The organism is Azonexus hydrophilus, assembly GCF_905120355.1.
GTDB lineage: Bacteria > Pseudomonadota > Gammaproteobacteria > Burkholderiales > Rhodocyclaceae > Azonexus.
In genome coordinates this window covers 1-52,431 of sequence record NZ_CAJHOB010000017.1, presented here as the reverse complement: position 1 = coordinate 52,431, position 52,431 = coordinate 1, and the positions used below count along the sequence as shown (strand labels likewise).

The following is a 52,431-nucleotide window of genomic DNA, read 5'->3' as shown; positions in this document are numbered from 1 at the left end:
TCGAAAGACAAATTATACCATTTGCATGGAATTTGCGGGGTTTTTCAACGGCCTGTTAATGCCTATGGCGCCAAAACGGGCGAGAGTAAATATAAAGAAGGTGTTTTTTCTTTTTTCAGGACTTATAGATTCGGGCCTCCCTTCCTGAATTCTTCACAACTTGGCCAGCTTGATATTGACTGTAATTTATTCGTGCACATAGACCAATCAGAGTCGTCAGAAAGGTATCGCCGGAATTTCATGGTGCTGGGTGATCTGCTAAAAGAAGTTGGACGAAGCCAGCGAAGAGATTTTATGGTGCGCAGCCATCATGACGGAAAACTCTACCCGGCAGGCGCTGAGGTTAGTGAAATTATTATTGATGGAAGGAAATGGTTTCACAGGTGGGATTTAAGTGAAATGGGTTCTAGCGAGAGTTATTTTACGGCGCTTGCTAAAGATCGCATTCTCAAGATATATATTATGTACAACCAGTTCATTCCAGAAAAATACTACCTCCCTGATTCTCCCCGCCCCGGCTGGATGAAATCGGCCTACGAGAGCGTCAACACGGTCATGTCGTCAATCAAGCTCAAGCCGCCGCCCGGATACGATGAAGAAGCAGACCCCTATATCGTGAAACCTGCCAACGGGCAGCAGTGAAAGCTATGCGCCATGAACACCGTCGCCCACGCCCTGATCTACAGCCCTTCCGATCCCCGCCCCCGAATCCGCCCGCCGCCGAAGCAAGCAACGGCGAATGCGGCGTAATCGTCTCTACCACCAGCAACCCGGCAGCACGGCCCATTACCTGCTTGAAACCGACCCGGTCTTTGCCAATTACCGGACCTGGCTGTCCTCGGACTACCTGCTGCAAGCGCTCAGTCTCGATCCGGCGCAGATGCAAAAACGCCTGGGCGACGGTTTCTACGAACAGCGGCTCATCGCCGAGCAGGTGGCGCAACTGACGGGCCGCCGCTTCCTGGCCGGCTACGCCGACGACGAAGCGCAGTATCAGGCGCTGCTGGCGGCGGGCGTCAGCGTGGCGCAGGAATGGCAACTCATTCCCGGCGTGGCGCTTTCCGCGGCGCAGGTCGCCCAACTGACCACCGACATCGTCTGGCTGGTTTCTGAAACCGTCACCCTGCCCGACGGCTCGACGCAACAGGCGCTCGTGCCGCGCGTCTATGCCCGCCTGCAGGACGGCGACCTCGCCCCGAGCGGCGCGCTGCTGGCCGGCAACACCGGGGCCGCTTCACCAACCGCCACAAAAAACCCTTTTGTGCGGCGCAGCAAACAAAATTAGAATGTCGGCTTCCCTGTCCTGGTGCTCATCTTGAAATTCGCTTTCCCTGCCCGCATGCCGTTGATCGACGCCTTGCGGGCGCTCGCGTCGCAGCTGGTGCTGGTGCATCACCTGGCGTTTTACGGGCCACTGGCGACTGCGCTGGCGGTGGAGTTCTCGGATCTGTCGCAATGGCTGATCGATTATGCCCGCATGGCGGTGCAGATATTTCTCGTGGTGGGCGGTTTTCTTGCGGCCCGCAGTCTGGCGCCACAGGGCGAGTTGCTCGTCAGGCAGCCGTTTGCCCTGATCGGGCGCCGCTATCTGCGGCTGGTGCTGCCGTTTGCGGTGGCCATCAGCCTGGCGGTGGTGGCGTCGGCGGTGGCGGATCAGTGGCTCGACGATCCGGCGATTCCGGCCCAGGCGCATCTTGGCCAATGGCTGGCGCACGTCACCCTGGTGCATGGGGTGCTGGGGGTGGATTCCCTGTCGGCCGGGGTCTGGTACGTTGCCATCGATTTCCAGCTGTTTGCCCTGTTTGCCCTCCTGCTGTGGTGTGGGCGGGGGCGGCCCTGGCTTTCCGTGTTGCTGGTGCTGATGCTGGTCCTGGCGTCCCTGTTCTATTTCAACCGCTACCCGACACTGGATAACTGGGCGCTCTACTTCTTCGGCGCTTACGGTCTGGGGGCGGCTGCCTGGTGGGCTTCGGCGCCGGGGCGGCTACGCTTGTGGCTGGGGCTGATGCTCTGCACCGGTTGTGCCGCGCTGGTCGAGGATTTCCGCCTGCGCGTGCTGCTGGCGGTGGGGGTGGCCTTGTTGCTCGCGGTCGGGCGGCGGCAGGAATGGTTGTACCGCTGGCCGCACAGTCGTGTCAGTGCGTTTCTCGGGCGCATTTCCTACAGCGTTTTTCTGGTCCATTTCCCGGTGTTGCTGCTGATGAATGCTCTGTTCGCCCACAACAGTGATGGCGACCCGGCGGCCATCCTGTGGTGGCTGGTGGTCAGTTGGGTCGTCGCGATTGTTGCCGGCATGGCGTTCCACCGCTGGGTGGAGTTGCCCTGCGCTGGCTGGAGGCTGCCCTCGCTGCAGCCTTACCGTCTGCCGGGCCGGTGGCGCCTGTTGCGCCGGCGTTTGTTCTAATCCGCCAGTTCGGGGCGGTTGCGGAATTCCTCCAGCGCCTCCGGGTTGGCCAGTGCTTCGACGTTCTTGACCGGGCGTTCATGCACCACGTTGCGCACCGCAAGTTCGACGATCTTGCCTGACTTGGTGCGGGGAATGTCGTGCACCTGCACCACCTTCGCCGGAACATGGCGTGGCGTGGTATTGGCGCGAATCTGCTGGCGGATGCGATCAATCAGGACAGCATCGAGAGTGACGCCCGGTGCGAGTTTGACGAACAGCACCACCCGTATGTCGTCGTGCCGGCCGGGTGGCCAGTCCTGGCCGATGACCAGCGATTCCAGCACTTCTGGCAACTGTTCGACCTGCCGGTAGATTTCTGCCGTGCCGATGCGTACGCCCCCCGGGTTGAGCGTCGCGTCCGAGCGGCCGTAGATGATCATGCCGTCGTGCGCGGTCAGCTCCGAGAAATCGCCGTGGCACCAGACGCCAGGAAAACGCTCGAAATAGGCGGCGCGGTACTTGCTGCCCTCCGGGTCGTTCCAGAAACCGATCGGCATGACCGGGAAGGGGCGGGTGCACACCAGCTCGCCTTTTTCCTCCCGCACGGGCTGGCCGTCTTCAGCGAATACATCGACCGCCATGCCCAGGCCGCGGCACTGGATTTCGCCACGATGCACCGGCAACAGGGGATTGCCGAGCACGAAGCAGGAAACGATGTCGGTGCCGCCGGAAATCGAGGCGAGTAGTAAATCGGCCTTGATTTCGCGGTAGACCCAGTCAAACCCCTCCGGAGCCAGCGGGCTGCCGGTGGAGAACAGCACCCGCAGGGCGCTCAGGTCGTGTGTCCGGGTCGGGTTCAGTGCCATCTTGGCGGCGGCATCAATGAATTTGGCCGAGGTGCCGAAATGGCTGGCCCGTTCCTGCTCGGCGTAGTCGAACAGGATCGTCCCGCCAGCGGCAAACGGCGAACCGTCATAGAGGAGCAGGGTGGCGCCGGCGGCGAGAGCGGACACCTGCCAGTTCCACATCATCCAGCCGCAGGTGGTGAAGTAGAACAGGCGGTCGCCGGGGCGCACATCGCTGTGCAGGATGTGCTCCTTGAGATGCTGCAGGAGGACGCCGCCGTGGCCATGTACGATGCATTTGGGTACGCCGGTGGTGCCGGAGGAATACATGATGAACAGCGGGTGGGCGAAGGGCAGCGGCGTGAAAATGATGTCTTCGTCACTGTCCGGCAAGTCTTCCCAGGACGTCAGTGGTGGCTGGAACTGTGCTGCGTTCGTCAGACCGAGATAGGGCACCAGCACGACGCCTGCCAGCGACGGCAGTTGCGCCACGACTTCGGCGTTCTTGGCCCGGCAATCGACCTGTTTGCCGTTGTACCAGTAGCCGTCGACACAGAGCAGCACCTTGGGTGCAATCTGGCCAAAACGGTCGAGTACGCCCTGGACGCCGAAGTCCGGCGAAGCGGAGGACCAGATGGCGCCCAGCGCCGTGGTGGCGAGCATGGCTGCCAGTGTTTCCGGTAGATTGGGCAGGTAGGCGGCAACCCGGTCGCCCTGGCCGACCCCTAAGGCGCGCAGATGGCGCTGACAGCGCGCGACTTCGGCCCGCAGTCGGGCGTGCGACCAGCGGCGGTGAACCTTGTCCTCGCCCCGGAAGACGAGGGCGTCGCTGCTGGCGGAGTGATTTTGCAGCAGGTTTTCGGCGTAATTGACGCGAGCCTGGGGAAACCAGCGGGCGCCGGGCATGCGCTCGCCATCCTCCAGTACGGTGTCGCCCATGCTGCCGAGCGCACCGCAGAACTGCCATAGACGCGGCCAGAACGCTTCCGGCTGCTCCACTGACCAGCGCCACAAGGCGGCGTAATCGGCGTGGCCGGTTTCGGCCATGAATTGCGCCATGCGCGTCTGTTTGGCCGTTGCCGGGTCCGGCTGCCACAGGGGTGGTTCTGGCAGGGGGCGCTGTGGCCGGGATGGGGCGTGATCGTGCATGGTGTCTCCTCCAGCAGGGTTGGTCCGCACCTTAGCAGTTTCCTCTGGCGTGGATTGTCGTCGCTCGGACAATCTGCCGGGGTGGCGCAGTACTGTGGCGTATGCCTGCCCGGGCGCTCAGAACGCGTAGCGCGCCTGCAGCCACAGGCGCTGACCCTGTGGCCGGTTGCGAGCGTGCGATTCGATCTGCCATTTCGCGACCAGGCCCAAACCGGGCGCCGGCGACCAGGCGACATAGGGTCCCAGGGCATTGACGGCGCCCCGGTTGCCATTGCCATTGACGGTTGCGCCGTGCTGGCGGTCGTCGCTGGTTTGTCGGTATACGTAACCGTTGAGACCGGCCGACCAGCCAGGGGCAAAACGGTAGCCGCCGCTGAATTCCAGGCTCAGTTCGTTGCCTGAACGGTAATCGGTGGCGCGATTGCGACTATTGACGGCGAAGCGCAGGCGGGCCGAGGTTTCCCAGGCGCCGGGCAGCCAGGTGACGCCGTAGAGGGCGGCAAGCTGCCAGGCGTTGCGGCCGGCGTTGACCGGGCGGTCGCGGTCGTAGCTGCCGCTGGGGGCGATGACTTCGATGCCGGCCATACGGTGCAGGGGACCGTCGTGCCAGCCAAGAAAGAGCGGAGCAAGCGTCAGGTCGCCGGCACCGCGTCGGCTGCCGCCACGGTCAATGCCGCCGGCGGTGAGTTCGAGATCGACATCCGGCAGGGGCAGGACGACGCGGCTTTCGAGGTTGGCGCCGGCCAACTTCACCCCCCGCCAGACGTGCGACAGGCGCAGGGCAAGAACGTCGGCGCGGCTGCTGAAGTTACTGATGCGTGGATTCTGCTGGCCATCGTTGGCGTAGATGCGATCGGCCCGGTAATGCTGGTAATAAAGCAGGAAGTGGCTGCCTTCTGGCAGCATGAGGCCGGTGAAGTTGGTCTCGACGCCGACCGGGTAGGCACTGCCGCCGCCTTCGGTAGCCCAGGCTGGGTGGGTGGCCAGAGTGCAGAGCAAGACGCAGAGCAGCTGGCAGGGCCGCATGGGGCGGTGGCTTGGGGTTTCGCAGCGCATGAACGGCTTTCCGGGGGCGAGCGGGTGGGCGCGCCATCGTAGCGCAGGGCTGTGTGCCAGTGATTTGCACTGGATCAATTCTTTGCCGGGCCCAAAGGCATAGGATGTGTCCTCCACCTGATTTGCCTCGGAATCGCAGCGGCGGTCCCGGCGCAGGGTGGCGCACCACGGGAAGCGGGGATGGCATGGCTTTGAAGCTGAAAGTCTGGCTTGTGTTGGGCCAAATTCTGGCCCTGATCTTTGCCGTCGACCTCTGGTTCAGTCACCAGCAGTTGCGCCGTGAAATGCGCCAACAGGCGGAAGACAATGCGCGCGCCATCTATCAGATCCTGCTGGCAACCCGCTGGGTCTACCATCAGCAGTTCCTCCATAGTGGTCTCGCCATCAACCACGACACGATCGGCTTCTTGCCCGCGCATGCTTTGTCGCGCATAGGGAGTCGTTTCGCCGAGTTGTCGCGCAGCGGTATCCGTTTCAACAACGTGTCCGATCGCCCGCGCAACCCGGACAACCGCGCCGATCCTGCGGAGCAGACCGCGATGGACTGGTTCCGTGCCAACCCGCGGGCCGCCGAGCGCAGCGAAACGATCACCGACGCGAAGGGGGAGAAATTCCTGCTGTACACCTCGCCGTTGTGGGTCGAGCCGTATTGCCTGAAGTGTCATGGCAAGCCGGAAGATGCGCCGGCCAACCTGCTGCCGCCCGATGATCCGGCGTTTGGCTACGTGCTGGGAGATTTGCGCGGGGTCATCAGCATCCGCATCCCGGCTGCCGGTTTCGAAGCCCAGTTCTGGCAGGTATGGGGCAAGCAGGTCTGGTTGAAGCTGGGCAGCTATCTGACATTACTCCTGTGCGTGGGCTTCCTGCTCGATCGTCTGGTCATCCGCCGGCTGGCCCGGCTGGAGCAGGAGGCCGAGCAGATGGCGCGCGGCGATTATCAGCTGCAGCCAGACGCCTCCTCCGGCAATGACGAAATTGCACGTCTGGCCCGGACCTTTGGCAACATGGCAGAAAGCATTCAGGCACGCGAACAGCACCTGCATGAATTCCACCAGCACCTGGAAGAACTGGTCGCTACCCGGACCCGGGAACTGAGCCGGGCCAAGGATGCCGCCGAAGCAGCCAACCGGGCGAAGAGCAGTTTCCTGGCCAACATGAGCCACGAAATCCGGACACCGCTCAATGCCATTCTCGGCATGTCGCATCTCATCAGCCGGGGATCGCTTGACCCGCTGCAGCGCGAGCGCTTGCACAAGCTGGACAAGGCCAGTTCCCACCTTCTGCAGACCATCAACGACGTGCTGGATATTTCGAAGATCGAGTCGGGCAAGCTGGTGCTCGACTCGGTGCCCGTACACCTGCCGTTGATCGTGGCGAATCTGACCTCCATGCTGCAGGAGAAGATGGACGAGAAAGGATTGCGTTTCACGCTTGATCTGCCTGCCGGATTGCCGCTCCTGCAGGGAGACGCGACCCGGTTGCAGCAGGCCTTGCTCAATTATCTGAGCAATGCGGTCAAGTTCACACAGAGCGGCGAGGTGGCGTTGCAGGTGGAAGTGCTGGCACAGGAGGCGGGGCGCTGTCAGCTGCGGTTTACCGTGCGCGATACCGGGCCCGGCATCGCACCAGAAAACCTGGCCCGGCTATTCCTGCCCTTCGAGCAGGCCGACAATTCGACCACGCGCCGTTTTGGCGGCACTGGTCTGGGCTTGGCCATCGTCCGCCACATCGCCCTGGCCATGGGTGGTGATAGCGGTGCCAGCAGCCAACTTGGAGCAGGTAGCCAGTTCTGGTTCACCTGCTGGCTGACTATTGCGCACCAGACCGCAGTCACTGCACCCGCTGCCGCGCAGCAGGAAGCCCGCTTGCGTACCCTGACGGCGGGGCGGCGCGTTCTCCTGGCCGAGGATGAGCCGATCAACCGGGAAATTGTCTGCAGTCTGCTCGATGATGTCGGGCTGGTCGTGGATACGGCGGAAAATGGTGCCGAGGCGCTGGCGGCGGCCAGCCGCCAGCATTACGACCTGATTCTGATGGATATGCAGATGCCGGTCATGGATGGCCTCACGGCGACTCGGCGTATTCTCGCCCTGCCTGGCTATGCGCAGGTGCCGATCATTGCCACCACGGCCAACGCATTTGTCGAAGATCAGCATGCCTGTCTCGCGGCCGGCATGGTCGAGGTGCTGACCAAGCCGCTCGATGTTGAACTGCTCTATGCCAGCCTGTGCCGGTGGCTGCGCGTGGATGAAATGCATAAAAAGGGGGGCTGACGTTGTAAAGAACTGACATAAATCTTGCGTTTTGAATACGCTTCTTTACATTACGAGCTGCAACTGCCAAAAATATCGTAAACCGACAACAGAAAGCCGGTCATGAAGGTCAACACCCCAGTTACGAGCGTTGAGCGGGAATTCCCCGCAGGAAAGTACATCGTTTCCCGGACCGATCTCAAAGGCATCATCACCTACGCGGATGATACTTTTGTCGAAGTCAGCGGTTTTTCCCGCGAGGAACTGCTGGGGAAGAATCACAACATCGTCCGCCACCCGGATATGCCGCCAGCGGCGTTCGACTGGGCCTGGTCAACGCTGAAGGCTGACCGGCCATGGCGCGGTCGGGTCAAGAATCGCTGCAAGAACGGTGATTTTTACTGGGTCGATGCGCTGATCGTGCCGGTGCTGAAAGACGGCAAGAAGATCGGTTACATGTCGGTACGCACCAAACCGAGCCGGACCCAGATCGCCGAAGCCGAGGCGCTGTACCGCAAGCTTAACGATGGCAGCGCGACGATCCCGCAAACCTCACGCTGGGCGCGGATTCCCTTGCGCGCCAAGATGAGCGCCCTGGTCGTCGGCATGATTCTCGTCCAGTTGCTGAGCGTTGCCGTGCAGGGGCTGGGCCCCGGCCTGGGGATGGCGGAAGGCGTGATCAACCAGCTGGTGACGCTGTTCAGCGTGGCCGGCATCAGCGCTGGGTTCGGGCTGCTCCTCCTGCAACGGGGGATGATGCTGATCATCGGCCGCATCACCGGTCGCCTGCAGAATATCGCGCAGGGTGATCTGACCGATGAAATTCCTCTGCATCGGGTGGATGAGCTGGGCAAGCTGAACGACGCCCTGGTGACCATGCAGACCCACTTGCGGGCCATGATGGCTGAGATTTTTGAACAGAGCACGGCAGTCGACAGCCACATCCGCTCCTTGTCCAAGGAAATCGATGAAACCCGGCGGGCGACGGTCGCCCAGTCGGATGCCGCCAACAGCATCGCCGCCTCGGTCGAGGAGATGGTGACGTCGGTTGATCAGATTGCCGAAGATGCACAGCAGGCATCGCAGGCGGTACAGATTTCGCACGGACTGCTCGCCGATGCGACACAGCGCATGCAGCAAAGCCAGGAAGCCTCGAATCATGTGGTGCATACGGTGCAGGATGCCGGTCAGACGATGGACGAGCTGTTTCATTCGATTTCGGCGATTGAACGGGTCAGTCAGGTCATTCGCGAGATTGCCGACCAGACCAATCTGCTCGCTCTGAATGCGGCCATCGAGGCGGCGCGGGCCGGCGAATCCGGGCGGGGCTTTGCCGTGGTGGCCGATGAGGTGCGCAAGCTGGCGGAGAACTCGAGCAAGCAGACAGGTGAAATTGCGACCAGTATCCAGCGGATCCAGAGCAGCACCCAGAGCGCATTGGCGACCATGACGGTGGCGGGTACGCAGGTGGAAACCGTCAATAGCACGGCGGAAACCGCCCGCAACGGACTGCATGCGGTGACCGATCAGGGGGAGAAGATTCATCACCTGGCCGATCACATCGCCACCAGTACCCGCCAGCAGGCGACGGCGGGCAACGAAATCGCGCTGCGCATGGAGGATATCGTCAGCGGTATCGACCAGACCTCGAACACCATCCAGGAAGTCACGGTGCGCAGCAAACAGATCCAGCAGGCGACCGAATGCCTGCGTGATTTGATTGCCTATTTCCGCTTCATCCGCTGAATGGTGCGCTGAAGATCGGGTGGTTTTGCGCACCGGCGGGCGAGGTTGCTAAGATGTCGCCGCCGGGGGCGCACTGTCGTGCCGGCACCAACCATGCAAAAGGCCGCCCGCCTGCGGTGGAGCGGCATATACCAGGAGAAACAGAACAATGAGCCAGATCGTCCTCAGCGAAGTCCACGGCAAGGTGGGCCTGATCCGCATCAACCGGCCGGAAGCGATGAATGCCCTGAACAACGATGTCGTCGATGGCATCGCTGCCGCCATCGATGCCTTTGAAGCCGACGAGAACATCGGCTGTATCGTCCTCACCGGCAATGAAAAAGCCTTCGCTGCTGGCGCCGACATCGGCTTCATGAAGGACTTCGACTACATGCATGCCTACAAGACCGACTTCATCACCCGCAACTGGGAGCGCATCAAGACCGCGCGCAAGCCGGTCATCGCTGCGGTGGCCGGTTTTGCCCTGGGCGGCGGTTGTGAAATGGCGATGATGTGCGACATGATCTACGCTGCCGATAGCGCCAAGTTCGGCCAGCCGGAAATCAAGCTGGGCACCCTGCCCGGCGCCGGCGGCACGCAGCGCTTGCCGCGCGCCGTGGGCAAGGCCAAGGCGATGGACCTGTGCCTGACCGGGCGTTTCATGGATGCTGCCGAAGCCGAGAAATCCGGCCTGGTGGCCCGTGTCATCCCCGCTGATCAGCTGCTCGACGAAACCCTCAAGGCGGCGCAGGCGATTGCCGGTTATTCGCTGCCGGTGATCATGATGATCAAGGAGTCGATCAACCGCGCCTTCGAGTCCTCGCTCAACGAGGGATTGTTGTTCGAGCGCCGCGTGTTCCATGCTTCCTTCGCCCTGGAAGACCAGAAGGAAGGCATGGCCGCTTTCGCCGAAAAGCGCAAGCCGGCATTCAAGAACCGCTGATGCTCAGAAACTGAAGCCGAAAGTCTTCAGTAATTCGCCGGTTTCGCACAGCGGCAGGCCCATGATGCCGCTGTAGCTGCCGGCGATATGGGCTACGAACAGGCCGGCGCGGCCCTGGATGCCATAGGCGCCGGCCTTGTCCATCGGTTCGCCGGAGAGAATGTAGTGGCGGATTTCGTCCTGCGCCAGGGGCCGGAAGCGGACTTCGCTGACCGAAGCGACATAATCACAGCGCAGCCGGTTGGCCACGGCAACGCCGGTGATGACCCGGTGCGTGCGACCGGACAGGCGGTGCAGGATGCTTTCGGCGTGGCTGGGTGAATCCGGTTTGCCGATGATTTCGCCGTCGACTTCCAGCGTGGTATCGGCAGACAGTACCGGGTGGGCGATGAGGTGGCGTTCGCAGATCAAGGCCAGTCCCTGGGCCGCCTTGGCGCGCGTGACCCGTTCCACATAGGTGGCTGGTGCTTCGCCAGCCAGGGGCGTTTCATCGACTTCGAAGGGCGAAATCAGGGTGTCGAATTCAATGCCGATCTGGTGCAATAGTTCGCGGCGACGCGGGCTGCGTGAGGCGAGGTAAAGACGCATCATCCTTCCCGGTGATAAGGGTGGTTTTTCAGTACGCTGACTGCCCGGTACAGCTGCTCGCACAGCAGCAGGCGAGCCAGACCGTGGGGCAGGGTCAGACTGGAGAGGCGGATTTTTTCGGCGGCGCGCGCCTTCAGTGCCGGGTCCAGACCGTCGGCGCCGCCAATCAGCAGGGCGGCATCGCGGCCATCGGCCTGCCACTGCTCAAGACGGCCCGCCAGCTTCAGGGTAGTGAGATCGTCGCCTTTTTCATCGAGTACGATCAGACGGACACTGGCGGGCAGTGCCGCGTCGATGCGGCTGCGTTCGGCGGCGAGCAATTGCTCCCGGCTTTTGCTGCCACGGGGCTCCGGTTTGATCTCGATCATGCGGGCCGCCATTTCCGGCGGCAGTCGTTTCAGATACTCGCTGCAGCCGGCGCTGATCCAGTCGGGCTGGCGGTGGCCGACAGCGACGATGGCAAGTTTCATTGCGCAGGCTCCCGTCAGATTCCCGACAGTTGAAGTGTCCCGGTCCTATTCACCAGGTACTGCGGCAGGCTTGCGCGGCTGCCCCGGCGTGGTCTGCCACAGCTCTTCCAGGTTGTAATAGGCACGGGTGCTGGGCTGCATGACGTGCACGATCATGTCGCCCAGATCGACCAGTACCCATTCGCCGGTGTCTTCGCCTTCCGCCGAAATGACCTCGCCGCCGGCTTCCTTGACCTTGACCTGGACGTTGTGCGCCAGTGCCTTGACCTGACGGTTGGAGTCGCCGGTGGCGATCACCATGCGCTCGAACAGCGGGGTGAGTTTGTGCGTATCGATGACTTCAATTTGCTTGCCCTTGATGTCTTCCAGGGCGTCAACGACGATTTTTTGCAGGGTGGTGATGTCCATTAGGCAGGTTTTCGTTGGTTAAGCAGTGTGGTAAAGGGAGTGCGCGCGAATATAGTCGACAACGCTGTCCGGCAGCAAATAGCGTGCGGATTGACCCGTCGCCAGCAACTGGCGGATGCGGGTCGCGGAAATGGCGAGCGCGGTCAGCGGGAAATGCACGACGCAACCGCCAGGGCTGTGGTGCAAGGCATCGCCGTGGGCGGCGCGTTGTGTAAATTCAGCAGTGAGTGCTGACGGTAACTGGGCGGCGGCTAGTGTCACGCCCGGGCGTTCGGCAATTGCCACGTGCGCGTGCAGAAAAATTTCCTGCCAGCGGTGCCAGCTGGCCAGGCCGGCAGCGGCGTCGGCGCCGAGCAGCAGCACCAGGGGTTGCGCAGGGCCGTAGTGCTGGCGCAGGCGTTCCAGGGTGAGGATCGTGTAGCTGTACGTTTGTGCCTCGACTTCGGCGGCATCGACACTGAAGCGGGGGTTGCCGGCAGTGGCCAGGCGCACCATGGTCAGCCGCTGTTCTGCGCTGACCTGCGGCGCCTCCCGGTGCGGTGGCTGGCCGGCCGGAATCCAGCGGACCTCCTGCAGATTCAGGGCGTCGCAGGCTTCTTCTGCCAGGCGCAGGTGCGCGTGGTGTACCGGGTTGAAGGTGCCGCCGTAGAGGCCGATGGCCTGGCGCGGCTCAGACAACTTCGGAAATTCCGAAAATGTCGCGGTAGGCGACGTAAAAGCTGGCAAAAATCGTTGGCGCCAGCACTCCGGCGGCGGCAAACAGGGTCGCGGTGCCGAGCAGCGGCGCCAGGGACGCCGGCAGGAGCACGCCAAGCACGCCCAGGGCCAGGCCGGGCAGGATGCCGGCAACCACGATCAAGGCCAGGCTGTAGACCAGGAACGGTCGCCAGTTGATGGCGCAGGCCATGAAACTGAAAAAGAGCGCCTTGCCGACGGTCTGCTGGTGCCAGGCAACCAGTACCGGCGCAAACCACCAGGCCATGAACACGGGCAGCATGCCGCAGGCGACAAAAGTGATCGGCAGCCACATCGCGCCTTCTGCGGCGGCACTGCCTTCCGTCTTGTCACTGGTCAGGAAACGCAGGAACTCACCGCCGTCAGCCAGTACCGACAGGCTCAGGGCAGCGAGCGAAGCGAGCAGGTAGAGGCCGCCCAGCCAGAGCAGTGGTTTGTAGTCACCGCGAAAAGCCTCGAACAAGGTGCGCACGGAGACGGACTTGTCCTGTTCCAGCTGGCGTGCCGACAGCATCAGGCCCACCAGCAGCGCCGGGTTGATCAGCGCGGCGATGAGGGTACCGAGGAGCGGCACGATGTTGATGAGCAGGATGATGAACCAGTAGCTCATCACCTGCAGGGCGAACAGCAGGGGGTTGCGCCGGTAGATGGCGAACCCATGGCTTAACCATTGCCAGCCGGAGGCGGCAGGCAGATTTTGCGCACGCAAGATTCAGGCTCCGGGAAAAATGTCGCGATAAGACGCGTAAACCGCTGCCGAGGCGATCGGCAGCAGCAAGAGCATGCCGATGCCGACCGGCAGCAGGGCAAAAAAGGCGGCAATCGAAAGCAGGATGCCGAAAATGATCATTACCAGCCAGTTCTTGGCGCCGGCAGCGAAGCTGGCTTTCATGGCGTCGGTTGCGGTCATGCCATGAAAGTACACTAGCGCCGGTGCAAACCAGGTGGCCATGATGACCGGTGTGGACAGGATGATGACCAGCAGGCCGGTGAGCAGCATGCTGCCCAGGGCAATGCTCAGGCCGGCGACACTGCCGACCATGCCGCCGCCAATCAGGCCGCTGCTGGCCAGCAACATGGCCAGCAGGGCGATGCCGAAGACGCCGCAGGCAAAAAACACGCCGACCATCACCAGCTGTCCCGCCTGATGGCGAAAACCAGCGAACAGTTCGGCGATCTGGGGTTCCTTGCCTTCGGCAATGCTGCGCGAGATCTGCAGCATGCCGGCACCGAATACCGGCAGCAGCAGGTGCAAGGCGATCTGCCCGAACAGCGGCGGCAGGGAAATGGCCGTGATGCAGACCAGGAGCAGGACGCTGCTGCCCAGCCAGATTCCCGGATGGGCAATGAACATGGTCCAGCCCTGGGTCAGCCACTCGAAACAGGCACCGGCATCGACCGACTGGCTGACGCCCTTGAACGGGGTGGGCGGCACGGGGAAGTTGGGCCCGGACTCACCGTCGCGGGGATCTTGTTCGCGCATGGGCAGCAGTTACCAGCTGTGGATGATCCACATGGGCGGGCTGACCGGGTGCGGGTTGATCTCGCTTTCGATCATCACGCCGTTACCCTGGCGGTCTACCAGATAGTAGGGCTTGCCCACTGCCGGCGTGACCTTGACCATGTAAAGCCGGCCGCTGATCCGGTATTCCTCCCGGGTTTCCTTTTCGTTTCTGACGATGGTCACCTGGGGTTCCAGGGCTGCGTCGAAGGGCTCCATTTCCGGCGGTGGCGGCGGCACGGCAGGCAGAGGTTGGGCATCACCCGGCTGGGCCCAGACGGGGAGAGCGATGAGGCAGGCGAGCGATAGGAGGCGGCGCATGATTTTTCCTTGGCAAGACGCGCGATTCTATTACAGGTTGAGGAGCGGGTCGCGCTCGCCCGGGGGAGTCAGGAAGGAAGAGTGCTCATAGTGTTTGAAAATTGCCTCGACTACGGCTTTCGGATCATCGATAAGCTGGATCAGGTCCATGTCTTCGGGGGCAATCATCTTCTCACGCACCAGCGTGTCGCGGAACCAGTCGATCAGGCCGCGCCAGAAGTCGGAGCAGACCAGGATGATGGGTATGCGGTTGGTCTTGCTGGTCTGGATGAGGGTCAGTGCTTCCAGAAGTTCGTCCAGGGTGCCGAAGCCGCCGGGCATCACCACATAAGCGCTGGCAAAACGCACGAACATGTACTTGCGGGCGAAAAAGTGGCGGAAGGTCTGTGAAATGTCCTGGTAGTGATTGCTTTGCTGTTCGTGCGGCAGCTGGATATTGAGGCCGATCGAGGGCGATTTGCCATGGAATGCCCCCTTGTTGGCCGCTTCCATGATGCCGGGGCCGCCGCCGGAAATCACGGCAAAGCCGGAATCGGACAGGAGACGGGCGATGGTTTCGGTCAGTTCGTAATAGGGCGTGCCGGGAGCGGTGCGCGCCGAACCGAAGATGCTGACTGCCGGTTTGATGGCGGCCAGGCGGTCGGTCGCCTCGACGAACTCTGACATAATGCCGAGAATTCGCCAGGATTCTCGCGCTCGTGCACTCTTGCGCAGCGCCTCGACTTCGGCGCCCATTACCAGCTTTTCACATTCGGTCATGCCATGCCTTTCTTGTTGTTGGTGGACGGCTCGTCCTATCTTTACCGCGCCTACCACGCGCTGCCCGATTTACGCAGCCCCGGTGGCGAACCGACCGGCGCCATCTACGGCGTTCTCGGCATGCTACGTCGTCTGCAGGCTGACTACAAGGCAGACTACAAGGCGGTCGTCTTCGATGCCAAGGGCAAAACCTTCCGTGATGAATGGTTTCCCGAGTACAAGGCGCATCGCCCGCCGATGCCGGATGACCTGCGCGCCCAGATCGAACCCATCCATGCTGCCATTACCGCTGCCGGCTGGCCGGTGCTGACGATCGACGGTGTCGAGGCCGATGACGTCATCGGCACGCTGGCCCGACAGGCCGAAGCCGCCGGCATGGATACGCTGATTTCCACCGGCGACAAAGACTTGATGCAACTGGTCAGTCCCCGTATCCGCTGGTACAACACCATGAGCGAGGAACTGCTCGATGCGGCCGGTGTGGAGGCCAAGTTCGGTGTGCCGCCGGAAAAGATCGTCGATTATCTGGCCCTGGTGGGCGACGCGGTCGATGGTGTGCCGGGGGTCAGCAAATGCGGCCCGAAAACTGCCGTCAAATGGTTGAGCGAGTACGGCACGCTGGAAAATCTGGTGGCGCATGCCGACGAGGTCAAGGGCGTGGTTGGACAGAACCTGCGGGCGCACCTCGATTTTCTGCCGTTGGGCAAGAAGCTGGTGACCGTGGTCTGCGATCTGCCGGATCTGCCGGCGCCGCAGCAACTGGTGGCCAGCCCGCCCGACCGCGAGACGCTACATGCCCTGTACAGTCGCTACAACTTGCGCTCCTGGTTGCGCGAGCTGGAAGGGGCCGCGCCGGAAGCTGCGCCGGCCCCGGCCCAGGAAGTGCCGGCACCCATTGCGGTGCATTATGAGTGCATCCTTGATTGGTCTGCTTTTGACCGTTGGCTGGAGAAGATCCAGGCGGCCGGGCTGACCGCGCTGGATACCGAAACCACCGACCTTGATCCTTTTGCCGCGCGCCTGGTCGGTTTGTCGGTGGCTGTCACGCCGGGCGAAGCAGCCTACATTCCGCTGGCGCACGCCGCACCGGGCACGCCGGAGCAGCTGCCGCTGGCGGCTGTTCTGGAAAAACTCCGGCCCTGGCTGGAGAGCGCGCAGCACAGCAAAGTGCTGCAGAACGCCAAGTATGACCAGCATGTGTTTGCCAATCATGGCATCGCGCTGGCCGGTATTGCCCACGACACCATGCTGCAGAGTTATGTGCTGGAGGCAGGTCAGTGGAACGGTGCGGCGCACAGTTTCGACGCCCTCAGCCAGCGCCATCTGGGGTTGACGCCGATCAGTTATGAAAGCCTGTGCGGCAAGGGGGCCAAGGCGATCGGCTTCGCCCAGGTGGCGTTGGAGCAGGCCACGCCCTATGCAGCTGAAGATGCCGATTTCACCCTGCGTCTGCAGCAGCTTCTGCAGCCCAGGCTGGCGGCGGAGGCGGCGCTGCAGTCGGTGTATGCCGACATTGAAATGCCAGTGCGGCAGGTGATCTGGCGCATGGAGCGTAATGGCATTCTGGTCGATGCCGGCACACTGGCCCGGCAAAGCCATGAACTGGGGCAGAAGATCCTCGAGTTGGAACAGCGTGCCTTCGAACTTGCCGGGCAGCCGTTCAACCTTGCCTCGCCCAAACAGCTGGGGGAAATCCTGTTCGGCCAGCTGGGGCTGCCGGTCAAGAAAAAAACAGCCGGCGGAGCGCCGTCGACCGATGAAGAGGTGCTGTCCGAGCTGGCACTGGACTATCCTCTGCCGAAGCTTCTGCTCGAACACCGCAGTCTGGCCAAGCTGAAAAATACCTATACCGACAAGCTGCCGCGCATGGTGAATCCGCAGACGGGGCGTGTGCATACGAATTTCTCGCAGGCGTCGGTGGTGACCGGCCGGCTCGCGTCCAGCGACCCCAATCTGCAGAACATCCCGGTGCGCACCGAAGAGGGGCGCCGAATCCGCACGGCCTTCATCGCGCCGCCGGGCAGCCGCATCGTGTCCGCCGACTATTCGCAGGTCGAGCTGCGCATCATGGCCCATCTGTCCGGCGACCCACGCCTGTTGCAGGCGTTCGCGCAGGGCGAGGACGTGCACCGTGCCACGGCGGCCGAGATTTTCGGCATCACGCCACTGGAAGTCGGCCCTGAGCAACGCCGTGTGGCCAAGAGCATCAACTTCGGCCTGATCTACGGCATGAGCGCCTTCGGTCTGGCCCGTCAACTGGGATTGGAGCGCAGCGCCGCGCAGACCTATATCGACCGTTATTTCGCGCGTTATCCCGGCGTGGCCCGCTACATGGAAGAGGCGCGTGCCAGTGTGCGCGAAAAAGGCTATGTCGAAACCGTCTGTGGCCGCCGCCTGTGGCTGCCGGAAATCCGTTCCAGTCAGGCCATGCGGCGCCAGGGCGCGGAGCGGGCGGCGATCAACGCCCCCATGCAGGGGACGGCTGCCGACCTGATCAAACGCGCCATGATCGCCGTGCAGGACTGGCTGGAGCGTGAACGTCTGAACACCCGTCTGGTCTTGCAGGTGCACGACGAACTGGTGCTGGAAGTGCCGGACAATGAACTCGCCAGCGTGCGCGAGCAGTTGCCGCGCCTGATGACGCAGGTCATGCCGCTCAAGGTGCCGCTGGTGGTCGAGTTGGGCGTGGGGGCGGACTGGGAAGCCGCGCACTGAGGCGGCTGCGGGCCAACGGGTCCGGCCCGGCGCTTCAGTCGCCGGGGGGCAGTACCATCCGGGTCAGGCTGCCGTAGGCCGCTGCTGGTTGCTGCAAGACCTTTTCCAGCGGCTGGCCGCTGGCACGGCTGTGCAGGGTACGAATGATGCCGGCGTGGGTGACAATGATGTGCGCACCGGGAGGAAGCTCCGCGAGAAAGGCATTGACGCGGGCACTGAGACGGGCGGGCGATTCGCCGCCGGGCGGTGTGTAATACAGGAGGTCGGCGGCCCAGGCATCGATTTCCTGGCGGGGAATGTCGTCCCAGGCCCGTCCTTCCCAGTCGCCGAAATCGATTTCCTGCAGGCGCTCGTCCACTCGGGGCTGCGGGTGCAGATGCCCGGCCAGAAGGCGGCAGCGCTGCAGCGGGCTGCTCCAGACCGGGGCGCCGGCTGGCAACAGGGCGCGCAGGGCGGCGGCAATCGGCAGGGGGTCTTCGGCGGCAACGTCGAGCCGGCCATAGCAGACACCCGGAGCGATCAGCGGGCGTGGATGACGGATCAGGTAGAGCGTGTGGGATGCGCTCATTGTGGCCACTGCGCCAGTACGCCGAGATAAAAGGCAAGTTCCGCGATCTGTTGGGTGGCGCCCAGGCAATCGCCGGTGTAGCCGCCCAGCCAGCGCTGGAATTTTCGTGCCAGCCAGAAGCTGGCGAGGGCGGCCAGCAAGAGGCCGGAGAGTGCCTGCGGCCAGGGCAGCAGGGCTAGCGGCAGCAGGCCGCAAGCCAGAGCAAAGACGAGCGGGCCTGGCGCCAGACGGGTGGCCAGCGGTTTGGCCTTGCTGTGCGCATCTTCACGTGCGTAATCGAGCGCCGCCAGCAGGCTGGCGGCGCAGGCGCGCGACAGAGTGTGGCCGGCGAGCAGGATGGCGGGCAGCAGGGCGGCCGGCTGCGCCGCGAGCAGCGCGAACTTGCCGCTCAAGGCCAGCCACAGGGCAATCGCGCCATAGTTGCCGAGGTGGGAGTCCTTCATGATGGCCAGGATACGTTCCTTGTCCCAGCCACCACCCAGACCATCGACGGTGTCGGACAGGCCATCTTCGTGAAAAGCACCGGTCAGGTAGATGCTGCTGGCCATCGACAGCAACAGGGCGACCTGCGCTGGCCAGACCTGCGCTGCCAGCAGGTACACCAGTGCGGCCAGACTGCCGATCAGCGCGCCAACGGCAGGAAACCAGCGGATAGCGGCCTGCAGCCCGGCGGTGGAATGTCCGACCCAGGCCGGCACCGGCAGGCGGGTGAAGAAACGTACGGCCGCCAGGAAGTTTTCCAGCTCGCGGCGAATCACGGCTGGTTTTCTCCGCTGGTTTTGTCGCCACACACGCCGGCACTGTCAAAACTTGCCATGTCATTGAGGAAATTGACCGCTGCCTGTGCCAGCGGCAGGGCTAGCGCGGCACCGCTGCCTTCGCCGAGACGCAGGCCGAGGTCGAGCAGCGGCTCTGCCTGCAGGGCGGCCAGCTGCGCCTGGTGCCCGCTTTCGGCGGAATGGTGGCAGAACACACAGTAATCGCGTACAGCCGGTGCCAGCTGGACGGCCACCAGCAGGGCCGAGGTGACGATGAAACCGTCGATGAGCAGCAGTATGCGCTGCTCGGCCGCGGCCAGGATGGCGCCGGTGAGCATGGCGATCTCGAAACCGCCGAATTCGGCCAGTACCCGCAGCGGCGCGTTATCGCCGCCGTCTGCCCGGTAACGTTCGAGGGCACTGGCCAGCAGGCGCTGTTTGCGTTGCAGGCCGGCATCGTCGAGCCCGGTGCCGCGGCCGATGCAGTCCGCCAGGGGAGTGCCGGTCAGGCAGTGGGTGATGAGCGAGGCGGCGGCGGTGTTGCCGATGCCCATTTCGCCCAGCCCCAGCACATTGCCGCCGCGGGCGGCGTAGTCGCGCACCAGTTCGGCGCCACGCGCCAGGGCGGCGGCGCACGCTGCGCTACTCATGGCGGGGGCGTCGATGTAGTTGGCGGTGCCCCAGGCCTGCTTGGCATCGATCAGGCCCGGGCGCGGGCCGAAATCGTGGGCCACGCCGGCATCGACGACCGCCAGGGACCAGCCGTTCTGGCGGCAGAAGACGTTGATGGCCGCGCCGCCGGCAAGAAAATTTTCCACCATTTGCCAGGTGACTTCCTGCGGGTAGGCGGAGACGCCCGCTTTGGCCGCGCCATGGTCGCCAGCGAACACCAGCATCTGTGGTTGCCGCAGCTGGGGCGTCAGGCTCTGCTGGATCAGGCCGATCTGCAGTGCCACCTGCTCCAGTGCGCCGAGGGCGCCGAGCGGCTTGGTCTTGCGGTCGATCTTGTGCTGCAAGGCGGCCGCCAGCGACGGGTCGGGGCGGGAAATCGTAAGCGCCGGGAGGGGTGACGAGGAAAGCATCCGTTTCTCCAAAAGTAAAAAGGCTTTGCCCCCGCGTCGGCGACGCAGCGGCAAAGCCCTTGTCCATAGGCTTGATTCATTTTCCGTCAGGTCTTCTGGCTTCTGGATCGTTCCCTGACTGCGTCTTCCCGGAGGGTCTGTTTCCCCTCGTAGTGACATCGTGCAGTCAAAGTCCCCAGTTACAGCGGCGGGCCCGCCCCGGAATTGCCACGCTAGCGGCGCACCGGGTTCCGTGATGGCGGAAAGCGGGCATTATCGCGCATCTCAGGGCGGAATGCAGCAAGTGCCGGGCGCATGCGACAATCTGCCTCCTACGGCGCGACAACAGCACCGGGGTGCAGGTAAAACACACATGAAGAGAGAGGATGTCATGAACAAGATGGGGTTGATTGCGCTGGCCGCTGTGCTGGCGAGTGCGCCGTTGAGCGCCAAGGAAGGCGGCGACCAGTATCCGAATGGGGCCGAAAACTGGTTTGCCGGGGCCATGCCGCCGCCGGGTAACTATTTCCTCAATTATTTCGGCAACTGGTCGGGTACCTTGCGCGATGGGGATGGGCACACGGTGCGTCCAGCGGGCAAGAAGGTCCGCATGAACGCCACCTTCGACGCCCTGCGCTTTGTGCAGATGACCCCGCAACAGCTATGGGGTGCGCAGTACGGCTGGAGCGTCATTCTGCCCCTGGTCAGCTTGTCGATGGACACGCCGGCAGGCAAGGACCGGCGCACCAGCATCGGCGACGTGACGCTGACCCCGCTGATTCTTGCCTGGCATCGCCCGCAGTGGCATTACGTGTTGGGACTGGATGTCAATCTGCCGACCGGCGCCTTTGACCGCAACGCCCATCCGGGGCGCAATCTGGGGGCCAATTACACCAGCGTCGAGCCGATTTTTGCCCTCACCTACCTGAATTCTCAGGGTTGGGAGGCGTCGGCCAAGTTCATGTACAACATCAAGACGCGTAATCGCGAAACCCACTACCAGTCAGGGGATGAGTTTCATATGGATTACCTGCTGGGCAAGCATTTCGGACCCTGGTCGGTTGGTGTGAGTGGTTACTACCTGAAGCAAGTCACGGATGACCGGCAGCGTGGGCGCAAGGTGGGCGATGGCAACCGCGGCCAGGTCTTTGCTTTCGGGCCGTCGGTGAAATACGAAACTGCCGGCAAGACCCAGCTGATCTTCCAGTGGCAGCATGAAACCCAGGTCGAAAACCGCTTCGGTGGCGACAAGGTCTGGTTCAAGCTGATCACGCCACTCTGAGGGGCGCTCGCGATGCGTCATCTGATTCTCGGGGGAGCCCGTTCCGGCAAGAGCCGGCTGGCGGAAACGCTGGCTATGGAGAGCGGCGAACGGGTGGTTTACATCGCCACGGCCCAGAGCGGCGACGGCGAGATGGCGCAGCGCATCACCCACCACCGGGAGCGCCGCCCGGCCCACTGGGGGTGCGTTGAAGAACCGCTTCATCTGGCAGCCACGCTCGCCAGTCAGGCCGCCCCCGGGGTTTGCCTGCTGGTCGATTGCCTGACCCTGTGGTTGTCCAACCTGCTTTTCGCCGGTGCGGCGGCGACTCAGGCAGAGGCCGGTCAGGCACTCGACTGCCCCGTGTTCAGCGGCGAAACCGAGGCCTTGTTCACCGCCCTGCCGACACTACCCGGCCGCATCATCCTGGTGTCGAATGAAGTCGGTTGCGGCATCGTCCCCATGCACCCGGTGTCGCGCCGCTTTGCTGACGAGCAGGGACGCCTCAATCAACGGCTGGCGGCGGTCTGCGAACGGGTGACGCTGGTGGCGGCGGGCTTGCCGCTGGTGCTGAAAGGCTGACGCGGCCTATTTGATGAGCGGCAGAAGCTGGCGGAATTCTTCGCTGGCAGCCCGGTGCAGCCACTCGAACAACACCATCTCGGTTGTGACGACTTGCACGCCGCAGGCGCGCATGCGGTCGATTGCCGCCTGCCGGTTTTCCGCTGTGCGTGAGGACGCGGCATCGGCGACGAGAAAAACCTGAAAGCCCGCCGCCAGCAGCCCCAAGGCGCTTTGCAGGACGCAGACGTGGGTTTCCGTGCCGCAGATGATGATCTGCGGGCGGCCGCTGGCGCGCAGCAGATCGAGCACACCCGGCTCGGCAGCGCAGGAGAAATGCACTTTCTCGAAAAACTGCGCCGCGCTGGCGGCCGCACGGATGGCCGGCAGGCTCGGTCCCAGGCCCTTGACGTACTGTTCGGACACAAAGGCCGGCACCGTCAGCAGGCGGGCCGCTTCGAGCAGGCGCACGGCATTGCGCGTCACGGTGTCGTTGTCATGGATCGCGGAAGCCAGTTTTTCCTGGATATCGACGATCAGCAGCTGGCAATCGGTACGGGAAATCAGCATGGTGGCCCCGGAGGTAGTGGATGGGCCGTCGATGTTACCCCAGGCAGTGCGCTCGCGACGCAGTTGCGGCCATTCTGCTTGGCCTGGTAGAGCGCCTGGTCAGCGGCAGCGAGCAGTGCGCAGGCACCTTCTTCTGCTTCCGGAATGCAGCAGCTGACACCAATACTGATGGTGACGCAGGAGGCGCTTGGCGAGTCCGCGTGTGCCAGCTGCAGATCGGCGACCGCCTGGCGTAATGCCTCCGCCAGTATGTTGGCGCCGCTCAGGTCGCAGTTGGGTAACAGGCAGACGAATTCTTCACCGCCGTAGCGTGCCAGCAAATCGTGGGCTCTGCCGGGTTTGCCGCTCAGGGTCTGGGCTACCGCCCGCAGGCACTCGTCGCCCGCCTGATGGCCGTAGTGGTCGTTGTAGCGTTTGAAGAAATCGATGTCGATCATCAGGATCGCCAGCGGCAAGGCTTCGCGCCGGCAGTGACGCCACTCGGCCGTCAGCGCCTCGTCAAAGCGGCGGCGGTTGGCGATGCCCGTCAGGCCATCGCGGAACGCCATGGCCTGCAGGGCGTTACTCTGGGCCTGCAGTTGCTGGTTCAATTCTTCCAGGACGTGGTTCTTGTCGCGCAAAATTCGCTCATTTGCCCGCTGTAGCTGTCGATTCTGCCGTCGTCGCCGCTGCGTCAGACAGAGCCCGAGGCTGCTGCTGCCGGCAAGCAGGGAGTAGAGCAGCAACTGCTGCCAGAGGCTGCGCCACCACGGGGCATAAAGGTCTTCGCGGTTGCGGCTGGCAGCGATCAGCATGGGAAAATCGAGGTGTAGCTCGGGAGCCCGCAGGGTCTGGATGAACATGACCCGCTGCGCGTCGCTGCCAGGCAAGACGCCGCTCAGATAATTGCTTGTGGCACTGCTCTCGATGTGGCGCTGGAACATGCTGCCGGCGCCCAGAAGATTGTGGCCTCTGGGAACGGGCAGCTCGGGCAGCATGAGAAACAGCTGACCATTGCCATGCGTTGCGGCAATCCACATGTCGGGGGCGTAGATGACCGATTGCAGCTGTTGCGACAGACGCTCTGGATCAAGAGTGCTGACGATGACGCCGGCCAGTTTGCCGCGGGCGTCGTTGATCCTGCTCGACAGGCTGATCGACCAGCTGCCCAGCGCGGTGGTGTAGGGCGGGCTGAGGTAGAGCGTGGCGAGATCATCGCTGTGCTGTGGTAACTGGAAATAGCTGTGGTCGTGAAAGTTCATCCCGATCAGCTCGTGGCGGCTGCTGGCGATGACCGCACCGCTGGCGTTCAACAGCGACATGCTGCGCACGCCGGGAATGACCTCGGCAAACCCTTGTAGGCGGCGTTCGACGAAAGGCATGGGGTTCACTCCCCGTGCCTGGGCAGTGTGCAGTTCGTTCTGCAGGTTCAGATGCGCGCGGCGAATGCTGCTGAACCGGCTGAGCAACAGATCGTGAATGACCTGGGTCTGGGTGGCGAGCCGATTTTCTTCGCCGTGCGCGATGCTGCGGCGGTCGGAAAGGAGTGAAAACGCGAGGAAGCCGGCCAGTAGGGCCAGATTGGCGGCCAGAAACAGCCACTCCCCGCGTGTGCTGCGAAAAAATCGACGCACGAAATCCCGCATCCGCCCTCACTCCATGCCTGTGCTAGTGCTGCGCGAGTACGGACGCTGCCGCTCGCGTTGTGCAAACGTGCCACAGTGTGGCAGGCAGAGCAAGCGTGCGCAGAGGTTTGCCTGCGGGAAGGCTTATTTGCGCCCGAATTTTTCAGTCAGGGCGAGCAGCTTTTCCTGTTTGCGGCTTTCGGCACGCGCGGCCTGTTCTGCGGCTTTACGTTGCTCGGCCTGTTTCTTGAAGCGTTCCTTGAGCAGCTCGCTGGCGTGCTGGCGATTTTCATCGGTGACATCGCCGGCGGGGCTGCCGTCAAGATTCAGGCGCTGTGTGCCTTTTTCCATTTCCTTCAGGTAGCGGGTGGTCATGGTGTGGCTGCGCATGGCCAGGCGTACGGTCTTGCGGCTCAGGTCAGGCAGAGCCGCGAACAACTGCTTGTCGATGCCGATGGCGAGCGGGCTGAAATCACGGAATACCGGGTAACGGGTTTGCAGGTCTTTCAGTACGCTGCGGGTATCGACGGATTTTTCCTGCGCGGGAGTGGTGTTCTCGGTCATGGACAAGACGCGAATGAAGGCAAATGAGGCTGCCGAGTTTACCATGGGGCAGAAAATAGCCGGTAAAAAACAGCCGCTTGGCAGGGCATGTCCGCACTGCTGCGGTTTGGTGAAGCAGGCGGTTGCGGGGATAATCAGCCGCAGCGGTGCGGCAGGGTCCGCGCAACATGGATTTATCCCAGAAGAGAGGTCAAAGGACGATGGAACTGGTGCTGATCAGCGGTTTGTCCGGCTCAGGCAAGTCGGTGGCTCTGAATCTGTTGGAGGATGCGGGTTTCTACTGCGTCGATAACTTGCCGGTGGTGATGCTCACCGTGCTGATCGACATGCTGCGCCAGGAGAAAATCAGCAAGGTGGCGGTAGGTATCGACGCGCGCTCGGGCGACGGTATCGAGCTACTACCCGAGCGGTTGCGGCAGCTGGAGAAAAACGGTGTGCGCTACAGTTTCCTGTTTCTGCAGGCTGGCGAAGAAACGCTCATCAAACGCTATTCGGAGAGCCGCCGCCGGCATCCCCTGACGACGGAAAGCCGGACGCTGGAGGAGGCCATTCGCCGGGAAAGCGAATTGCTGGCGCCGCTGGCCGAGTTGGGGCACCGGATCGATACCAGTGACCTGAAGGCGAACGCCCTGCGCGACTGGGTGCGGCAATTCATCAGCGGGACGGGTGAGGGCGGCCTGACGCTGCTGTTCCAGTCGTTCGGCTTCAAGCATGGCTTGCCGCTCGATGTCGATCTGGTGTTCGATGTCCGCTGCCTGCCCAATCCCTTCTACGATCTGGCGCTGCGTCCGCTGACCGGGCGCGATGCGCCGGTGATCGCCTTTCTCGAGGCGTCCCCGGATGTATTGCGGATGCGTCGTGACATTGCCCGGTTCGTGGCCGATTGGTTGCCGAGTTATGTCCGCGACAACCGCAGCTATCTGACCGTGGGTATTGGCTGTACCGGGGGGCAGCACCGCTCGGTCTATCTGGCGGAAACGCTGTGCCGGGAATTTGCCGGTCAGGCGCCGCGGGTGCTGGTCCGCCATCGGGGGCTGGCATGACTGCCCACGCACCGGTGTGCCTGGCGTTGACGGGCGCCTCCGGTCTGGCCTATGGCTTGCGTCTGCTGGAATGTCTGCTGCGGGCAGAGCGGCCGGTGCAGCTGGTGTATTCGCAGGCGGCACAGATCGTCGCCCGCCAGGAGCTCGATCTGGAATTGCCCAGTCGTCCGGCAGAGGCACGGGCCGCGCTGCTGGCTCGCCTGCCCGGCGTGCCGGCGGAACTGCTGCAGGTCTTCGGGCGTGAGGAATGGTTCGCACCGATTGCCTCCGGCAGTAACCCGCCGCAGGCGATGGTGGTGTGTCCGTGCACCATGGGTACGCTGGCGGCGATTGCCCAGGGCTTGTCGGACAACCTGATCGAACGGGCGGCCGATGTGGTGCTCAAGGAAGGTCGCAAACTCATCCTGGTGCCGCGGGAAACGCCGTTTTCCGTGCTGCACCTGGAAAACATGCTGCGTCTGGCGCGCGCCGGCGCGGTGATCCTGCCCCCCAGCCCCGGTTTCTATCAGCGACCGCAGAGCGTGGCGGAGATCGTCGATTTCGTGGTGGCGCGGGTGCTGGATCAACTGCAGGTGCCACACCGCTTGCTTGCGCCCTGGGGCGAAGGCCGCTGAACTCTTCCGGCGGCGCTGTGGTGGCGGCGGGCCAAAAAATTGCGCCCGGCCAGTACGCTGCGCTGGTGTGGCGTGGCGGGGGAGGGTGTAATATCTTTCGCCCTTTGCCGTGGCGCTGCCACGCGCGGGCGTGACTGCAACCTCTCACTCAGGATACAAAATATGAGTACGCAAATCCGCATTGGTATTGCCGGTTACGGCAACCTCGGCCGTGGCGTCGAAGCCGCCCTGGCCAAGAACCCCGACATGCAGCTGGTCGGCATTTTCACCCGCCGGGCGCCGCAATCGCTGACACCGGCAACTGCCGGCACACCGGTACATGCACTGGCCGACATCGGCCAGTTCAAGGACAAGATCGACGTGCTGATCCTGTGCGGCGGTTCCAAGGACGATCTGCCGCAGCAAGGACCGCTGCTGGCAGCCCAGTTCAACACCGTCGACAGCTTCGACACCCATGCCGCCATTCCCGAATACTTCGCCGCTGTCGATGCGCAGGCACTGGCAGCGAAGAAAACGGCGCTGATTTCCATCGGCTGGGATCCCGGCATGTTCTCCATCAACCGCCTCTATGGTGAAGCCGTGCTGCCGGCGGGCGAAACCTATACCTTCTGGGGCAAGGGCGTCAGTCAGGGGCATTCGGATGCCATCCGCCGCGTTCCGGGGGTCAAGGCCGGTGTGCAGTACACCCTGCCGTCGCCGGCGGCGATCGAAGCCGTTCGCAGCGGTAGCTGCCCCAGCCTGACGACACGGCAGAAGCACACGCGTGAATGTTTCGTGGTGCTCGCGGAAGGCGCCGATGCCAAGGCGGTGGAAGCGGCGATCGTCACTATGCCGAACTACTTCTCCGATTACGACACCACGGTGAACTTCGTCAGCGAAGAAGTGCTGCAGAAGGAACACGGCAAGATGCCGCATGGTGGATTCGTGATCCGTAGCGGCAGCACCAGCGCCGAGCACAAGCAGGTGGTGGAGTATTCCCTGAAACTCGACAGCAACCCGGAATTTACCGCCAGTGTGCTGGTGGCCTACGCTCGTGCTGCCTTCAGGCTGAATCAGCAAGGCCAGATCGGCGCCAAGACGGCTTTCGACGTCGCACCAGGTCTGCTGTCGATCAAATCTGCGGCCGAATTGCGCAAGGAATTGCTGTGATGCTGTGCCGAGCTTGGCCCATGCCATTTGCCGGCAGGCCGATTCACCCACAAAGCCAGGTTGAACCTGGCTTTTCTATTGTTCGCCTTGGCGCGTGCTGAGTCTGGGCACTTCGCGCACCAGGCGGAAGCCGATGATGTCGTAGCGCACGCTGGGACGGCAGTGCATGTGGCGCTTGCTGCAGCGGGCAAAATGGCCGTCGTGTGACCAGGCCCCGCCACGGACCAGACGGCTGGGGCCGGGCGCATCGAAGCGTGGATTGTGGCGTCGATGTTTGCTGTAGGCGTCCGCTGCGTAAATGTCGGACACCCATTCCCAGACATTGCCAGACATGTCGTGCACGCCCAGGGCATTGGCGGCGAAACTGCCGACCGGAGCGGTGCCCGGCCAGGGTGACGTTGCCTCGCCGCCGATGTGGGCATTGTGCGGGCTGATGTGCTTGTCCGCGGTGCCGTATTTCACCGCCTGGCCACCGCCGCGGCAGGCAAATTCCCATTCGGCTTCGCTGGGCAGGCGGAAAACTTCCCCGCTACTGCGGTTCAAGCGGTGGATGAAGGCGTCGATTTCGGTCAGCATCACGCTTTCCACCGGGTGATTTTCACCGTGCGCATACTCGGCCGGGTTGTCTCCCATGACGCGTTGCCATTGCCCCTGGGTAACCTCGTATTTCCCCAGGTAATAATCATCCAGACATACCTCGTGGACGGGCACCTCATTGTGTTCGCCATCGCCAAAGGTATCGCCCATCAGGTAGCAATCTCCCTTGATCAACACGAATTCCATGCCGCTGCCGGGCTCGATCCAGGTGTCTGCTAGTGTGGCGCCGGCACGGGCCCCGGGGGCAAGGCACAGGGTGGACAAGACAATGCTGGCGGCTAGGGAAAAGCGGGCAAACATGCGGGCTCCGGGCAAAGGGGTGTGCGGAGTATCCCTGCTTTTTCGCTGCAAATGATGTGTTTTCATGGGTTTGCATGAAAATCAGAAAAATCTGATGAACGGATTTGTGCCACCGCGTGCGCCAGTGCATTGCGCTTTGTGTGCAGTCCGGTGGCTGAGCGGTGGGGTATGCAATGTAGAATTTACCGTTCTTCAACCGATTCGATACCGCGCCATGCTTACCCAGGAAACCCAGATCATCAACAAACTCGGCCTGCACGCCCGGGCCTGTGCCAAGCTGACACAACTGGCCAGCAAGTTTTCCTGCGAAGTATGGCTGACAAAAGGGGAACGGCGGGTGAACGCCAAGAGCATCATGGGGGTGATGATGCTGGCAGCGGGCAAGGGCTCGCTGGTGACGCTGGAAACCGAAGGCGCCGATGAACAGGAGGCCATGACCGCGCTGCTGGCCCTGATTGCCGATTATTTCGGCGAAGGGGAGTAGGCGATGAGTTTTACCCTGCACGGACTGGGCGTCTCGGCGGGCATCGCCATTGGCCGGGCGCACCTCATTTCGCAGGCGACGCTGGAAGTGGCCCACCTGACCCTGGCGCCACGCCAGGTCGATAAGGAAATCGCCCGCTTCGATGCTGCCGTCGACGCCGTCAGGAAGGAATTCCTGGCGCTGAAGGAAAATGCCGAACATGCGCCGCCCGAGTTGAGTGCCTTCATCGATGTGCACCTGATGTTTCTCGCCGATAGCGAACTGTCGGCCAAACCGCGCGAGATCATTCGCGAACGCCGCTGCAACGCCGAATGGGCGCTGGTACAGCAGATGGAATATCTGGTGGCGCAGTTCGACCAGTTCGAGGACGTTTACCTGCGCGAACGCAAATTTGATGTCGTGCAGGTCGTGGAACGGGTGGTCAAGGAACTGCTCGGCCATCCGGCGCGTGCTTCATTCAAGGCCGGCAAGGCTGCTCGGGAAGAGGCGCTGATCATCGTTGCCCACGATCTGTCGCCGGCCGATACCATTGCCTTCAAGGATCAGCGCTTTGCCGCCTTCATCACCGATGTTGGCGGGGCAACTTCGCACACTTCGATTCTCGCGCGCAGCATGGCCATTCCGGCGGTGCTCGGCCTGGAGAACGGGCGCGCCCTGATTCGTGATGGCGAGCAGCTCATCGTCGATGGCATGCGCGGCATCGTCATCGTCAATCCTGACGTGCGTGTGCTGGAGGAATACCGGCTGCGCATGGAGCAGATCGAGCTGGAAAAAAGCAAGCTGCGCCAGCTCAAGAATTCGCCGACGCAAACGCTGGACGGCGAAGCGATTGCCCTGCACGCCAATATCGAACTGCCGGGTGACGTCGCCGATGCACTGGATGGTGGCGCCGAGGGTGTCGGTTTGTTCCGGACCGAATTCCTCTTTCTCAATCGCGGCGACATGCCGGACGAAGAGGAACAGTTCGAGGCCTATAAAAAGGTGGTCAAGGGTATGGGAGGGCGACCGGTCACCATCCGTACCTTCGATCTGGGGGCGGACAAGGATCTGCATCCGGAGGCCAGCAGTCGCGTCAAGACCAATCCGGCGCTGGGTCGGCGGGCGATTCGTCTGTCACTGTCCGAACCCCGGATGTTCCAGATCCAGCTGCGCGCCATCCTGCGCGCCTCCCGCTTCGGGCCGGTGAAGCTACTCATTCCCATGCTGGCGCATGCACATGAAATCGATCAGACCCTGGCGGCGGTGGAGCAGGCCAAATCGAGCCTGCGTGGCGAGAAAATCGCCTTTGACGAACAGATTCCCGTCGGCGGCATGATTGAAATTCCGGCGGCGGCGCTGGCCATCGGCCTCTTCCTGCGGCGCCTGGATTTTCTTTCGATCGGGACCAACGACCTGATCCAGTACACCCTGGCCATTGATCGTTCCGATGAGCAGGTGGCCGCTTTGTACGACCCGCTGCATCCGGCGGTGCTGATGCTCCTGGCGCATACCCTGAGCAGCGCCGAAAAAGTCGGAATTCCGGTTTCCGTCTGCGGGGAAATGGCCGGTGACCCCAAACTCACCCGCCTGCTGCTGGGCATGGGGCTACGGATTTTCTCCATGCATCCGTCGCAGATCTTGAAGGTGAAAAGTCGGATTCTGAAATCGGATCTTTCCGAGCTGACCTCGGCGGTGCGTCGCCTCCTGCGCCTCGAAGAACCAGCAAAATTGCGGGATGCGCTGGAAAAGCTGAACGCCTGAGCGCACAAGGTGGTGCCAGGCTGCGCACGGGGTGCGACGATTTGCCGCATTCCTGCGCCGGCCTCACTCGCCGACAATCCCTCCCATTTTGAAAACAGGGAGGGATCCTCATGCGTTACCGTATTCAGCCGCTGGCAGCGGCCATTGGCCTGGCCTTTTCCGCCGCCGCCTGGGGGCAGGCAGAAACGACGTTGAAGGAAGTCGTTGTGCAGGATGCGCGTGAGCGCACCGAGGGGAGCACCACCCGTCTCGGTGGTGATAGCCTGAAACCGCAGGGGGCGCGCACCAGCGATGTCGCGCAGATGCTGCAGGACGTCCCTGGGGTCAGCTTCTACGGTGCCGGCCAGGTGTCCAGCCTGCCAGTCATTCATGGTCTGGCGGATGACCGGCTGCGGGTCAAGATCGATGGCATGGATCTGATCGCCGCCTGCCCCAATCACATGAATCCGGCTTTGTCCTACCTCGATCCCAGCCAGGTCGATACGCTCACCGTCTACGCCGGCATCAGTCCGGTCAGCGCGGGGGGGGATTCGATTGGCGGCAGCATCATTGCCGAAACCAAGGCGCCTGAATTCGCAGCCCCCGGCACCGGTCATCTGCTCAAGGGCGAAGTCGGCAGCTTCTACCGCAGCAACAACGATGCGCGTGGTGCCAACGCCAGCGCCACTTTTGCCACCGAAAACATCAACCTGAGTTATACCGGCGCCTACAGCAAGGCCAACGATTACGTTGCCGGCAAGAATTTCAAAGATTACACCGCCACCGGCCGCGCCGGGAAGCGTCTGGGCCGTGATGTGGTCGGTTCGACTGCCTACGAAACGGCCAACCATACCCTGGGTATGGCGGTACGTAACGCCAACCACCTGTTCGAGGTGAAGTTTGGTTACCAGAACATGCCGGAACAGCTTTACCCCAACCAGCGCATGGACCTGCTGGATAACGAACAGAAGCGGGTGAATCTGCGCTGGCTGGGTAAATATGACTGGGGGCAGATGGAGGCCCGCGCGTATCACGAGACGGTCGATCACTTCATGGATTTCGGGCGGGATAAACGGTTCTGGTATGGCAATGCTACAGGTGGCCCGGGAGCGCTTGATCCAGTGCCCTGTGGTGCCATGAGCTCAGCCTGCGCCCAGGGCATGCCGATGAAGACAGAAACCCGGACCACGGGGGCCAGCCTCAAGGCCGACATCAAGCTGGGTAATAACGATCTGCTGCGGGTGGGTAGCGAGCTGCAGCGCTTCCGCCTCGACGATTGGTGGCCTGCCTCCGGCGGTGGCATGTGGCCCGGTACTTTTGTTAACATCAACGACGGAGAACGCGACCGCAAGGCGGTTTTTGTCGAGTGGGAGACCCAGCACAGTGAGCGGTGGACGACTTTGCTGGGCTTGCGTTACGAGCGGGTGAGCATGGATGCTGGCGCGGCGCGTGGTTATAACCCAACTTCAAACGGTGCGGCGCCCATGTTTAATTATCAGCAACGGGATGGCGATGCCTTCAACGCGAGTGACCGTTCCCGTCATGACAACAACTGGGATTTCACTGCGCTGACGCGTTATCAGGCAAGTTCCGCCTTCGATATGGAATTCGGTTTTGCGCGCAAAACCCGTTCGCCCAGCCTCTACGAAACCTATCCTTGGTCGACTTGGCAGATGGCAGCGCTAATGAATAATTTCGTTGGCGATGGTAACGGCTATGTCGGCAATCTCGATCTCGATCCTGAAAAAGCCTACACGCTGTCGGCCACCTTCGATTGGCACAATGCCGACCGTAGCCGCGAGCTCAAGCTGACGCCGCACTACACCTACGTGGATGATTACATTGACGCCGTGCAGTGGAACGGTGCCGCGAATGCTGCGCGTACCGTTTTGTTGCGTGACCAATTCACTGTACTGCGCTACGACAATCATTCAGCGCGCCTTTACGGTATCGATTTGTCCGGGCGGATGTCGATCGGCAAGAACTCACTGGGTGATTTCGGGGTGAAAGGCCTGGTGAATTACACACGGGGCAAGAACCGCAAAACCGGTGACGACCTTTACAACATCATGCCGCTCAATGGCAAGCTGACCCTGACCCAGAAACTGGCGGGCTGGGACAATGCTTTGGAAATCATCGGTGTTTCCGCCAAGCGCAAGGTGTCCGAAGCGCGCAATGAGATGAAGACGTCCGGCTACAGCTTGGTCAACCTGCGCTTCAGCCATGCCTGGAAGCAGGTGCGCCTCGATTTTGGCGTTGAAAACCTGTTTGATCGTTACTACGAGATGCCGCTGGGAGGGGCCTACCTCGGCCAGGGGACGACGATGTCGGCGAGTGCGAACAACGTGCCGAACGGTGTGGTGCCGCTGTGGGGCACGCCGGTTCCTGGTATGGGCCGCTCCCTCTACGCCGGTATCAACGTCAAATTCTGACCTGATCCGCAGCAAAACGCCCCGGTCTGCACGCGCAGCCGGGGCGTTTTGCTGTGTGCGTGGTATGTAAACGTGACGACGGGGACCGAAGTCCCCGCCGGCTGTCTTGGGTAATAAGGCTTCAGCGGCCCCAGCTGTGCCGATTAGGCGGCAACAGCGAAACGCTCATCGTTGGCGTTTATGGTTTTGCGCGAATTACGTTCGTCGCCTTTCGGGTTGCCTGCGCACCTTTGCCCGCCCTGTCGAAGCCAGTACACCCCCATCGCAAGGGCACTCAGCGAATGCCCTTGGGTGGAGGTGAGGGGAATCGAACCCCTGTCCAGAACGCCTCCAGATTGCCGGAATTACAACCATGCCTCCCATTATGGGGATGGGGGCGGGGGATTTCAAGGCTTGTTGCGGGTTTTAGGTGTTACCAGGGGTTTCAATGCCCACACCAACGGGGCTGATACTGGAAATCCAAGGCGGCGCGCAGTTTCTCCGGTGCGGCATAGGTCGAACGTACGCGCCGGCTGCTGCCGTCGAACAGAACATTGAAACGGGCGGGTTCGTTCCAGTCGTCACAATAACGCCATTCCCACACCAGCTCGTCGCGGGCCTTGAAATAGACGGTCCAGGCAGGATAAGGCGGTCCGATGACGCGCAACACCTCCTCTTCGCTCATGCCCGCCTGAATTTTGGCGAAATGGGCGCTGTTCAGCACATTTTTGCGCTCAATCAGCACGTGTTCGGCATTGGTGCGGAAAAACCAAGTGTGGTAGCCCATCGGGCCGGTCGGGTAGACCAGGGTTTCGCCGCCGCTGGCTTCGCTCCAGCGTAGCGCGGGCGGCCCCAGGCGCTGCTCGATGCGGGTCGTGGTGCTTTGCCCTGGTTGCAGGGCAGAGTCGCCGTAGGTGGCGCAGCCGGTCAGGACGAGGCAATAGAGAAGACAGAGGGTAAGGCGCATGGTCCGATCTCCAGAGTCATAGTTCGCAGACGCAATTGCGCCCGGACGATTTGGCGATATAGAGGGCCTGGTCGGCACGCTGCATGGCTTGCGGCAGATCATCCGTGTCGTGCGCGGGGAAGAGGGTGATGCCCAGGCTGGCGGTGACGTTGAAGGTGTCTTCCGGTCCTTCGACCGGGGTGTCGGCAATCGTCTGGCGTAGCCGCTCGGCCAGTTGTCGGGCGCCGGCGAGGGTGGTGCTGGGCAGCAGGATCATGAATTCTTCGCCACCCAGACGACCGGCGGTATCAGTCGTGCGCAGCAGTTGGCGGGTGATGCCGGCGACCTGCACCAGCACCTGATCGCCGACGGCGTGGCCCCAGGTGGCGTTGACCCGCTTGAAATGATCCAGATCGAACATGACGAGGGTGCCGCATTCGCCACCGTAACGGCGCCAGCGCTGCAGTTCGTCTTCGCAACTCTGGATGAAGCAGCGCCGGTTGGGTAACCCGGTCAGGGCGTCGGTGGTGGCCAGACGTTCAAGCAGGCGTTCGCGTTCCTTGTATTCGGTGATGTCCTGATAGATGAGCAGGTGGCCGCTGGGCGTGTGCTGGGTGTTGATGGCAATGGTTTCGTGGATGAGGGTGCGGCCATCGCTCAGCTGCAGGGTGCGTTCGTCGTCGGTGTGCGGGGAGGTGTCGGCGAGATGGGGCGCCAGGTTCGAGCGCACTTCGGCGAGCGTCCGCCCGTGCAGATTCTCCGGCGAAAATGCCTGACCGAACAGCGTGGCCAGCGTCTGGTTGCTGTGGCTGATCCGGCCCTGCGTGTCGGCGACCAGGATGCCGGCCGGAAAGCGGTCGATCACCACGGCCAGGCGCTGGCTGGTGGCCGCCAGGGCTTCCTGGGCATAGTGGCGGGCCGTGTTGTCGAGCAGGCTCCAGATGACCTGGGTTTCCTGGCGCGGCAACTTGAGCAGCGTGCCGTGGATGGTGCACCAGCGGATGCTGCCATCCTGGTGGCGTAAGGGGTATTCGGTTTCCAGCTGGGTGTCGCGCACCAGTTGCGTGTAATGGCGTTCGAAGTTGAGGTAGTGGGCTTCGTCCAGGTGGATCATGCGGAAATTCTGCCCAACCATGGCATCGCGGCCATGGCCGAGCAGGCGGCTGACCTGGCGGTTGATGTAGGTGATCTGACGGCCGGCACCGGCGATGGCGATGGCGGTGGCGCTGTTGTCGAGCAGGGCGCGCCGGAACTGGGCCGAAGCCATTTGCGGCGTGATGTCGGTAAGGACGACGATTGCCCCCTTGCGACCATTTGTCTGCGGTGTGGCGTTGATCGAGATCCAGCGCGGCTGGCTGATTTCATCGTCGATTGGATGCAGGCCGAGGGTGAGTCCATCAATGCGTTCCTGCCCCGACCAGGCTGTTTTCGCCAGTGCGTCGGTCGGGGCAACGGGGGTGCCGTCCTTGTCGGTGAGGCGGGAAGTCAGGCGGGGGGTGTCCAGATTGGGCAGGCAGCTCTTGCCGTCGGTCAGAATTTCGGCTGCGCGGGTGTTGCAGCCGGTGATGTTGCCCTCGGCATCGACGATCATGACGCCGACGGGCAGTGTTTCGAATACCGTGCGCAACGTCTGTTTCTGGTTTTCCAGGCGCCAGAAAAGGGCGGCGATCCAGAGCGAGGCGAAGACGAGCAGGACGCTGCCGAGGGCGCTGCGGATACGGCTCGTGCGGATGGTGGCTTCGACCGGCGCGAGAATGGGGGCGGAAGCCAGGCCTATGACCAGATTGAGGCCGAATTGGGGGAGTTTGCGCCAGCCGTAGAAACGATGCGTACCATCGACCTGCCCTGAAATATCGTAATTCCCCTGCAGCGCTGCGTCTGTCTGGAGGAAAGGGCGGCTGGCCGGCAGCGTCGTCCCCAGGACGTTTTCCAGGTGGCTGGTGCGGGCGAGGTAGTAGCCGTCATCGCGCACGAGAAGTGCGGTGTCTTCCGGGTGCACCGCCAGTTGTCCAAGCAGGGAAGCGAGATAGTTGGGCGAGAGCGAGAGGACAATGACGCCCTTGAAGTGGCCGGCAGCAAGGATCGGGTACGAGAACTGGATCGACCAGCGGCCGGAAACGCGCCCCTTGACCGGTTTGCTGATATGCAGGCGGGGGTTGGCAGCCTGTTGGTGAACCTGGAAATGCTCACGGTCGGCAATCGAGGCCGGCGCCTGCCCGGGAGGTGTGCCGAGGCTGGAATAGCGGACCCAGCCCTGGGCGTCAGCAATGGCGATCTGAACGATGCTGTCAGGAGGGTGGTCGGAAATCATGCCCTGTGCCAGTCGATGGAAATCGGCCGGGGGTTGCATGCGGTATTCCCTAGCCAGCGTCTGCAGGATGTAATCGAGATGCTGTGCCAGCATGGCCATTTGCTGGGCCATGGCGTCGGCCGACTGCGCCGCCCGGATTTCGGCCTGCCGCGCAATGTCGGCCCGCATCTGCTGATGATTGATGCTGAGTGACCACCAGTAGCCAGCCAGAAAAGACAGCATCAACAGCAGGGAGAGACCGACGAAGACGGTGCGTAGCTGGCGGGATGGGGATGAAAGCATGGGCGGCAGGTAGTGAGAGGCTTGGGTTTTGTTGTGGCGCCTCTGCGGGAACTGCGAGTTTCTGTGGGGGCTGCCAGCAGTAAGGCAAGCGAGACTGCTGGCAGGGGTGGGGGGCTGTGATCAGGCGGCGTTGACGTGTGTCAGCAGCCGCTCGCAATAGCGCGCGATCAGGTCGACTTCCAGGTTGACCTTGCTACCGGGTTGCAGACGGCCCAGCGTGGTGTGTTCCAGGGTGTGCGGGATCAGGTTGATGGTGAAGTTGCGGCCGTCAACGGTGTTGGTGGTGAGGCTGGTGCCGTCGACCACGATCGAGCCCTTGCGGGCGATATAGCGGGCAATTTCTTCGGGGGCGCGGATTTCGAGCAGGCGGTTGTCGCCGACGGGGTCGAAGCGCAGTACTTCGCCAATGCCGTCGACGTGGCCGGACACGAGGTGGCCGCCGATGACGTCATTGAGGCGCAGGGCTTTTTCCAGATTGACCGGGCCCGGGGCATCAAGGCCGACGGTGCAGGAGAGGGTTTCCGGCGAGACATCCACCATGAAGCTGTTGCCTTCCTTGGCGACGACGGTCAGGCAGACACCGTTGTGGGCAATGGAGTCGCCGAGGGCGACATCGGCGAGCGGAAGTGCGCCGGCGTCGACCGTCAGCCGGCAACCAACTTCGCGTGGAGTGACCAATGTGATGCGGCCGATTGCCGCGACGATGCCGGAGAACATGACACATTCCTCTACAAAAGGAAAAACTCTAGCACGTGGGTGGGCTCAGGCGCTGATGTCGATGCCGTATTTGCGTGCGACGGAGTGCGCCAGTTGGCGCGTGGCGAGGACTTTGGGGTGTTTGCGGTCCTTGCGCTGGGCGCGCTCCAGGTAGTCGTGCGCGCTGGCAGCCAGGGTGGCATCCCAGCCGCGACGATCCATCAGCAGATAGAGACTGTTGGCTGCTTCAATCAGATTGCGGATGTTGGGCGCCTGCTCCGCCGCCTGCGTATGCAGTTCGGCGGCACCCGCCAGATCGCCCGCACGGGCCGCGGACTGGCCGCGGTTGCTGAGCTCGTTGAGCTGGTGGTTGATCTGTTCAAGCAGCGCATTGCCTTCCGGTTGATTGGTTTTTTCGAAGACTCGGCTGGCTTGATGAATGAGTTGCTGGTCTTCGTGATTTTCTGCCACGGCCTGGCGCATGATTTTTTCGCCTTCGTCCTTCAGGCCGCTGGCGTAGCAGGCATGCGCAAGATCGACGCTCAGGCGCTGGGAGAGCGGCTTGCCGCGGTTGGCGAAATCTTCTTCCACGATTTGTTGCAGGGCGATGGCTTGTTCGGCGCAGGCCCGGGCTTTCTCCGGCGCCCCCTCGGCGGCCAGGCAGAGGCTTTCGTGTGTCAGCGCCGCCAGTTCGGCTTCCTTGTCGCCGCGGAGTTCCCGCTTCAGTTCGCCGATCAGTTTGCGGGAGGCATCGATGTTGCCGCGCTCCGCCATGGTACGGGCGAGGTTGGCAAAATCGTCAACGCTCCGCAGGGAAGAGCCTTTGCTGCGCTCGAGGACCTTGCTGTAGGCTTTTTCTGCGGCCGCCATGTCTTCGTTGCGGGCCGCGATATCGCCCACCATGCGCTGGCGCAAGGTGTTGTGCGGGGAGGCTTCAGCGGCGTGTTGCAGGACTTCCTGGGCGTTTTCCAGCAGACCGCGACGTTCCTGCACGGCGGCGAGGAAATCGTAGGCGGCGAGAAAATCGGGGGCGTCGACCAGCACTTGCTCGGCCAGCATGGCGGCTTCTTCCAGCGCACCGCGGTCGCGCAGCGCCGTTGCCAGCCCCATCTGCACCCAGGGCGCCATGCGTCCTTCCAGCACTTTGCGAAAGAGTACCTCGGCTTCTTCGATTCGTTCGAGCTGCAGCAGCAGTTCGCCCTTGAAACGATAGGCGTCGTACATATAGGCCGGGTGTTGGCTGATGACACGGTCGCAGGCGGCGATGGCTTCATCCAGGTCGCCGCTTTCGATCTTTTCGTAGATGCGGCGCAGCAGATGCTTCTTGTAGGTGGCGCGCACCAGGCGTGCCTGCAACTGGTCGGCGGTGAAGGGCTTGATCAGGTAGTCGTCCGGAGCAAGCTCGGCCAGGGCGACGACATTGGTGTAGGTGCGCTCGCCGGTGACGATGATGTATACCGTGCCGGGGGCGATCAGGTGGGCGTGGCGCAGTTCTTCCAGCAGTTGCTGACCATCGCGGCCGTCATCAAGAATGAAATCGGACAGGATGATGTCGAAGCGGTTGGCTTTGACCTGCCGGATGACTTCGGCCGAATTACCGGCGCCGTGTACCTGCGTGACGCCCAGGGTGCCGAGCATCAGCCGCACCGATTCGCGTGCCGGTGCATGCCGGTCCACAATCAGGACACGTTTTTTGGTCAGCGCCTGTTGCAGGACGAGGAGCATGTCCTCGTTTTCAAGCGCTTCTCCGGATTTCGGACTGTAGGTCTGCATGGGCAGCAAATTACTGTAAGCATGGCTGGCGAGCAAGAGAAATTCCGTCTGGAAAGGCTTGCGCCAGGGGCTTTCTGTGTTTTTCCGGTCACCTGACGTAAAATCACCGGCTCTCTGGCGGCGCCGTGGTGCGCTGCAGCAACCCATTCAGCGTTTCGTGCCCATGCTCTATCCCACCCGTTTCGATGTGATCGTTGTTGGCGGCGGCCATGCCGGCACCGAGGCGGCGCTTGCCGCAGCGCGGGCGGGCGCGCAAACCCTGCTGCTGACGCACAACCTGGATACGCTCGGGGCACTTAGTTGCAATCCGTCGATCGGCGGTATCGGCAAGGGGCATCTGGTGCGGGAGGTCGATGCCCTGGGCGGCGCCATGGCGGCGGCAACGGATGTGGCCGGTATCCAGTTCCGTCTGCTCAATGCCTCGAAGGGACCGGCCGTGCGTGCGACGCGGGCGCAGGTCGACCGGGTGCTTTATCGCCAGGCGATCCGCCAGCGGCTGGAGAATCAGCCGAATCTCAGCATTTTCGCCCAGGCGTGCGATGACCTCATTGTCGAAGGTGATGCCGTGTGTGGTGCGGTGACCCGCCTGGGTATCCGCTTCATGGCGCAGAGCGTGGTGCTGACGGCTGGCACTTTCCTCAATGGCAAGATTCATGTGGGGCTGGAAAACTATACCGGTGGACGCATGGGCGATCCGCCTTCGGTGTCGCTGGCAGCGCGCTTGCAGGAACTGCAGTTGCCGCAGGGGCGGCTGAAAACAGGTACGCCGCCACGGCTGGATGGCAAGAGCATTGATTTTTCGGTGATGCAGGAGCAGCACTCGGATGATCCGCTGCCGGTGTTTTCCTTCCTGGGTTCTGCGGCGCAGCATCCGCGTCAGTTGCCGTGCTGGATTACCGAAACCAACGCCAGAACGCATGACATCATCCGCAGCGGACTGGACCGCTCGCCGATGTATACCGGCGTGATCGAAGGCGTCGGACCGCGCTACTGTCCCTCGATCGAGGACAAGATTCACCGCTTCTCAGACAAGGACCGGCATAACGTCTTCCTTGAGCCGGAAGGGCTGGATACGCACGAGATTTACCCCAATGGTGTCTCCACCAGCCTGCCGTTCGACATTCAGCTGGCTTTGGTGCGTTCGATCCGTGGGCTGGAAAATTGCCACATCCTGCGCCCGGGCTATGCCATCGAATACGATTATTACGACCCACGGGCGCTGAAAGACAGTTTCGAAACCAAGCAGATTCGCGGCCTGTTCTTCGCCGGTCAGATCAATGGCACCACCGGCTACGAAGAAGCCGCGGCGCAGGGCTTGCTGGCCGGCATCAATGCCGCGCGCTACGTGCGCGGCGAAAGTGCCTGGTGTCCGAAGCGCAATGAGGCCTATCTCGGGGTGCTGGTTGATGATCTGATTACGCGTGGGGTCAATGATCCGTATCGTATGTTCACCAGTCGCGCCGAGTATCGCCTCAGTCTGCGTGAGGACAACGCTGATCTGCGTTTGACCGAGCAGGGGCGGGCCCTGGGGTTGATCGATGATGTACGCTGGGATGCTTTTTGCCGCAAGCGCGATGCGATTGCCGCCGAAGAAGAGCGGTTGAAAGCGACCTGGGTCAATCCCCGGCTCACCCCGGCGGAAGAATGCGTGCGCGTGCTGGGCAAGGCCATCGAGCACGAATACAGCCTGTTCGAGCTGCTGCGCCGGCCGGAGATCAGTTATGCCCAGCTGATGACCCTGCCGGGTGCCGGCGAGCCGGTCAGCGTGGCAGAAGTGGTCGAGCAGCTGGAGATTTCGGCGAAGTATCAGGGCTATATCGACCGGCAGGCCGAGGAAGTGGCCAAGGCGGCGGGCTACGAACAGCTGGCGCTGCCGGAAGCGCTTGACTACGCCGTGGTTCCCGGGCTGTCCAACGAAGTGAAGCAGAAGCTGCAGCAGCACCGGCCGCAGACCATCGGTCAGGCTTCCCGTGTTCAGGGGGTGACACCGGCGGCGATTTCGTTGCTGCTGGTGTATCTGAAACGTTTCAATTCCGTGCGTCCGGCATGAATCACGAATTGCATCCACAAACGGTAGAAAGCGGGCTGGCACCAGCGCTGGCGGCAGGATTGGCGGAACTGGGTCTGTCGCTGCCGCTGGCGGCGCAGGAGAGGGTGCTGGCTTTTTGCCGGCTGCTCCTGAAATGGAACAAGACCTACAATCTCACGGCTTTGCGCGATCCGCAGCAAGCGCTGTCGCACCACTTGCTCGATTCGCTGGCGATCGTGCCGCACGTCGGTGAGGGGGCGCTGCTCGACGTCGGGGCAGGCGGGGGTTTGCCTGGTATCCCGCTGGCCATTGCCCGGCCGCAGTTGTCGGTGAGTCTGGTGGATACGGTGCAGAAAAAAGCAACATTCCTGCAGCAGGCGGCGATTGAGCTTGGTCTGCGCAATCTGCGCGTGCATCATGCGCGGGTGGAGCAGATGACAGGCCAGTATGCGCAGATCAGTTCGCGTGCCTTCGCCGATTTGAAGACCTTCGTCGAACTGACCCGCCACCTGCTGGCACCCGACGGGCGCTGGCTGGCCATGAAGGGGGCGTATCCGGCGGAGGAAATTGCCGCATTGGCGCCAGACATCGTTGTTGAACGCACGCTGGTCCTGACCGTTCCCGGTCTGGCGGCGGAGCGACATCTCATTTTCCTGAAAGTGGGCGCATGAAGATACTGGCCATCACCAATCAGAAAGGCGGCGTCGGCAAGACCACGACAGCCGTCAATCTTGCCGCCGCTTTAGGCGCAGCGGGGCAGCGCGTGCTGCTCATCGACATGGATCCGCAGGGCAATGCCACGACGGGCGCCGGCATCACCAAGAAAGAGGCGCTGCCGACGGTGTATCAGCTGTTGATCGGTGCGGCAGGGCTGCAGGAAGTGTGCATCGCGACTGAATTTGCCTTCGACATCCTGCCGGCCAACCGCGAGCTGGCAGGGGCGGAGGTTGAGCTGATCGAGCTGGAACGACGCGAGTTCCGCTTGAAGGAAGCCCTGGCAGATGGCCGGGCGAGCTACGATTTCGTTCTCATCGACTGTCCGCCGGCGCTCAACATGCTGACCGTGAATGCCCTGGTGGCTGCAGATTCGGTGCTGATCCCCATGCAGTGCGAGTATTACGCGCTGGAAGGCTTGTCCGATCTGGTCGAAACCCTGCGCAAGATCCGCCACAGTCTGAATGCCCGGCTGGAAATCGAGGGCTTGCTGCGCACCATGTACAACAGCCAGAGCACGCTGACGCAGCAAGTGTCGAGCGAACTGGAAAACCATTTCGGCGACAAGGTGTATCAGACCATCGTGCCGCGCAATGTGCGCTTGGCGGAAGCGCCGTCCTATGGCAAGCCGGTCAATGCATTCGACAAAAACTCGAAGGGGGCGCAGGCATATAACGCACTCGCCCAGGAAATTCTCGAAAGGGTGAGCGCATGAGCAAGTTGAAGGGATTGGGGCGCGGCCTCGACGCATTGCTGGCGGGTAGCGGTGCCAAAGCGGAAGAGGAGTTGCGCAAACTGCCGGTCGAGCGTTTGCGGTCGGGCAAATACCAGCCGCGAACCCGGATGGACGAAGCGTCGCTGGATGAACTGGCCGCTTCGATTACTGCTCAGGGTGTGATGCAGCCGATTCTGGTGCGCGCCATCGATAGCACACCGGGTGCCGAGCGCTACGAAATTGTTGCCGGCGAACGGCGCTGGCGGGCTGCACAGCGGGCAGGGCTGGCCGAAGTGCCGGTGCTGGTACGCAAGATAGCCGACGAACAGGCGCTGGCCATGGCGCTGATCGAGAATATTCAGCGCGAAAACCTCAACCCGCTGGAAGAAGCTCAGGGTTTGCAACGGCTGATCGACGAGTTCGGCCTCAGTCACCAGCAGGCGGCTGAAGCCGTGGGCCGCTCACGTCCGGCAACCTCCAACCTGTTGCGGCTGCTGCAGCTGAGCGCTGGCGTGCAGGAATTGCTGCAGGTCGGCAAGCTCGACATGGGCCATGCGCGCGCCTTGTTGCCCTTGTCGGCAGTGCAGCAGGTGGCGGTGGCGCAGCGTATCGTCAAGCAGTCGCTCTCGGTGCGGGAAGCTGAGCGCCTGGTGCAGCAGATCGTCAATCCGCCGAAAAAAACAGCGACACCAGCGCCTGACCGTGATCTGCTACGACTGCAGGAAGAAATTGCCGATGCGGTGGGCGCCAATGTCGCCATTCGCAGCAACAAAAAAGGGGCGGGCAAGATCACCATCGAGTTCGGCAGTCTGGACCAGCTGGAGGGGATTCTGGGGCGTCTGCGCTGAGGCTGCGGTGGTTTGTCGATTGCGGTTAACCCGTAATTCCCATTGACGGTCTTTTTTGAAGTCTTGTATCATTTAGGTCTGTGTGGCACACCGGCTGACGATTGCATGACACCATGTTGAAAGCGATTTACCTGCAACTTGGTACGGCACTCATTACAGCGATTGCAGCCGGTGCAATCGTAGGAACGCGGGGGCTGGTTTCGGTGGGGTTCGCGGCATTGGCTGCAATTGTTCCCAACCTTTTCTTTGCTGTCCGGTTGACGATGCTGAAAAATCGCCCGGGCGCGTCCTATGCGGCAAATTTCTTCGTCGGCGAGTTCCTGAAAATTGCAGCTACCGTAGGAATTCTGGCAATCGCCATCAAGGGATATCCCGCGATGCACTGGCCGAGCTTGTTGATCGGTCTGGCGATTGTCCTGCATGCTGGTTTTTTAGCTTTTTGGAAGAAATGACATGGCCGCAGGAAGCGCAGCACCGACATCGGGCGAGTACATCGTCCATCACCTGACCCACCTCAACACCACCGGGCACGCCCAGAAAGCCGTTGTTGACTGGTCGGTACTCAATATTGACACGATGTTCTATTCCATCGTGCTCGGCTTGCTCACCATCTTTGTGCTCTGGCTTGCTGCGCGCAAGGCAACCTCTGGTGTGCCGGGTCGGTTCCAGGCAGCCATCGAGGTGCTGGTTGAGATGGTTTCCGATCAGGCCAAGGGCATCATCCATAGCGCCGAATCGCGCAAGTTCGTTGCGCCGCTGGCGCTGACCGTTTTTGTCTGGATCTTCTTCATGAATGCCGTGGATTTGATTCCAGTGGATCTGCTGCCGAAGATCGGCGAGATGTTCGGCATTCATTATCAGCGCGCTGTTGCCACGGCTGACTTGAATGCGGCACTCGGCATGTCGCTGGGCGTGCTGCTGATCTGCATCTACTACAACATCAAGGTCAAGGGTCTGGGGGGCTGGGTGCATGAGCTATTCACTGCGCCTTTTGGTAGCCATCCGTTGCTCTATCCGGTGAATTTCATCATGCAGATGATCGAATTCATCGCCAAGACGGTGTCCCATGGCATGCGGCTTTTCGGCAACATGTATGCCGGTGAGCTGGTCTTCATGCTGATCGCCCTGCTGGGTGCCACCGCGACGGTGTTCGGTTTCGTTGGTCACGTGATCGCTGGTTCGATCTGGGCCATCTTCCATATCCTGATCATCACGTTGCAAGCCTTCATCTTCATGATGCTGACCTTGGTGTATGTCGGTCAGGCGCATGAAGGTCACTGATTTTCAAGTTTTTCTGTTGTAACCCGTTTTACTTTTCACTTTAAACCTCAAGGAGTTGTCATGGAACACGTTCTCGGTTTTGTTGCTCTGGCTGCCGGCCTGATCATTGGTCTGGGTGCTATCGGTGCCTGTATCGGTATCGGTCTGATGGGCGGCAAGTACATTGAAGCTTCGGCTCGCCAGCCTGAGCTGATGAACGCTCTGCAAACCAAGATGTTCCTCCTGGCTGGTCTGATCGACGCCGCCTTCCTGATCGGTGTCGGTATCGCCATGATGTTCGCTTTCGCCAACCCGTTCCAACTGGTGGCAGGTTAATTAGCCCTCTTCCGATTAACCCTTTAGAAGAGGACTAGAACCGTGAATCTGAACGCAACGTTGTTTGCACAGCTCGTTGTGTTCTTCATTCTGGCGTGGTTCACGATGCAATTCGTGTGGCCGCCCATTGTGAAGGCGCTCGACGAGCGTGCGAAGAAGATCGCGGATGGTCTGGCTGCTGCTGAACGCGGCAAGCAGGATCTCGAATTGGCCACCAAGCGTTCGACGGAAGCTCTCCGCGAAGGCAAGGAAAAGGCTGCAGAACTGATCGCCAATGCTGAAAAGCGCGGCGCCCAACTGATCGAAGAAGCCAAGGCTGCGGCCAAGGTGGAAGCCGAGCGCATCGTGACCGGTGCCAAGGCAGAAATCGAGCAGGAAGCGGTGCGCGCCAAAGAGCAGATTCGCGAACAGGTCGCTGCCCTGGTCATCAACGGCGCCGAACAAATTCTGCGCCGCGAGATCAACGCCCAGGCTCATTCCGACATTCTGGCCACGATCAAACAGGATCTGTAAAGCATATGGCTGAATCCGTCACCATCGCTCGCCCCTACGCTGAAGCCGCCTACAGGCTGGCCAAGGAAAGCGGGGCTCAGGGCCTCTGGTCACAGCGCCTGCAAAGGCTGGCGCTGATTGCCCAGGATAAGGAAATGACCGAGGTCATGACTAATCCCCGGCTCTCCACGGAACAGGTGGCTGAATTGTTCATTTCGCTGTCGGCTGACAGCGATGCGATTCTTGCCAATTTTGTTCGCACCCTTGCCGAAAACCGGCGTCTTGCGCTGCTGCCGGAAATTTCCCGGCTCTTCGAACTGGCAAAAAGTCAGGAAGAAGGCGTGCAGGAGGCGGTGGTGTACTCCGCCTTCCCGATTGATGACGCCCAGGTGGCTGCTCTCATGCAGCAACTGGAGCCTCGTTTCGGAACCCGCCTGACGGCTCGCGTCGAAGTTGACCCGAGTCTGATCGGTGGTGTGCGCGTCACCGTCGGTGACCAGATGCTGGATGCTTCAGTGCGCGGCAAACTCGATGCCATGGCCGTGGCGCTGAACAACTAGGAGATTTTCATGCAGTTGAATCCTTCCGAAATTTCTGAACTGATCAAGAGCAAGATCCAGAACCTGCAAGGCGCATCGGAAGTGCGTACGCAGGGCACCGTGGTTTCCGTCACTGACGGCATCTGTCGCGTGCATGGCTTGCAGGACGTCATGCAGGGTGAAATGCTGGAATTCCCCGGCAACACCTTTGGTATGGCGCTCAACCTCGAACGTGATTCCGTCGGCGCGGTGGTGCTGGGTGAATACGACCACATTTCCGAAGGCGATACGGTCAAGACGACCGGCCGCATTCTCGAAGTGCCGGTTGGCCCGGAACTGCTCGGCCGCGTGGTCAACACGCTGGGCCAGCCGATCGACGGCAAGGGCCCGATCAATGCCAAGCTGACCGACAAGATTGAAAAGGTCGCCCCGGGCGTGATCTGGCGTAAATCGGTGTCGCAACCGGTGCAGACTGGCCTCAAGTGCGTTGACTCCATGGTGCCGGTTGGCCGTGGTCAGCGTGAGTTGATCATTGGTGACCGTCAGACCGGCAAGACCGCCGTTGCTGTCGACACCATCATCAACCAGAAGGGCAAGAACCTGTTCTGCGTGTATGTCGCGATCGGCCAGAAGGCTTCCACCATCGCCAACGTCGTGCGCAAGCTCGAAGAAAATGGCGCCATGGAATACACCATCGTGGTTGCCGCCTCTGCCTCGGAATCTGCTGCCCTGCAATATCTGGCCCCTTACGCCGGTTGCACCATGGGTGAGTACTTCCGCGACCGTGGCCAGGACGCCCTGATCATTTACGACGATTTGACCAAGCAAGCGTGGGGCTACCGTCAGGTCTCCCTGCTGCTGCGCCGTCCGCCAGGCCGCGAAGCCTATCCGGGCGATGTGTTCTATCTCCACTCCCGTCTGCTCGAGCGCGCTGCTCGCGTTAACGAGGACTTCGTCGAGAAGTACACCAATGGCGAAGTCAAGGGCAAGACCGGTTCGCTGACCGCTCTGCCGGTGATCGAAACCCAGGCTGGTGACGTTTCTGCTTTCGTTCCGACCAACGTGATCTCCATCACCGACGGCCAGATCTTCCTGGAAACCGACCTGTTCAACGCCGGTATTCGTCCTGCGATCAACGCCGGTATCTCGGTGTCCCGCGTTGGTGGTGCCGCCCAAACCAAGCTGATCAAGAAGCTTGGCGGTGGTGTGCGTCTGGCGCTGGCCCAGTACCGTGAACTGGCTGCATTCGCGCAGTTTGCTTCTGATCTCGACGAAGCAACCCGCAAACAGCTGGAGCGTGGCCGTCTGGTGACCGAGCTGATGAAGCAACCGCAATATTCGCCGATGAGCATCTCGGAAATGGCTGTCACCCTGTATGCGGCCGACAAGGGCTATTTTGACGATGTTGAAGTCAAGCGCGCCCTCGAGTGCGAAAAAGCGATGATCAGCTATCTCAAGACCAACTGCGCCGATGTCATGAACACCATGGAATCGACGGCAGATCTGAGCGCTGATTCCGAAAAGGCCCTGGCTGCCGGTATCCAGGCTTTCAAGAGCACCTGGGCCTGATCTAGGAGAACGCCATGGCAAGCGGCAAGGAAATTCGCAACAAGATCAAGAGCGTTGAAAACACGCGCAAGATCACCAAAGCCATGGAAATGGTGGCGGCATCCAAAATGCGCAAGGCGCAGGACCGGATGCGCGCCTCCCGTCCATATGGTGAAAAGATCCGGCGCGTGGCGAGCAATCTCGCCCACGCCCTGACCGAGTACAAGCATCCGTTCCTGCAAACGCGCGCGCCCAAGAATGTCGGCATCGTACTGGTGACGTCGGACAAAGGGCTGTGCGGTGGCCTCAACGCCAACGTCCTGCGGCTTGTGTTGAGCAAGATGAAGGCGTTCGACAGTGAGGGCGTCAAGTTTCAGGCGACCTGCGTCGGCAACAAGGGCCTGGGTTTCATGCAGCGTGCTGGTGCCAAGGTGGTTTCGCAAGTTGTTTCGCTGGGCGACACCCCGCACCTGGAAAAGCTCATCGGGCCGCTCAAGGTGCAGCTGGATGCCTACATGAATGGCGAAATCGACGCCCTCTATCTGGGATACACCCGCTTCATCAATACGATGAAGCAGGAGCCTGTGTTCGAGAAGGTGTTGCCGCTGGCCGACGACGTCATCAAAACTGAGCGTGAGCCTGGTTGGGATTATGTCTATGAGCCGGATGCACAAGTGGTCATCGACGATCTGCTGATGCGTTATGTCGAAGCTTTGATTTATCAGGCCGTGGCCGAAAACATGGCGTCCGAGCAATCGGCGCGCATGGTGGCGATGAAGTCTGCGTCCGATAACGCCAAGAGCGTGATCGGTGAATTGAAGCTGGTCTACAACAAGGCCCGTCAGGCTGCAATTACCAAGGAACTCTCGGAAATTGTCAGCGGTGCCGCCGCTGTCTGACGCTCGCGCGAAGTTTTAATTATTGGGGAATTGAATATGAGTCAAGGTTCCATCGTTCAGTGTATCGGCGCGGTTGTGGACATCCACTTCCCGCGTGATGCGATGCCGAAGGTTTACGATGCACTCAAGCTGGATGCTTCCGAAGAAAATGGCATGGTTGAAACCGGCCTCACCTTCGAAGTGCAACAGCAGCTGGGTGACGGCGTGGTCCGTACCATCGCCATGGGCTCCTCCGACGGTCTGCGTCGTGGGATGAAAGTGAATAACACCGGTGCTGGCATCTCCGTGCCGGTCGGTATGGGTACACTGGGTCGCATCATGGACGTCCTCGGCCGTCCGATCGACGAAGCCGGCCCGATCGCCAGCGATGAGCTGCGCGAAATCCACCAGGCCGCACCGAAGTTCGACGAACTGTCGTCTTCCGTCGATCTGCTTGAAACCGGCATCAAGGTGATCGACCTGATCTGCCCGTTCGCCAAGGGCGGCAAGGTCGGTCTGTTCGGCGGCGCCGGCGTCGGCAAGACCGTCAACATGATGGAGTTGATCAACAACATCGCCAAGCAACACTCGGGTCTGTCCGTGTTTGCCGGTGTGGGTGAGCGTACCCGCGAAGGGAACGACTTCTACCATGAAATGAAGGACTCCAACGTTCTCGACAAGGTGGCGATGGTGTTCGGTCAGATGAACGAACCGCCGGGCAACCGTCTGCGTGTTGCGCTGACCGGTCTGACCATGGCCGAGCGTTTCCGTGACGACGGTCGTGACATCCTGTTCTTCGTGGATAACATCTACCGCTACACCCTGGCCGGTACCGAAGTGTCCGCACTGCTGGGCCGTATGCCTTCCGCCGTAGGCTACCAGCCGACGCTGGCCGAAGAAATGGGCCGCCTGCAAGAGCGCATCACCTCGACCAAGGTTGGCTCGATCACCTCCATCCAGGCTGTTTACGTGCCTGCCGATGACTTGACCGACCCGTCCCCGGCCACCACCTTCCTGCACTTGGACTCCACGGTCGTGCTGTCGCGTGACATCGCCTCGCTGGGTATCTACCCGGCCGTCGACCCGCTCGACTCCACCTCCCGCCAGCTCGACCCGCAGATCGTCGGTGAAGAGCACTACGGTGTTGCCCGTGCGGTGCAGATGACACTGCAGCGCTACAAGGAACTGCGCGACATCATCGCGATTCTGGGTATGGACGAACTGTCGCCGGAAGACAAGCTGGCCGTCAGCCGCGCCCGGAAAATCCAGCGCTTCCTGTCGCAACCTTTCCACGTTGCTGAAGTCTTCACCGGTTCCCCGGGCAAGTTCGTTCCGCTCAAGGAAACCATCAAGGGCTTCAAGGGCATCGTCAGCGGTGAATACGATGATCTGCCGGAACAGGCCTTCTACATGGTGGGTGGTATCGAGGAAGCCGTCGAAAAGGCCAAGACGCTGCAGTAATGCAGGGTTACGCATAGGAGCCAGCAATGGTTATGACCGTACATTGTGATGTCGTCAGTGCCGAGGAGTCGATCTTCTCCGGCATGGTGGAGATCGCAGTATTCCCCGGCGAAGCCGGGGAACTCGGCATTCTGCCGCAACATACGCCGCTGCTCACGCGCATCAAGCCCGGTGCAATCCGTCTGAAGGTGGCCGGGCAAAGTGACTACGAACTGGTTTATGTTTCTGGCGGCATGCTTGAAGTCCAGCCGGATATGATTACCGTTCTGGCTGACACTGCAATCCGCGCCCGTGACCTCGACGAGGCCAAGGCGCTTGAAGCCAAGAAGCGTGCAGAGGAAGCGCTTGCCAACCGTCAGGCAGAGATGGATTATGCTGCGGCGCAAGCCGAGCTGGCCGAGGCAATCGCTCAACTGCAGACCATTCAGCGCTTGCGCAAGCATACGCACTGAAATTCAGGTGCAGTAAGTAGAAAAGCAGCCGCATGGCTGCTTTTTTTTTGCAACTGCCTTAGGTCGAAAGTGTGGTCAGGCGCTGTTCGAGCTGTGCCAGATCACGTTCAAGTGCAGAGCGCGCGGCAATAAAGGAGGCGAAATCGGAAGAGTGCAGGACCAGTCCGGATTCATCAGTCAGGTATTCGCTCAGGTTGCTGATACTACGCCCTGCAACATCGCGCGTTTGCGCCAGGCTGCGGCGAGCAAGTTGATCCATGCGGCGTGCAGGAATGTCACCAAGCACGCGTGCAAGGTCAGCCTCACTGTCCCAGCGCAGATTGCGCAAGACAAAGGCCAGGCTTTCTGCAAGCTCAGCACGTCCACTCAGGTGTGCGCTGGCAAGCAAGCCGCTGCGGTCGGTCAGCAAGCGAACGAGGAAATCAGCGGGCAGTTCGATGGTGACAGCGGGGCCGGAGGCGGGTTCGCAGGCGCGGAAGCCGCCATTCTGCTCGATGGCGAAAGAGAATACGGCACGATCAGCAGTGCGCAGCAAGACAGTCGCGCCGGCATGGCGTGCCAGCCGTTCTCCTGCCCAGGCATTCTGGCGTAGCAGATGATTGAGCGGCGCGAGGAAAAGCTGCTGCAGAGCTTCCATGGTGCGGTCAGAGTTTGTAGCCGCGGTGCAGGGCGACTACACCAAAAGTCATGTTGAAGTATTCGACGCGTGACAGTCCTGCAGCTTCCATCATGCCCTTCAAGGTGTCCTGGTCCGGATGGACGCGGATGGATTCGGAAAGGTAACGGTAGCTGTCTGGGTCCCGAGTCACCATGCCGCCGATGCGCGGAATGACCTGGAATGAATAGAAATCATAGATCGGGGCCAGTGGTTTCCATACCTGTGAGAACTCAAGCACCATCAGGCAACCGCCTGGACGCAGTACCCGCGTCATTTCACGCAAGGCGGCATCCTTGTGGGTCATGTTGCGCAGACCGAATGCAACGGTGACACAGTCAAACCAGTCGTCAGGAAAAGGCAGTCGTTCCGCATCGCATTGAGCTACCGGCAGCATGTAGCCCTTATTGGTCAGGCGATCACGGCCGTGCGCCAGCATGGCGTTGTTGATGTCGGTCAGCCAGACCTGCCCGCTCTTGCCGACCCGTTTGGCGAATGCCAGTGAGAGATCACCCGTGCCGCCAGCTACATCAAGTACGCGGGAGCCTTCCCGCACACCGCTGCGGGCAATGGTGAAGGCTTTCCACAGGCGATGCATGCCGGCCGACATGAGATCGTTCATCAAGTCGTAGCGGCCGGCGACCGAATCGAACACGTCGCGCACCCGGCGCGCCTTTTCCTGCTCGGCAACGGTTTCGTAGCCGAAATGTGTGGTTTTATCTTGAGTCATGAATTCAATGGCGCGAGCCGCAGGCAGAGTGCTGGAAGCGCGGTGTCGAATCAACGTCACGCGAGGCGCCGCGAGATTCGATCAGTTTGAGATATTGTGCCCAGAGCTGATCGTGGTGCACCGCGAGGTTGTAAAGCAGTTCCCAGGGGTAGAGGCCACTTTCATGGCCATCAGAAAAGATCAGTTTGAGGGCATAAGAGCCCACCGGTTCGACAGCAAGCAACTCGACATTACGCTTGCCTGTCTGCAGGACTTCCTGACCCGGAGCGTGCCCGCGTGCTTCCGCTGAAGGCGTGTAGACACGCAGATATTCGAAATCGAGACGGTAAACCTCGCCTGCGGCATACTGCAATTCAAGTACGCGACTCTTGGTAAGCAAACGAACGGCTTCCGGCACAGGTATTGGCGAAGTCATCAGGGCAATCTCCAGCAAGCTTGCGAGTCTACCGCGAACGCGGCCGGCTTGTCACAAATCGACGAGACTGACGCGCTCGAAATCGACTTGCCGGCGCAGAATTCGATTCATGCGGACACGCCGCGAGCGCTCATCCGCGAAAATTTCAATTTCACGTCCAGCACGGTACTGGCCGGTGGGAAGTGCGGTGGTCCCGGTCGTTTGGACAGCCACCGGGCTGGAATAAGCTAAGGC

At 61.7% G+C, this 52,431-nt stretch carries 53 protein-coding genes, 1 other RNA gene and 1 riboswitch; of the genes, 28 read left to right on the top strand and 26 right to left on the bottom strand.

Features of this window, described 5'->3' with window-relative positions; all coding sequences use genetic code 11:
- The 3 genes from JYJ39_RS12480 to JYJ39_RS12470 form a co-directional block, all read left to right on the top strand.
- Positions 1 to 642, top strand: a 642-nt coding sequence (locus JYJ39_RS12480) for a hypothetical protein (RefSeq protein WP_205204757.1), incomplete at its 5' end; no start/stop codon positions are given.
- A gap of 97 nt (positions 643 to 739) precedes the next feature.
- Complete coding sequence (locus JYJ39_RS12475) at positions 740 to 1,285, top strand: S-layer family protein (RefSeq protein WP_205204755.1); 546 nt, start codon at positions 740 to 742, stop codon at positions 1,283 to 1,285.
- Between the two features lie 30 nt (positions 1,286 to 1,315).
- Positions 1,316 to 2,404: an acyltransferase family protein gene (locus tag JYJ39_RS12470; RefSeq protein ID WP_205204754.1), complete on the top strand. Its 1,089-nt coding sequence runs from the start codon at positions 1,316 to 1,318 to the stop codon at positions 2,402 to 2,404.
- Here JYJ39_RS12470 and JYJ39_RS12465 read toward each other — a convergent pair.
- Together JYJ39_RS12465 and JYJ39_RS12460 are read right to left on the bottom strand one after the other, a co-directional pair.
- The gene (locus JYJ39_RS12465; RefSeq protein WP_205204752.1) at positions 2,401 to 4,380 is read right to left on the bottom strand and encodes an acetoacetate--CoA ligase; all 1,980 of its coding nucleotides are present in this window, start codon (positions 4,378 to 4,380) and stop codon (positions 2,401 to 2,403) included. The genes JYJ39_RS12470 and JYJ39_RS12465 overlap by 4 nt on opposite strands.
- Before the next feature lie 117 nt (positions 4,381 to 4,497).
- Positions 4,498 to 5,436, bottom strand: a complete 939-nt coding sequence (locus tag JYJ39_RS12460) for a SphA family protein (RefSeq protein WP_205204750.1) — start codon at positions 5,434 to 5,436, stop codon at positions 4,498 to 4,500.
- 185 nt (positions 5,437 to 5,621) lie between these two features.
- Between JYJ39_RS12460 and JYJ39_RS12455 the strand changes: the two genes are divergently transcribed.
- The 3 genes from JYJ39_RS12455 (at position 5,622) to JYJ39_RS12445 (ending at position 10,356) form a co-directional block, all read left to right on the top strand.
- Positions 5,622 to 7,709, top strand: coding sequence for a c-type heme family protein (locus tag JYJ39_RS12455; RefSeq protein WP_205204748.1), 2,088 nt, complete (start codon positions 5,622 to 5,624; stop codon positions 7,707 to 7,709).
- A gap of 102 nt (positions 7,710 to 7,811) precedes the next feature.
- Positions 7,812 to 9,434, top strand: a complete 1,623-nt coding sequence (locus tag JYJ39_RS12450) for a methyl-accepting chemotaxis protein (protein WP_205204747.1) — start codon at positions 7,812 to 7,814, stop codon at positions 9,432 to 9,434.
- 148 nt (positions 9,435 to 9,582) lie between these two features.
- The gene (locus tag JYJ39_RS12445; protein ID WP_205204746.1) at positions 9,583 to 10,356 is read left to right on the top strand and encodes an enoyl-CoA hydratase; all 774 of its coding nucleotides are present in this window, start codon (positions 9,583 to 9,585) and stop codon (positions 10,354 to 10,356) included.
- Between the two features lie 3 nt (positions 10,357 to 10,359).
- Here the strand turns inward: JYJ39_RS12445 and JYJ39_RS12440 are convergent, their stop codons facing one another.
- The 8 genes from JYJ39_RS12440 to JYJ39_RS12405 are packed head-to-tail and all read right to left on the bottom strand — an operon-like array spanning position 10,360 to position 15,114.
- Positions 10,360 to 10,944, bottom strand: a complete 585-nt coding sequence (locus JYJ39_RS12440) for a Maf family protein (RefSeq protein WP_205204764.1) — start codon at positions 10,942 to 10,944, stop codon at positions 10,360 to 10,362.
- Positions 10,944 to 11,414 carry a 23S rRNA (pseudouridine(1915)-N(3))-methyltransferase RlmH gene (rlmH, locus tag JYJ39_RS12435; RefSeq protein WP_205204745.1) on the bottom strand — a complete coding sequence of 157 codons (471 nt, stop codon included), beginning with the start codon at positions 11,412 to 11,414 and terminating at the stop codon, positions 10,944 to 10,946. The genes JYJ39_RS12440 and rlmH overlap by 1 nt, the downstream gene beginning before the upstream one ends.
- 45 nt (positions 11,415 to 11,459) lie before the next feature.
- Entirely contained in the window at positions 11,460 to 11,822 is a 363-nt protein-coding gene (gene rsfS / locus JYJ39_RS12430) for a ribosome silencing factor (protein WP_205204744.1), read from the bottom strand.
- Positions 11,823 to 11,840: 18 nt separating this feature from the next.
- Entirely contained in the window at positions 11,841 to 12,500 is a 660-nt protein-coding gene (gene nadD, locus JYJ39_RS12425) for a nicotinate-nucleotide adenylyltransferase (protein ID WP_205204743.1), read from the bottom strand.
- The gene (locus tag JYJ39_RS12420; protein WP_205204742.1) at positions 12,493 to 13,266 is read right to left on the bottom strand and encodes a BPSS1780 family membrane protein; all 774 of its coding nucleotides are present in this window, start codon (positions 13,264 to 13,266) and stop codon (positions 12,493 to 12,495) included. Before JYJ39_RS12420 ends, nadD begins: the two co-directional genes overlap by 8 nt.
- Before the next feature lie 3 nt (positions 13,267 to 13,269).
- Positions 13,270 to 14,040 carry a BPSS1780 family membrane protein gene (locus tag JYJ39_RS12415; protein ID WP_205204741.1) on the bottom strand — a complete coding sequence of 257 codons (771 nt, stop codon included), beginning with the start codon at positions 14,038 to 14,040 and terminating at the stop codon, positions 13,270 to 13,272.
- 9 nt (positions 14,041 to 14,049) lie between these two features.
- The gene (locus JYJ39_RS12410; protein WP_205204740.1) at positions 14,050 to 14,379 is read right to left on the bottom strand and encodes a DUF2782 domain-containing protein; all 330 of its coding nucleotides are present in this window, start codon (positions 14,377 to 14,379) and stop codon (positions 14,050 to 14,052) included.
- 30 nt (positions 14,380 to 14,409) lie between these two features.
- A complete protein-coding gene (locus tag JYJ39_RS12405) occupies positions 14,410 to 15,114 on the bottom strand; it encodes a TIGR00730 family Rossman fold protein (protein ID WP_240189654.1) in 705 nt (234 codons plus the stop codon).
- Between the two features lie 27 nt (positions 15,115 to 15,141).
- Between JYJ39_RS12405 and polA the strand changes: the two genes are divergently transcribed.
- Positions 15,142 to 17,853: a DNA polymerase I gene (gene polA, locus JYJ39_RS12400; protein WP_205204736.1), complete on the top strand. Its 2,712-nt coding sequence runs from the start codon at positions 15,142 to 15,144 to the stop codon at positions 17,851 to 17,853.
- A gap of 34 nt (positions 17,854 to 17,887) precedes the next feature.
- Here the strand turns inward: polA and cobC are convergent, their stop codons facing one another.
- From cobC to cobT, 3 genes are read right to left on the bottom strand one after another with little or no spacing between them, the layout of a single operon-like run.
- Positions 17,888 to 18,421, bottom strand: a complete 534-nt coding sequence (gene cobC / locus JYJ39_RS12395) for an alpha-ribazole phosphatase family protein (RefSeq protein ID WP_205204734.1) — start codon at positions 18,419 to 18,421, stop codon at positions 17,888 to 17,890.
- Positions 18,418 to 19,179: an adenosylcobinamide-GDP ribazoletransferase gene (locus JYJ39_RS12390; protein ID WP_345890788.1), complete on the bottom strand. Its 762-nt coding sequence runs from the start codon at positions 19,177 to 19,179 to the stop codon at positions 18,418 to 18,420. Before JYJ39_RS12390 ends, cobC begins: the two co-directional genes overlap by 4 nt.
- The gene (gene cobT / locus JYJ39_RS12385; protein ID WP_205204732.1) at positions 19,176 to 20,261 is read right to left on the bottom strand and encodes a nicotinate-nucleotide--dimethylbenzimidazole phosphoribosyltransferase; all 1,086 of its coding nucleotides are present in this window, start codon (positions 20,259 to 20,261) and stop codon (positions 19,176 to 19,178) included. The genes JYJ39_RS12390 and cobT overlap by 4 nt, the downstream gene beginning before the upstream one ends.
- Before the next feature lie 68 nt (positions 20,262 to 20,329).
- Positions 20,330 to 20,519, bottom strand: a riboswitch (cobalamin riboswitch).
- A 94-nt stretch (positions 20,520 to 20,613) separates the two neighbouring features.
- Here cobT and JYJ39_RS12380 point away from each other — a divergent pair.
- On the top strand, positions 20,614 to 21,522 hold the full coding sequence (locus tag JYJ39_RS12380; protein WP_240189653.1) for a SphA family protein: 909 nt from the start codon (positions 20,614 to 20,616) through the stop codon (positions 21,520 to 21,522).
- Positions 21,523 to 21,534: 12 nt separating this feature from the next.
- Positions 21,535 to 22,083 (top strand): bifunctional adenosylcobinamide kinase/adenosylcobinamide-phosphate guanylyltransferase, encoded by a 549-nt coding sequence (cobU, locus tag JYJ39_RS12375; RefSeq protein ID WP_205204730.1) that lies wholly within the window; start codon positions 21,535 to 21,537, stop codon positions 22,081 to 22,083.
- A gap of 6 nt (positions 22,084 to 22,089) precedes the next feature.
- On the opposite strand, the gene JYJ39_RS12370 is transcribed toward cobU, so the two are convergent.
- The 3 genes from JYJ39_RS12370 to JYJ39_RS12360 form a co-directional block, all read right to left on the bottom strand.
- Positions 22,090 to 22,632: a hydrolase gene (locus tag JYJ39_RS12370; RefSeq protein WP_205204728.1), complete on the bottom strand. Its 543-nt coding sequence runs from the start codon at positions 22,630 to 22,632 to the stop codon at positions 22,090 to 22,092.
- The gene (locus tag JYJ39_RS12365) at positions 22,626 to 24,245 is read right to left on the bottom strand and encodes a sensor domain-containing diguanylate cyclase (RefSeq protein WP_205204727.1); all 1,620 of its coding nucleotides are present in this window, start codon (positions 24,243 to 24,245) and stop codon (positions 22,626 to 22,628) included. Before JYJ39_RS12365 ends, JYJ39_RS12370 begins: the two co-directional genes overlap by 7 nt.
- 135 nt (positions 24,246 to 24,380) lie before the next feature.
- Positions 24,381 to 24,800, bottom strand: coding sequence for a ProQ/FINO family protein (locus JYJ39_RS12360; protein ID WP_205204726.1), 420 nt, complete (start codon positions 24,798 to 24,800; stop codon positions 24,381 to 24,383).
- Positions 24,801 to 25,000: 200 nt separating this feature from the next.
- Between JYJ39_RS12360 and rapZ the strand changes: the two genes are divergently transcribed.
- The 3 genes from rapZ to JYJ39_RS12345 all read left to right on the top strand — a co-directional run bounded on the left by rapZ (position 25,001) and on the right by JYJ39_RS12345 (position 27,606).
- The gene (gene rapZ / locus JYJ39_RS12355; RefSeq protein ID WP_205204725.1) at positions 25,001 to 25,843 is read left to right on the top strand and encodes an RNase adapter RapZ; all 843 of its coding nucleotides are present in this window, start codon (positions 25,001 to 25,003) and stop codon (positions 25,841 to 25,843) included.
- Positions 25,840 to 26,457, top strand: a complete 618-nt coding sequence (locus tag JYJ39_RS12350) for a flavin prenyltransferase UbiX (RefSeq protein WP_205204724.1) — start codon at positions 25,840 to 25,842, stop codon at positions 26,455 to 26,457. The genes rapZ and JYJ39_RS12350 overlap by 4 nt, the downstream gene beginning before the upstream one ends.
- Before the next feature lie 162 nt (positions 26,458 to 26,619).
- Positions 26,620 to 27,606: a diaminopimelate dehydrogenase gene (locus tag JYJ39_RS12345; protein WP_205204723.1), complete on the top strand. Its 987-nt coding sequence runs from the start codon at positions 26,620 to 26,622 to the stop codon at positions 27,604 to 27,606.
- Positions 27,607 to 27,681: 75 nt separating this feature from the next.
- Here the strand turns inward: JYJ39_RS12345 and JYJ39_RS12340 are convergent, their stop codons facing one another.
- Positions 27,682 to 28,503, bottom strand: a complete 822-nt coding sequence (locus JYJ39_RS12340; RefSeq protein WP_205204720.1) for a formylglycine-generating enzyme family protein — start codon at positions 28,501 to 28,503, stop codon at positions 27,682 to 27,684.
- Positions 28,504 to 28,717: 214 nt separating this feature from the next.
- On the opposite strand from JYJ39_RS12340, the gene JYJ39_RS12335 reads away from it, so the two are divergent.
- From JYJ39_RS12335 to JYJ39_RS12325, 3 genes are all read left to right on the top strand, one after another.
- Entirely contained in the window at positions 28,718 to 28,987 is a 270-nt protein-coding gene (locus JYJ39_RS12335; RefSeq protein WP_205204718.1) for an HPr family phosphocarrier protein, read from the top strand.
- A gap of 3 nt (positions 28,988 to 28,990) precedes the next feature.
- Positions 28,991 to 30,727 carry a phosphoenolpyruvate--protein phosphotransferase gene (ptsP, locus tag JYJ39_RS12330; RefSeq protein ID WP_205204715.1) on the top strand — a complete coding sequence of 579 codons (1,737 nt, stop codon included), beginning with the start codon at positions 28,991 to 28,993 and terminating at the stop codon, positions 30,725 to 30,727.
- 110 nt (positions 30,728 to 30,837) lie between these two features.
- Positions 30,838 to 33,138, top strand: a complete 2,301-nt coding sequence (locus tag JYJ39_RS12325) for a TonB-dependent receptor (RefSeq protein ID WP_240189652.1) — start codon at positions 30,838 to 30,840, stop codon at positions 33,136 to 33,138.
- 73 nt (positions 33,139 to 33,211) lie between these two features.
- Here the strand turns inward: JYJ39_RS12325 and ssrA are convergent.
- The 5 genes from ssrA to JYJ39_RS12300 all read right to left on the bottom strand — a co-directional run bounded on the left by ssrA (position 33,212) and on the right by JYJ39_RS12300 (position 39,161).
- Positions 33,212 to 33,542, bottom strand: a transfer-messenger RNA (tmRNA) gene (gene ssrA / locus JYJ39_RS12320).
- Positions 33,543 to 33,562: 20 nt separating this feature from the next.
- Positions 33,563 to 34,084, bottom strand: coding sequence for a hypothetical protein (locus JYJ39_RS12315; RefSeq protein WP_205204713.1), 522 nt, complete (start codon positions 34,082 to 34,084; stop codon positions 33,563 to 33,565).
- Between the two features lie 16 nt (positions 34,085 to 34,100).
- Entirely contained in the window at positions 34,101 to 36,656 is a 2,556-nt protein-coding gene (locus JYJ39_RS12310) for a diguanylate cyclase domain-containing protein (RefSeq protein WP_205204711.1), read from the bottom strand.
- Between the two features lie 120 nt (positions 36,657 to 36,776).
- The gene (locus tag JYJ39_RS12305) at positions 36,777 to 37,373 is read right to left on the bottom strand and encodes a riboflavin synthase (RefSeq protein ID WP_205204709.1); all 597 of its coding nucleotides are present in this window, start codon (positions 37,371 to 37,373) and stop codon (positions 36,777 to 36,779) included.
- A 45-nt stretch (positions 37,374 to 37,418) separates the two neighbouring features.
- Complete coding sequence (locus JYJ39_RS12300) at positions 37,419 to 39,161, bottom strand: response regulator (protein ID WP_240189651.1); 1,743 nt, start codon at positions 39,159 to 39,161, stop codon at positions 37,419 to 37,421.
- A 127-nt stretch (positions 39,162 to 39,288) separates the two neighbouring features.
- Between JYJ39_RS12300 and mnmG the strand changes: the two genes are divergently transcribed.
- From mnmG to JYJ39_RS12235, 13 genes are all read left to right on the top strand, one after another.
- On the top strand, positions 39,289 to 41,175 hold the full coding sequence (mnmG, locus tag JYJ39_RS12295; protein WP_205204707.1) for a tRNA uridine-5-carboxymethylaminomethyl(34) synthesis enzyme MnmG: 1,887 nt from the start codon (positions 39,289 to 39,291) through the stop codon (positions 41,173 to 41,175).
- Positions 41,172 to 41,825, top strand: coding sequence for a 16S rRNA (guanine(527)-N(7))-methyltransferase RsmG (rsmG, locus tag JYJ39_RS12290; protein ID WP_205204706.1), 654 nt, complete (start codon positions 41,172 to 41,174; stop codon positions 41,823 to 41,825). The genes mnmG and rsmG overlap by 4 nt, the downstream gene beginning before the upstream one ends.
- On the top strand, positions 41,822 to 42,583 hold the full coding sequence (locus JYJ39_RS12285) for a ParA family protein (RefSeq protein WP_205204705.1): 762 nt from the start codon (positions 41,822 to 41,824) through the stop codon (positions 42,581 to 42,583). The genes rsmG and JYJ39_RS12285 overlap by 4 nt, the downstream gene beginning before the upstream one ends.
- Entirely contained in the window at positions 42,580 to 43,431 is an 852-nt protein-coding gene (locus JYJ39_RS12280; RefSeq protein WP_205204704.1) for a ParB/RepB/Spo0J family partition protein, read from the top strand. The genes JYJ39_RS12285 and JYJ39_RS12280 overlap by 4 nt, the downstream gene beginning before the upstream one ends.
- A gap of 113 nt (positions 43,432 to 43,544) precedes the next feature.
- On the top strand, positions 43,545 to 43,883 hold the full coding sequence (locus JYJ39_RS12275; protein WP_205204703.1) for an ATP synthase subunit I: 339 nt from the start codon (positions 43,545 to 43,547) through the stop codon (positions 43,881 to 43,883).
- A 1-nt stretch (position 43,884) separates the two neighbouring features.
- Positions 43,885 to 44,712 carry a F0F1 ATP synthase subunit A gene (gene atpB, locus JYJ39_RS12270; protein WP_205204702.1) on the top strand — a complete coding sequence of 276 codons (828 nt, stop codon included), beginning with the start codon at positions 43,885 to 43,887 and terminating at the stop codon, positions 44,710 to 44,712.
- A 60-nt stretch (positions 44,713 to 44,772) separates the two neighbouring features.
- On the top strand, positions 44,773 to 45,027 hold the full coding sequence (gene atpE / locus JYJ39_RS12265) for a F0F1 ATP synthase subunit C (protein WP_076097435.1): 255 nt from the start codon (positions 44,773 to 44,775) through the stop codon (positions 45,025 to 45,027).
- A gap of 42 nt (positions 45,028 to 45,069) precedes the next feature.
- Complete coding sequence (locus JYJ39_RS12260) at positions 45,070 to 45,540, top strand: F0F1 ATP synthase subunit B (protein WP_205204701.1); 471 nt, start codon at positions 45,070 to 45,072, stop codon at positions 45,538 to 45,540.
- 5 nt (positions 45,541 to 45,545) lie between these two features.
- Positions 45,546 to 46,079 carry a F0F1 ATP synthase subunit delta gene (locus JYJ39_RS12255; RefSeq protein ID WP_205204700.1) on the top strand — a complete coding sequence of 178 codons (534 nt, stop codon included), beginning with the start codon at positions 45,546 to 45,548 and terminating at the stop codon, positions 46,077 to 46,079.
- Positions 46,080 to 46,088: 9 nt separating this feature from the next.
- Complete coding sequence (atpA, locus tag JYJ39_RS12250; protein WP_205204699.1) at positions 46,089 to 47,627, top strand: F0F1 ATP synthase subunit alpha; 1,539 nt, start codon at positions 46,089 to 46,091, stop codon at positions 47,625 to 47,627.
- Positions 47,628 to 47,641: 14 nt separating this feature from the next.
- Positions 47,642 to 48,505: a F0F1 ATP synthase subunit gamma gene (gene atpG, locus JYJ39_RS12245; RefSeq protein WP_205204698.1), complete on the top strand. Its 864-nt coding sequence runs from the start codon at positions 47,642 to 47,644 to the stop codon at positions 48,503 to 48,505.
- A 36-nt stretch (positions 48,506 to 48,541) separates the two neighbouring features.
- Positions 48,542 to 49,945, top strand: a complete 1,404-nt coding sequence (gene atpD, locus JYJ39_RS12240) for a F0F1 ATP synthase subunit beta (protein WP_205204697.1) — start codon at positions 48,542 to 48,544, stop codon at positions 49,943 to 49,945.
- Positions 49,946 to 49,971: 26 nt separating this feature from the next.
- Entirely contained in the window at positions 49,972 to 50,397 is a 426-nt protein-coding gene (locus tag JYJ39_RS12235; RefSeq protein WP_205204696.1) for a F0F1 ATP synthase subunit epsilon, read from the top strand.
- A gap of 58 nt (positions 50,398 to 50,455) precedes the next feature.
- Here JYJ39_RS12235 and JYJ39_RS12230 read toward each other — a convergent pair whose 3' ends face one another.
- The 4 genes from JYJ39_RS12230 to JYJ39_RS12215 form a co-directional block, all read right to left on the bottom strand.
- Positions 50,456 to 51,034, bottom strand: a complete 579-nt coding sequence (locus tag JYJ39_RS12230) for a ubiquinone biosynthesis accessory factor UbiJ (RefSeq protein WP_205204695.1) — start codon at positions 51,032 to 51,034, stop codon at positions 50,456 to 50,458.
- A 7-nt stretch (positions 51,035 to 51,041) separates the two neighbouring features.
- Positions 51,042 to 51,782: a bifunctional demethylmenaquinone methyltransferase/2-methoxy-6-polyprenyl-1,4-benzoquinol methylase UbiE gene (ubiE, locus tag JYJ39_RS12225; protein WP_205204694.1), complete on the bottom strand. Its 741-nt coding sequence runs from the start codon at positions 51,780 to 51,782 to the stop codon at positions 51,042 to 51,044.
- Positions 51,783 to 51,786: 4 nt separating this feature from the next.
- Positions 51,787 to 52,197, bottom strand: coding sequence for a gamma-butyrobetaine hydroxylase-like domain-containing protein (locus JYJ39_RS12220; RefSeq protein ID WP_205204692.1), 411 nt, complete (start codon positions 52,195 to 52,197; stop codon positions 51,787 to 51,789).
- 51 nt (positions 52,198 to 52,248) lie between these two features.
- A partial coding sequence (locus JYJ39_RS12215; protein ID WP_205204690.1) for a hypothetical protein occupies positions 52,249 to 52,431 on the bottom strand: 183 nt, incomplete at its 5' end.

Bases quoted from the DNA above. Each gene is read 5' to 3' on its own strand.
- JYJ39_RS12460 (WP_205204750.1), bottom strand. From the start codon at position 5,436: ATGCGCTGCGAAACCCCAAGCCACCGCCCCATGCGGCCCTGCCAGCTG.
- JYJ39_RS12335 (WP_205204718.1), top strand. From the start codon at position 28,718: ATGCTTACCCAGGAAACCCAGATCATCAACAAACTCGGCCTGCACGCC.
- JYJ39_RS12405 (WP_240189654.1), bottom strand. From the start codon at position 15,114: ATGGGCGCCGAAGTCGAGGCGCTGCGCAAGAGTGCACGAGCGCGAGAA.
- rapZ (WP_205204725.1), top strand. From the start codon at position 25,001: ATGGAACTGGTGCTGATCAGCGGTTTGTCCGGCTCAGGCAAGTCGGTG.
- ubiE (WP_205204694.1), bottom strand. From the start codon at position 51,782: ATGACTCAAGATAAAACCACACATTTCGGCTACGAAACCGTTGCCGAG.
- atpB (WP_205204702.1), top strand. From the start codon at position 43,885: ATGGCCGCAGGAAGCGCAGCACCGACATCGGGCGAGTACATCGTCCAT.
- JYJ39_RS12450 (WP_205204747.1), top strand. From the start codon at position 7,812: ATGAAGGTCAACACCCCAGTTACGAGCGTTGAGCGGGAATTCCCCGCA.
- rlmH (WP_205204745.1), bottom strand. From the start codon at position 11,414: ATGAAACTTGCCATCGTCGCTGTCGGCCACCGCCAGCCCGACTGGATC.
- JYJ39_RS12280 (WP_205204704.1), top strand. From the start codon at position 42,580: ATGAGCAAGTTGAAGGGATTGGGGCGCGGCCTCGACGCATTGCTGGCG.
- JYJ39_RS12220 (WP_205204692.1), bottom strand. From the start codon at position 52,197: ATGACTTCGCCAATACCTGTGCCGGAAGCCGTTCGTTTGCTTACCAAG.
- JYJ39_RS12410 (WP_205204740.1), bottom strand. From the start codon at position 14,379: ATGCGCCGCCTCCTATCGCTCGCCTGCCTCATCGCTCTCCCCGTCTGG.
- ptsP (WP_205204715.1), top strand. From the start codon at position 28,991: ATGAGTTTTACCCTGCACGGACTGGGCGTCTCGGCGGGCATCGCCATT.
- cobC (WP_205204734.1), bottom strand. From the start codon at position 18,421: ATGAGCGCATCCCACACGCTCTACCTGATCCGTCATCCACGCCCGCTG.
- atpD (WP_205204697.1), top strand. From the start codon at position 48,542: ATGAGTCAAGGTTCCATCGTTCAGTGTATCGGCGCGGTTGTGGACATC.
- JYJ39_RS12285 (WP_205204705.1), top strand. From the start codon at position 41,822: ATGAAGATACTGGCCATCACCAATCAGAAAGGCGGCGTCGGCAAGACC.
- JYJ39_RS12325 (WP_240189652.1), top strand. From the start codon at position 30,838: ATGCGTTACCGTATTCAGCCGCTGGCAGCGGCCATTGGCCTGGCCTTT.
- JYJ39_RS12415 (WP_205204741.1), bottom strand. From the start codon at position 14,040: ATGCGCGAACAAGATCCCCGCGACGGTGAGTCCGGGCCCAACTTCCCC.
- JYJ39_RS12275 (WP_205204703.1), top strand. From the start codon at position 43,545: ATGTTGAAAGCGATTTACCTGCAACTTGGTACGGCACTCATTACAGCG.
- atpA (WP_205204699.1), top strand. From the start codon at position 46,089: ATGCAGTTGAATCCTTCCGAAATTTCTGAACTGATCAAGAGCAAGATC.
- cobU (WP_205204730.1), top strand. From the start codon at position 21,535: ATGCGTCATCTGATTCTCGGGGGAGCCCGTTCCGGCAAGAGCCGGCTG.
- JYJ39_RS12445 (WP_205204746.1), top strand. From the start codon at position 9,583: ATGAGCCAGATCGTCCTCAGCGAAGTCCACGGCAAGGTGGGCCTGATC.
- rsmG (WP_205204706.1), top strand. From the start codon at position 41,172: ATGAATCACGAATTGCATCCACAAACGGTAGAAAGCGGGCTGGCACCA.
- JYJ39_RS12255 (WP_205204700.1), top strand. From the start codon at position 45,546: ATGGCTGAATCCGTCACCATCGCTCGCCCCTACGCTGAAGCCGCCTAC.
- JYJ39_RS12230 (WP_205204695.1), bottom strand. From the start codon at position 51,034: ATGGAAGCTCTGCAGCAGCTTTTCCTCGCGCCGCTCAATCATCTGCTA.
- JYJ39_RS12345 (WP_205204723.1), top strand. From the start codon at position 26,620: ATGAGTACGCAAATCCGCATTGGTATTGCCGGTTACGGCAACCTCGGC.
- JYJ39_RS12455 (WP_205204748.1), top strand. From the start codon at position 5,622: ATGGCTTTGAAGCTGAAAGTCTGGCTTGTGTTGGGCCAAATTCTGGCC.
- JYJ39_RS12315 (WP_205204713.1), bottom strand. From the start codon at position 34,084: ATGCGCCTTACCCTCTGTCTTCTCTATTGCCTCGTCCTGACCGGCTGC.
- JYJ39_RS12350 (WP_205204724.1), top strand. From the start codon at position 25,840: ATGACTGCCCACGCACCGGTGTGCCTGGCGTTGACGGGCGCCTCCGGT.
- JYJ39_RS12305 (WP_205204709.1), bottom strand. From the start codon at position 37,373: ATGTTCTCCGGCATCGTCGCGGCAATCGGCCGCATCACATTGGTCACT.
- rsfS (WP_205204744.1), bottom strand. From the start codon at position 11,822: ATGGACATCACCACCCTGCAAAAAATCGTCGTTGACGCCCTGGAAGAC.
- JYJ39_RS12235 (WP_205204696.1), top strand. From the start codon at position 49,972: ATGGTTATGACCGTACATTGTGATGTCGTCAGTGCCGAGGAGTCGATC.
- atpG (WP_205204698.1), top strand. From the start codon at position 47,642: ATGGCAAGCGGCAAGGAAATTCGCAACAAGATCAAGAGCGTTGAAAAC.
- JYJ39_RS12475 (WP_205204755.1), top strand. From the start codon at position 740: ATGCGGCGTAATCGTCTCTACCACCAGCAACCCGGCAGCACGGCCCAT.
- mnmG (WP_205204707.1), top strand. From the start codon at position 39,289: ATGCTCTATCCCACCCGTTTCGATGTGATCGTTGTTGGCGGCGGCCAT.
- atpE (WP_076097435.1), top strand. From the start codon at position 44,773: ATGGAACACGTTCTCGGTTTTGTTGCTCTGGCTGCCGGCCTGATCATT.
- JYJ39_RS12465 (WP_205204752.1), bottom strand. From the start codon at position 4,380: ATGCACGATCACGCCCCATCCCGGCCACAGCGCCCCCTGCCAGAACCA.
- polA (WP_205204736.1), top strand. From the start codon at position 15,142: ATGCCTTTCTTGTTGTTGGTGGACGGCTCGTCCTATCTTTACCGCGCC.
- JYJ39_RS12440 (WP_205204764.1), bottom strand. From the start codon at position 10,944: ATGCGTCTTTACCTCGCCTCACGCAGCCCGCGTCGCCGCGAACTATTG.
- JYJ39_RS12340 (WP_205204720.1), bottom strand. From the start codon at position 28,503: ATGTTTGCCCGCTTTTCCCTAGCCGCCAGCATTGTCTTGTCCACCCTG.
- JYJ39_RS12370 (WP_205204728.1), bottom strand. From the start codon at position 22,632: ATGCTGATTTCCCGTACCGATTGCCAGCTGCTGATCGTCGATATCCAG.
- cobT (WP_205204732.1), bottom strand. From the start codon at position 20,261: ATGCTTTCCTCGTCACCCCTCCCGGCGCTTACGATTTCCCGCCCCGAC.
- JYJ39_RS12380 (WP_240189653.1), top strand. From the start codon at position 20,614: ATGAAGAGAGAGGATGTCATGAACAAGATGGGGTTGATTGCGCTGGCC.
- JYJ39_RS12360 (WP_205204726.1), bottom strand. From the start codon at position 24,800: ATGACCGAGAACACCACTCCCGCGCAGGAAAAATCCGTCGATACCCGC.
- JYJ39_RS12310 (WP_205204711.1), bottom strand. From the start codon at position 36,656: ATGCTTTCATCCCCATCCCGCCAGCTACGCACCGTCTTCGTCGGTCTC.